The following is a 57,067-nucleotide window of genomic DNA, read 5'->3' on the forward strand; positions in this document are numbered from 1 at the left end:
ATTAGTTCATGCCCATGCTGGGCGTACACAATCGCAACAGCGGATCAATTTCCCGCTGCCGCTACAAATTGCCCGCTATTGCGGGCTTTGTAAAGTACTAGCTCCGTTTGATATCACGATAAAAGTTTTCGTGTGACCCCAGAGCCAACAATTCGAGAACAAGGGCGCCATCATCAAAGCTGTATCCGAGCAACGTTAGTTGCTTGTTCATTTTAAATTTATATACACGCAAGAATGATAGATCACCCTTCTTCTGTTCTCCCAAAGCGGGCTCGTCCATTAGCTTTTTGACAGCTGCGTCGAGATCTTTTTTCTGATTGGCTTGAAGCTTCTTTACTGCTTTTTTAAAGCTCGGGGACTGTAAGACACTGATGGCTTTAGCCAAAATCGTAGGTCTCCAGCTTCCCTGCTTCACGTTCTGCTTTTGCAATAATAGCTTGCTTCACAAATTCATAAGGCAAATCAGGATTATCTTCCATCATTTCGCCGATTTTTGCCCAATGCTCGATTTGTTTAGGAGTCGTTCGATCAAGCGCTTTAGCTATAATCGTAGCTTTTTCAATAAGTTGCTGATCCAAGCGGATGCTATTAGTGGCCATTTTAATGCCCTCATAAAAACTGGCTTAATTGTAGCAAGGCGCCACAAATGAGGCAATTCGCATTCAAACTGGCTTTACGTTAGCGCTGCAAACCAGCGCACTTAGCCCCCAAATATCTGCTGCAAATCCGGTACATTCTCCACCTCTTCAACCATCGATAGCGACGCTTCGATAGCTTTTAGGTGGCGGCCCATAAAGGCTTTGGCGCGCTCGCCGTTGCCTGCTTCCAGGTAGCCGATCAGATCATCGTGGTCGTGGGATTCGCAGCCTAAATGGCCGCGGTGGCCGTAGACAGCGAGTATTAGCGATGAGCGGGAGCAGAGTCGCTCGACAAACTCGGCCAGGGTGGCATTGCCCGAAAGCTGTGCTAAACGCACATGGAAGTCGGCCGATAGGCGAATAGCCACGCTTTGTTGGCCGCTTCGCAGTGCTTGGCGCTCTTGGCGGGCCATTTCGCGCAGCTCCGCTGCTTCTTTTTCGCTCATTCGCCGAGCTACGTCGGGCATTAATCCGCACTCGATTAACTGACGGGCATCGAAAACGTCTTTGGCTTCATCGGCGGTGGGCCGGGTAACACTGGCGCCACGGCGCGGTGTTAGCGTGACTAACTGCTCCAGCGCCAGGCGCTGCAGGATTTTACGAATACCGGTGCGGCTAATGCCAAAGACATCCGCCAGCGCATCTTCGCGCAACCGTGCGCCGGGCTTTAAGCGCTGCTCGACAATGGCATCGCTCACGGAACGATAGATAGCATCGTGGCGCTCATCGCCCTCTTTGCTATTTTTCGTTTCGTTAGCAGGAGCGCGCCGTTTTTCCGGCGCCTGCGCATCACTCATAGCTATCCTCTCAAGGCCTTAGGGTTTGTACGAAAAGTCGGCGAGCGAAGACTAGACAAGGCTAAAATCGACGAGAAAAGGACCGGGCTCGCGCTCGAGTTTACGGGGTGTAAATGAGCATTTCGATCGGACTCGCGCACGAGGCGATTTTTAACGCAGTATTGTCGAGCGTAGTCAGTGTTCGTACAAAGCCTGATCATTCCTCCCAAGCGGCAATGATATCGCGCTCGTCATCGCTCATGTTGGTCATATTGCCTAACGGCATATAGCGGCTGGCCACTACTTGCTGAATTTGTGCCTTTTGCCCGAGGATTTCATCCCAGCTATCGAAAGCAATCCCGGCGGGCGGTGCTGAAAAACCAGCATGCTCAGGGTTGCGAGCATGACACTGAACACAGTGCTGCTCAATCAAACCGGTGATTTGTGCCTGATCTGGCCCTTGCGCGCCTTCGTTACCACTAGGCGACGATGAACTTGGTGCAGCCACCCAAACCGCTAACAGAATAAGCCCTACCCCAAAGGCGGGATACGCTGGCTGGGTTTTGCCTGCATGCATCAAGACAAAGAATTGACGGATCAAGGCACCGGCAAAGATAAACAGCACCATCACGACCCAGGCAAGCCCGTGGGAGTAGATAAAGGAGTAGTGATTACTCACCATCAACAACACGACCGGTAGCGTGAAGTAGGTGTTATGCACCGAGCGCTGCTTGCCGCGTTTGCCATCCAAAGGATTAGGCGCATCGCCTGCCTTCATGGCTTTTACCATGCGGCGCTGGCCGGGAATGATCCAGAAGAAGACGTTGGCCGACATTGCCGTCGCCATCACCGCCCCCGTGAGCAGGAAGGCGGCGCGACCGGTGAACATCTGCGTACTGAGGTAGGCAACCACGATCATCATTACGGCAACCGCGATGCTGAGCAGACCATCACGATCCATATTAGGGCTAATGCGTTTACACAGCTCGTTATAAACCACCCAACCGCCGAGCAAAAATGCCAGCGCCAGCACGTTGGCCTGCCAGCCTGTCATGTTGGCTGCCCACTCCCAGGGGCTGTTGGGGTTTACCAGATAGAAGCCCGGATTGACCATGTAAAGAATCACAAACAGCGCAAAGCCGGAAAGCCAGGTGGTGTAAGCTTTCCAGAATGACCAGTGCAGATCATTGGGTAACTTGGCAGGTGCGGTAGCGTACTTCTGGTTGTGGTAAAAACCACCGCCATGCACCGACCACATTTCGCCAAACACGCCCTTCTCGCGGTCTTCTTCAGCCTTCGGCGAGCGCAGGCTATTATCCAGCATTACAAAGTAGATCGACTCGCCGATCCAGGCAATGGCCGCAATCACATGCAGCCAGCGCAGTAGCAGATTAACAAAATCGATTAGATACGCTTGCATAAAATAAATCCCGTTAGGTTTGCCTGAAAACTCAGCGAGCGAAGGTCAGGCTAGGCAAAAATCGGCGAGAAGACGGAGTTTACAAAGTGTAAATGAGTACTTTGAGCCGATTTTTAACAACGCATGGCCGAGCGCAGCCAGTTTTCAGACAAAGCTTCAGCTACCGCGGTAAGTCGAGTACCCATAGGGCGAGAGGAGTAGCGGCACATGGTAGTGCTGGCTGGCATCCGCAACGCCAAAGCGCAGCGGGATTACATCTAGAAAGCGCGGCTCGGCCGCTTCAACGCCTTGGGCACGCAGGTAGTCACCGGCATGAAACACCAGTTCGTACTCGCCTGGCGTGAGCGCATCACCCTCTAAAATGGGCGCATCGCAACGCCCGTCACTGTTGGTGATCACGGTACTCAGATGCTGGCGCTCACTGACGGTAAGGCAAAACACCTCAATGGTAATCCCCTGACCGGGCTGACCTTTGGCGGTATCCAGTACGTGGGTGGTTAAACGTCCCATAGCCGCTCCTTGTTGATTATTGATGACGTTGCTTGACCTGTTGGTCAAAGAGTACCGTTCCTGATATTTATTGTATACAGTAATTCCAACCCTGCACATTTAGATCCACGTTTGCTTTGAATCACGTATGTTGTAAAAACTTACACCACTTAGGAGAGTTCCAGTGCCCACACTGCAGCCGTTACTGCTTTCACCCGCGCCTAGCAAGTGCAGCCTTGAAATGCTGACTCATCACTATGGGGATGTTTATGAGCACTCCCCCTGGGTGGCTGAAGCTGCCTGGCAGCACGGCCTGACTGAAGCCCATGATACACCCGACGCACTGGCCGAGCTGATGGGGCTTATGTTGCAGCAGGCGAGCAACGAACAGCAAATTAAGGTGATTCAGGCGCACCCTGATCTGGCAGGCAAAGCCGCTATGGCAGGTGAATTAACCCAAGACTCAACCCGCGAACAAGCCGGCGCTGGGCTTGATCAGTGCAGCCCTGAGGAGTTTGCGCGCTTTGAATACCTTAATGCGGCGTACAAGGAAAAATTTGGCTTTCCTTTTGTGATTGCCGTTAAAGGGCTGGATCGACATGCCATATTAGCAGCCTTCGAGGAGCGCCTGAACAACGATGCGGCTACCGAGCGCCAAACGGCGATTGAGCAAATTATTCGCATTGCGCGCTTTCGGTTAAGGGCGCGGGCCAAGCAATAAAACGAAGCGTTGAAGACTATTCGTTGATTGGGCTATTGCATTTATTTTTTGTATACATTTTTATTAGTTAATGGATGCAAGAAGAAAACAATGTCACCCACAGCAAATAAAGGCTCTCTATGTCCACACCGCCCGATGCCAAAACGCGGCCTTCGCGTACCATTAATCAGAACCCCGATGCGATGCCGCCGTTATCAAAAGCGATCCCGCTAGGCCTCCAGCACATCATGGCTATGTTCGCTGGCAACGTGACACCGCCGATTATTATTGCTGGCGTGATCGGCGCTAATCCGGCGGAGCAGATCTTTTTAATTCAGGTGGCGCTGTTTGTTGCGGGGGTATCCACGCTGGTACAAACCATCGGCATCGGCCCGATAGGCGCACGCCTGCCGATTGTGCAGGGCACCAGCTTTGGCTTCTTGCCGGTGGCGCTGCCGCTGGCGAAAGCGTTTGGCCTACCCGCCGTTCTGGGCGCTTCCTTTGTAGCAGGACTACTGCAAATTGTGCTCGGTGCGTTTTTAAAGAAGATTCGCCACTGGTTCTCTCCAGTAGTCACAGGCATTGTGGTGCTATTGATCGGGATTACATTGATGCCGGTCGGCCTCAATTACGCCGCAGGCGGTGTGGGGGCGGATGACTTTGCGTCACCCAGCAACTTGCTGCTGGCGCTCTTTGTACTCAGCGTGACGATTGCTGTTCATCAATATGGGCGGGGCTTTATCAAAGCATCCTCTATTCTATTTGGCTTATTGGCTGGCTACATAGTGGCCATTGCCCTTGGAATAGTTGATTTTACGTCCCTTAGTAACGCTGCATGGTTTGCGTTCCCCAAGCCGCTGGAATACGGCATGACGTTTTCGGGCACCGCAATCATTGGCATGACGCTGATTATGTTCGTGGTTGGATTAGAAACGATCGGCAATATCTCCGCAATTACGACCACAGGGGCTGGCCGCCCGGCGAAGGATCGCGAGCTTTCCGGCGGTGTAATGGCCGATGGTGTGGCCACTTCATTTGCAGCGGTTTTCAATACCCTGCCCAACACCGCTTACGCTCAGAATGTTGGTTTAATTACCCTCACCGGCGTGGTGAGTCGCCACGTGGTAACTATTGGTGGGCTGCTATTAATCGCCATGGGGCTATTTCCCAAGCTGGGAGGGCTGGTGGCCGCCATGCCGCCTGCGGTTCTTGGCGGTGCGGGCGTCGTCATGTTCGGCATGATCGCATCGGCGGGTCTTAAAATTATCAAAGAGTGCGAGTTGGATCAGCGCAACATGCTGATTATTGCCGTCTCGCTAAGCCTGGGTATCGGTCTGCCAGCCGTCGAGGCAATTTCAGAAACCATGCCGGGGCAGCTAGGGCTGCTGCTTAAGTCGGGCTTAGTGCCTGCAGCCCTCGCCGCTTTATTACTAGACGCCATTTTACCGGGCAAACCTGACAGGCGTGCCAAACTGGCCAAGGCCGAAGCGGAGTATCAAAACCGTTAACCATGCGGTGATGAGCGGGGGCAAATAAAAACGCCGCACCCTCGGGGGGCGGCGTTTTAAAGCGGTGGTATAGTTAAATTACTGCTTGGCGGTCTCTACCGCTTTCTTAGTGGTCTCTTCTGCCATTTTTTGGCTGTCTTGAGCGAAGCTTTGTCCGATGGAAGTTACTTTTTCCGTATCGCCCTTCACTCGTTCCATAAATTCTCCAGCCGTTTTTTGCTGGGTTTCCATGGCTTTTTTGAAGCTGTCGGGGTCTTTGACATCAAGCCAAGTGCGCGCTTGCGCAATAGCCATGTCCGAGTAGGCGCGGGCTGCATCTAACTGTGCACTAACCAGCTGATCATAGTAATCGAGCGCTGTCAGCGTGTAAGAACGCATCGGTGAAACAAAAACGGACTCAAACTGTTGCGTGGTTTTCTCAGTCGCTTTATTCATAGTAATACCTCCAAGAGTGAGCTAGCACGTAAACACGCCTTGATTAGACGGTTCTTAGCCAGGCTTTTGCCTCTGCTGTCTTTAAAGCTAGCAGTGCTTTTTGTGCATCGCAACATGATTTTTCCTCATGTTGCACATGCTCACTCGCAGATCGTTAGGATGGCTGACGGTAGCCTGCTACTAACGGTTACCGAACAAGTGCTTACGCGCCTGCTCATCCATTTCCACGCCGGCCTGAGGGTTAACGTCTTCGACCAATGCATAGGCTCGACGTACGGCCGGGCGTTCTTTGATCATGTCAAACCAGCGCTCCAAGTCGGGAAACTCTTCCAAGGTTTGACGCTGTTTTTCCCAGGGAACAATCCAGGGGTAGATCGCCATGTCAGCGATTGAGTAATCATCGCCACCGACATAAGTGTGATGCGCCAGACGTTGGTCTAGCACGCTATAAAGCCGATTGGTTTCGCGCACGTAGCGCTCAATGGCATAGTCGATCTTTTGCGGCGCATAGTGGCAAAAGTGATGGTTTTGGCCTGCCATGGGCCCTAGCCCGCCCATTTGCCAGTGCAACCACTGCAAGACGATATAGCGCTCGCGGCCTGCAGAGGGTAAGAAGAGGCCACTCTTATCGGCCAGGTACTCGAGGATGGCGCCCGACTCAAACATCGACAGCGGCTGGCCACCATCCTGCGGGGAGTGATCGACAATGGCAGGAATTCGGTTATTGGGAGCGATAGTGAGAAATTCAGGATCAAACTGCTCGCCTCGGCCAATGTTAATCGGCTTCACTCGGTACGCCAGATTGGCTTCTTCGAGCATAATGGAGATTTTATGGCCGTTAGGTGTTGTCCAATAATACAGGTCAATCATTGCCATCTCCTTGATGAAAAACTTGATTCACTCGCCAAGCTTTCAAAATTTATCGTGCGGTACCTTAGCGTACCGCCCTGTAAGCCATATCGCGCCGTTGGCGTTATATATCGCGAACGGTCAGAGCATTACTGGCAGCCCCATTGTGCACGTTGAGCATCCGCTTAAACCACTCCTCCACCGGGTCGCCAGGCTCTACTACCGCCTGTGTCGATACGACGTGAGCCCACATCATACTGCCAAACAGCAGGTAATCTGAGCCGCTGGGTGCGTCACCGTCTAAAAAGGTGCTCTCCCGCAGCAGGTCACGTACTGGTGCCAGCGCCTGCTTGAGCTGCTGCTTACCCTGCTCGGGCTGGTGGAACTCTTCCAGCGTGCAGCCAAACCGCGCTTCGCGAGTGTCGCGGAAATAGCTACGGTCGTCTGGGTGGACGGCTGCAAATAAATCCATCGCGATAATGCGGAATAGCGCAGGGTTTACGCTGCGCTCAACAAAGTATTTGAACAGTAATACCCGCTGATAGCTGACGCCCTCCCCCAACACGGGTGCCTCGGGATACGCCTTATCCAGGTAGCGCATAATCTCGAAACTGTCTGTAACGACCTGATCACCGTCACACAGCACCGGTACTTTGTCGTAGTCGGCAAACGCCAGCGCTTTCTTATCGAGGAATCGCCACGCTACGGAGGTGAATTCCAGCCCTTTGTGGGTGAGTGCCATACGTACGCGCCAGCAGTAAGGTGAGAAGCGGAGCCGCTCGTCCCGGCCGCACAGATCATAAAGAGTCATTGCCACTGCCATAACCTCCGTGTGGTTGATCATAGTGAGTTCACAGCATTTCAGCCGCTAACAATGAGCGTAAGCCATCTACGACGCAACTAGCGAGTTCTGTACTCATCCTTTCGCTGGCAACTGTACTGTCTATTAGTCTAATGACTCAGCACCTTGAGACTTACCCCCATCCACCAAAAAACCTTTTAAAAACATATTCATAAAGAAATATAGGCTGTGCAAAACCAGCTATCAAATACGCACTTAAGTGGTAAGACCAATTTTCCAATGTAGTCATATGGTTAGCCTAATCGTATCTTTCACCTACACCCGACTGGCGGTACAACGGCCAGACGGTTATTGCGGAGCATACCAAATCAATAACAAGGGGCAGTTCCTTCCATGAATGAAACGATACTTGCACTTCTGGCCTTTCTGCCGCTGTTGCTGGCCGGTATTTTGCTCATAGGGTTTAAAATACCTGCCAAGATAGCGATGCCGATTGTTTTCCTGACCGCGGCCATTATTGGCTTAACCGCTTGGGATATGTCCTTTAGCCGCGTGGCGGCGTCGACCATCCAAGGCCTGATTCAAACTGCAGGTCTCCTATGGATCATCTTTGGCGCCATACTGCTGCTTAACACCCTTAAGCACTCCGGCGGTATTACGGCTATCCGTAATGGTTTTTCAGATATTAGTCCTGACCGCCGCGTACAGGCGTTGATTGTTGCCTGGCTGTTCGGCTGTTTTATCGAAGGGGCTTCGGGCTTCGGTACGCCCGCTGCGGTAGCTGCACCGCTAATGGTCGCTCTTGGCTTTCCGGCGCTTGCGGCGGTGGTCGTGGGCATGATGATTCAATCAACGCCGGTCTCGTTTGGCGCTGTGGGCACGCCTATTGTGGTCGGCGTGGGCAGCGGCCTGGATCGCGCAGGTATTAGCGCCGAACTCGACTCGGTAGGCTCCAGCTGGGATGTGTTCTTCCAGCTAGTCACCAGCGAAGTGGCGATTACTCACGGTATCGTGGGCATTTTGATGCCGCTAATTCTCGTCACGGTAATGGTGCGCTTCTTCGGTGCCAACCGCTCCTGGAAAGAGGGGCTATCGATTACCCCTTTCGCTATCTTTACCGGCGTTTGCTTTGTGGTGCCTTACATGCTGGTAGGCGTACTACTGGGCCCTGAGTTCCCGTCAATGATCGGCGCCATGGTCGGCTTGGCGATTGTGGTACCTGCCGCCAAACGTGGTTTCCTGCTGCCTAAAGACACCTGGGACTTCCCCGAGTCTTCCTCTTGGCCAGACGAGTGGATCGGCAACCTGCAAATCAAGCTTGATGACGTTGTCGGCAGAGCGCCAATGTCCACCTTTAAAGGCTGGGTACCCTATGTGCTGCTCGCTCTGTTCTTGGTGGCCTCTCGCACCATCGAGCCGCTGCGTAACGCCCTGACCTCAATTAACCTCAGTTGGAACAATATCCTTGGCGAAGCGGGTGTTAGCGGTGGTGTTCAGCCGCTCTACCTGCCGGGCGGTATTATTATTGCCGTAGTGATCGTCACTTATTTCTTGCATCGCATGAACCCACAAAAGATTAGCGCGGCCATGTCTGAATCAACCAAAACGATTTTTGGTGCCGGCTTCGTGTTGATCTTTACCGTGCCAATGGTGCGCATCCTGATCAACTCCGGCGTTAACGGTGCGGATCTTGTCTCGATGCCGGTAATGATGGCTCAAGCAGTGGCCGATAGCGTGGGCGGTATTTACCCCTTCTTTGCCCCGGCGGTCGGGGCGATGGGCGCCTTCATTGCAGGCTCTAACACGGTATCCAACCTGATGCTGGCGGAGTTCCAGTTCAGCGTTGCGGAAACTCTAGGGCTTTCCACGGCCATGATGGTAGCGCTGCAGGCAGTGGGTGCAGCGGCAGGTAATATGATCGCCATCCATAACGTGGTCGCAGCATCTGCAACGGTCGGTTTGCTAGGCCGTGAAGGCGCTACGATCCGTAAGACGATTCTGCCCACCATCTACTACCTCATCTTTACCGGTATTATCGCGCTGGTTGCGTTCTACGTTATTGGCGTCACGGATCCATTGATGTGATGTAGTTATCGTATGTGAATTAGCGGCCGTAAACGCTACGCTAGAAACGCAAACCCCCAGGCCTAAGCCTGGGGGTTTTGTCGTTTTGGCGAGATCAATCTAGCCAGTTAGCGTCAGTCTATTCGCTTTAGCTCCTGGCTGTGGCGTTTACCGCGCTCGACATAGCCCTGAGCATTCTTTTTCATACCCGCAACGGCCTCATCAGAAAGCTCCCGCACCACCCTGGCAGGCGAGCCAACGATTAACGAGTTAGGCGGAAACACCGCGCCCTCCTTAATAAAGGCACCAGCACCCACCAGGCTATTCTCACCAATCACCGCACCATTGAGTACTACTGCCTGTATACCGATTAAGCAGCCATCGCCCACGGTACAGCCATGTAGCATGGCCTGATGCCCGACCGTCACCCCTTTGCCTACTTTAAGCGGAAAGCCTGGATCAGCATGGAGAACCGCACCATCCTGGATATTACTCTCTTCGCCTATTTCAAGATGATCGCTGTCACCCCGCAACACGGCCTGATACCAGACGCTTGAGCGGGATTTTAAAGTAACCTGGCCGATAACATCCGCCGTTTCCGCAATATATACGTCGTCCTGAATATCTGGCCGATACTCGCCGTATTGATAAATGGCCATGTTGAACTCCTGGGTTGTTATTGGTGCCTAGCCTTCAGGCTAGCGCTTGTTCGAGGAGCCGGGCAACATGTATTGCTTCGCGACCGCTGCCATCGTGAATCTGATGGCGACAGCTCGTGCCATCGGCCACCACTACAGCGTATTGATCCGCCTGACGAATAGCAGGCAGTAGTGAAAGCTCCGCCATTTTCATAGAGGCATCGTAGTGCTCCGCTTCATAGCCAAAGCTGCCCGCCATGCCGCAACAGGAGGACTCGATAGTCTCGACTGTGAGTTCAGGAATCCAGCCCAGCACTTGCTCAACGGGACGCAACGCATCAAACGCCTTTTGATGGCAGTGACCGTGCAGCATCGCCCGATCATAATGCAGTGGCTTCAGTTCGAGGGGGAGCAGGTCTTCGGCACGCGCCTTGACCAGAAACTCTTCAAACAGATAGGCCGATGACGACAGTGCTTTTGCCTCTTCGCCAAAGCCGTACTGAAGGAATTCATCACGCATGCTGAGCAGGCAGGAGGGTTCCAACCCCACTATCGCCACGCCGCGTTCGACAAACGGCATCAGGTGCTCAAGGGTGCGTTTGGCTTCCGCTTTGGCTTTATCAAACTGGCCCGACGATAAGTAGGTTCGACCACAGCAGAGTGGCCGTTGGTCTTTGGTAATATTGAGATGCACGCGATACCCCGCGGCTTCCAGCACCCGCTTGGCTGCCTTGGCATTGTCACCCTCCATATAGTTATTGAAAGTATCCACAAACAGCAGCACTTCTCGCTCCGAGGCAAATGACGATTGCGACGCCTCGGCACTGGCGAGAAAATTACCGTTAAACAGCGGCAACGAGCGCTGGGGCGTCAGCTTCAACGCCTGTTTGATCCGTTTGGCCAGGAACGGCATGCGCTCAACGCTATTAATCAATATAGAAAACTTACTGGCCCAGGGCGCGTAGCGCGGCATCTCGCCGACCATGCGATCACGCAGTGATAACCCATTGGCACGAGCGCGTGCGGTACGGGCTTCTATCTTGAACTTCGCCATATCGACGCCGGTGGGGCAATCCCGCTTGCAGCCCTTGCACGACACGCAAAGATCCAGCGCTTCTTTTACATCGTCGCTGGCGAGCCCCGCCTCACCCAACTGACCTGAGAGCACCAAACGCAGCGTATTGGCTCGGCCACGGGTCAGGTGCTGCTCGTCTCTCGTGATACGGAAGCTCGGACACATGGTGCCCGCATCAAACTTGCGGCAGTGGCCGTTGTTGTTGCACATCTCTACCGCCATGGCCAAGCCATGGGTTGCGTCGCTGCCGGAGCCCGGAGGTGATTGCTCGCCGGTGAGCGGGTCGCGTTTCACGTTCCAGGCGGACCAATCGAATACCGGGGTTAGCGGAATAGTGGTGTAGGACGTGGGAAAACGAAAATAGCGCTCGTCGTCCATTTTAGGGGTATCGACGATTTTACCCGGATTAAACAGATTTTCCGGGTCAAACAGCTGTTTGACATCATGGAAGGCGTTATTGACCGTTTCTCCGAACTGCCACGCCACCCACTCGCCACGGCAGATGCCGTCGCCATGCTCGCCAGAGTAGGCGCCTTTGTATTCGCGCACTAGCGCGGAGGCCAGCTCGGCGATTTCACGCATTTTTTCCGCGCCATCGCGGCGCATATCGAGAATCGGCCGAACGTGTAGCGTGCCGACGCCTGCGTGGGCGTACCAAGTGCCCTCGGTGCCGTAGCGGTTGAAAGCGTCGGTGAGCTTGTCGGTGTACTCAGCCAGGTGCTCTAGCGGCACTGCACAATCTTCAATAAAAGAGACCGGTTTGCCGTCGCCCTTCATGCTCATCATGATGTTGAGCCCGGCTTTGCGCACGTTCCACAGCGCTTTCTGCTCTGCCGCTTCAGGCATATCCACCACGCTGCCCGGCAGACCTAAATCGCCCATCAATTCATTAAGCCCACGCAGCGCTTCAAGCTGCGTTGCATGGTCGTGACCGGCAAACTCCACCAGCAAAATGGCTTCCGGCTTGCCAATCAGCGCCTTCTCAATGACCGGGCGGAACGCTGGGTTCTCCAGCGACAGCTCGATCATGGTGCGGTCTACCAGTTCGACCGCCGTGGGACCAAGCTTGACGATATGCTGAGTGAAATCCATCGCCTGATAAAAGGTCGGGAAATTCACCACGCCCAGCACCTTCTGCTCGGGCAGCGGTGAAAGCCTGAGCTTAATACGCTGGCTTACCCCTAACGTGCCTTCCGAGCCCACCAGCAGGTGGGCCAGGTTGGCGCGACTGTCAGGGTCGTAAGGCATCGGGTTCTGGCAATCGAACAGATCCAGATTGTAGCCACCCACCCGACGCAATACTTTGGGAAAGTGATCGCGAATTTCCGGGGCCACACGCTCCGCAATCGCCCTCACCTGTTGGGCAAGGCGCTGCTCCCGCGAATTTTCCGCGAAGCTGTCAACGAAACCAAAACTCGCCGCGCTGCCGTCAGCCAATAGCGCGTCCACGCCCAGCACGTTGTGCACCATATTGCCGTAGTAGATCGAACGCGACCCGCAGGAGTTATTGCCCGCCATGCCGCCAATGGTGCACTGTGCGCTGGTGGAAACATCTACCGGATACCAGAGCCCATAGGGCTTTAGCCACGCGTTGAGATGGTCAAGCACGACACCCGGCTCGACCACGACGGTGCGCGCCTCGGCGTCAAACTCAATCACTTCGTTGAGCCAACGCGTGGTGTCGATCACCAGCGCTTCACCGACAGTCTGGCCGCACTGGCTGGTGCCCGCGCCCCGGGCCAAGATTGGCACCTTGGCATCACGGGCAATATCCAGAGCAATTTTCAGGTCTTCCTGATGGCGGGGTATGACCACCCCCACCGGTGTCACCTGATAGATAGAGGCGTCGGTTGAATAGCGTCCTCGGGTTGCCCGGTCAAACAGTACCTCACCGGTCATTTCGCGGTGTAAGCGCTCGGCTAACTCACCGAGCGGTTTAAACTTGGCATCGCGGGACGGGGTTTGATTCGTTAGAGACGTCATGTGGCTCTCCCGCCGTTTAGCGCTTGCCTGCGTCAAGTGGGTTGGTGGCGAAGTAGTCCATCGCCGCTATCACGCCACTTCCCTTAAGGTTAACGCCCGCCAATTTCATGCCCGCTTCGCAGCCGCCCAGGGTGGCAATCAGCGTCAGGTCGTTGCAGTCGCCCAAATGGCCGATCCGGAACATCTTGCCCTTGGCCTTACCCAACCCCGTGCCCAGTGAAAGGTCAAAACGCTCATAGATAATTTTGCGCACGTCATCCGCATCGATACCCTCGGGCATCACCACGCCCGTCAATACCGGCGAGTAAACCGACGGATCCAGACACTGGATTTCCAGCCCCCACGCCTCGACTGCGGCGCGTACCCCAGCGGCCCAGCGCTGGTGGCGAGCCAGGACGTGATCGATACCTTCATCAAGCAACATATCTAGCGCTTCATTCAGGCCATAAAGCAAATTGGTGCTGGGGGTATAGGGCCAGTAGCCATTTTGGTTGGCTTCGAGAATTTCATCCCAGGCCCAGAAGCTTTTGGGCAGTTTCGCCTGCTTGCTGGTCTCGATGGCTTTTGACGAGAGCGCGTTAAAACTGATGCCTGGGGGCAGCATCAGGCCTTTCTGCGAGCCGGATACGGTGACATCGACACCCCATTCATCGTGGCGGTAGTCAGCGCTTGCCAGGCCGGAAATGGTATCGACAATCAGCAGTGCGGGATGGCCTGCAGCGTCGATCGCCTTACGCACGGCAGCGATGTCACTGGTCACCCCCGTCGAGGTTTCGTTATGCACCACGCAGACGGCCTTAAGCTCGTGGCCCGTATCTTCTTTAAGGCGCGCTTCGATCATGTCGGCCTGCACGCCATGTCGCCAACCGTCATAGCCTGGCAGGCCCAAGAACTCAGGCTGCAGATCCAAGCGTAGCGCCATTTTGTGCCACAACGTGGCGAAGTGGCCGGTTTCAAACATCAGCACACGATCACCCGGCGACAGGGTATTGATCAGCGCCGCTTCCCAGGCGCCGGTGCCCGAGGCCGGGTAGATGATCACCGGGCTCTCAGTTTTGAAGACTTTTTTAACTTTGCTCAGCAGCTCAAGCCCTAAAGCGCCGAACTCGGGACCGCGATGGTCGATGGTCGGCAGGCTCATGGCGCGCAAGATACGATCCGGCACCGGCGACGGGCCGGGTATCTGCAGGAAGTGGCGGCCGGACGGATGAAAATCGAGCTTCAACATGGTGATCTCTCCAGAGGCAATTTTGTACTTTTCATAATGAATTCAAAATGCATAAAAAAATTTACTTGATGCAGCCTTCGGCCCGCAGCGTTTCCAACTGCTCTGACGAGATGCCCAGCGTATCGAGCACTTCATCGGTATGCTGGCCGAACAGCGGGGCCGGGCTGCGGATCTGCGACGGGGTGCGCGAGAACTTGCTTGGAAAGCCGATGGTCTTCATCTTACCGATCACCGGGTGATCCATTTCCTGCACCATGCCGCGTGCCAGGTAATGCTCGTCCTGCATGGCCTGGGCGAAATTGTTGATCGGACCGGCCGGTACGCCTGCCTTGTCGCAAAGCTCGAGCCAATGATTCATGCCTAGGTCAACCATGATCGCCTCCAACACCGCCTCGAGTTCCTCTACGTTCTGGCCACGGTCGGAATTGGTCAGGAACCGAGGATCCTCCATCAGGTCTTCGCGCGCGAGCACGTCCTGACAGAATCGCTCCCAGGTACGCTGGTTAGCGCAGCCCAGCATGATATAGCCGTCGCTGGCCTTGACCGCTTGATAGGGCGCCGACACACGATGTCGCCAGCCAGTGGGCTCGGGTAGCGTACCTTCACCGAAGTAGGCCGCCGCCTCCCAGGCGAACCAGGGCAAGCCACACTCGGTGATGGCGATATCGATGTGCTGGCCTTCACCGCTGTTGGTCTTGTGGATATAGGCCGCGAGAATCGAGTACACCGCGGTGATGCCGGCGCCGATATCATAGACGGCGATGCCGGTCTTGAGCGGACGCCTACCCTTCTCGCCAGTCATCGACATCAACCCGGTCATGCCCTGGGCTACCAGGTCGAAACCACCGCGATGGCTGTAGGGGCCGGTCTGACCGTAGCCGGAAATCGAGCAGTAGATGATCCCCGGATTGATCGCCTTGATGGTGTCGTAGTCTATCTGCAGCGACTTGGTGACGCCGGTGCGGTAGTTCTCGACGATGACATCGGCATCCTTGGCCAGGCGATAGAAGATCTCCCTGGCCCGCTCATCCTTCAGGTTGAGCGAGATGCTCTTCTTGTTGCGATTGATCTGCGAAAAGCAGGTCGACTCGTCGTTGATGTAGGGGCCCATCTGGCGGCTGTCATCACCGCCCTGGATCTTCTCTACCTTGGTGACATCCGCCCCCATGTCGGCCAGTACCATCGTGCAGTAGGGCCCGGCCATGATCTGCGAGATGTCCAGCACTTTCACGTTCTGTAGTGGCAGCATTGGCTGAATTCCTCTCTGGATGACTTAACGACCCGACCATTCGAAAGATGTCTTGTTGACGAACTTGTCGACGGCTGCCTTGAAGTCATCGCTCATGTAGCAGGTGGTGACCCAGTCATCACCCGCCTCGAGTGACGCCCGACGCTGGGCCTGTACGCGCCCCACCAGCGACTTGCTGGCCTGAAGCGTCAGCGGTGCACACCTCGAGAATTCATGGGCGATCGCCGTGACCTCGGTGGCAATGGTGTCGGGCGAAAAGACGTTGTTGACCAACCCCGCCTGATAGGCTTCGTCGGCGGACAATAGCTTCGCCTGCATCAAGATTTCCTTGGTGCGCGCGACACCCACCATGTCGATCAGCCGCGAAACATTGGTGATCGACAGCGTGTTGCCCAGGGTCTTGGCGATTGGCACACCGAATTTCAGCGACGGCGTGCAGTAGCGAAAATCGCAGGCCATAGCCATCGCCGCGCCACCGCCGACACAAAAACCCTCGATCATGGCGATCGTCGGCTTGTTAAGCGTCTCAAGGCCACTCACCACCCGCTCGATGCGTCGCTCGTAATCGAGGGCATCCTGGGGTTTGTTAAAGTGAGCGAACTGGGTGATATCGGTCCCCGCCACGAAAGCCTCGCCACCGACACCATGCAGCACCACTGCATGTACGCTGTCGTCCTCGGCCAACTGCGCGCAGCTGGCTTCCAGAGCGTTGTACATTTCCCACGTCATGGCATTGCGACTCGCGGGTCGGTTGAAACCGATCCATGCGAGGCCTTCCTCGCGCCGGAAAATTACTGATTCATCTGACATAAACATTTCCTTCTGAACGCTATCGGGCTCACCGGTAGAAAAGCTCCACCAGGCCCAATGGGAAGATCGGCACGTAGGTCACCAGCATCAACAGTACAAACAACAGGGCGACGAACGGCAGATTGGCCTTGGACACATCCCAGATATCCGCCTTGGCCACCGAACAAGCGGTCATCAGTACACTTGCCACCGGTGGTGTCTGCTGGCCTATCGCCAGGTTCAGCGTCACGATCATGCCGAAGTGGACGGGATCGATGCCGACCATCATCACCAATGGCATGACAATGGGTACGGTAAGGATGATCGCCGCCGCCGAGTGCAGGATCATGCCGATCAACAGCAGGAAGATGTTAAGCAATGCAAGCACCGCGTACTTGTTGCTGGTGAAGTCGCCGATCATCGCCGCCAGCATCTGCGGCAGCTGAGCGCGGGTGAGGAAATCCCCGAGCAGTGCAGAACTTGCCACCAACAGCATGACCACGGCGGTCTGTACGCCACCCTCGACCATGGCCGCGCGTAGCTTCTTCCAGCGCAGTTCGCCGTAGCGGAAACTGATCAATAACGCCGCCAGTACCGCCAGCGCAGCTCCCTCGGTGGCCGTCATGAAGCCACCAAAGATGCCACCCAGGATGATCAACGGAAGCAAGAAGGCAAGGCTCGCCGCTTTGAAGGTGGTCCACACCCTGCTCAGCTTGAAGGTCTGCTCCACGGGAAAGTTATAGCGGACCGCGAAGTACCAGGCGAGCGCCATCATCGACAACCCACCGACAATGCCCGGTACGATGCCAGCGACGAAGAGCTGCACGACCGAGGTGTCGGCCATGGCGGCATAGAGGATCATCGGGATCGAAGGCGGTATGATGATGGCAAGCGATGCCGAGGAAGACGTGATGGCCGCGGCAAACGGAGCCGGATATCCCTTGCGCTTCATTTCCGGAATCAGGATGGAGCCAAGGGCCGCCACGTCAGCCACGGCAGACCCGGAGATCTCGGCGAAGAACAGCGAGGTGCCGACGTTCACCATGGCCAGGCCGCCACGAACAAAGCCAAGCAATGCCGAAGCGAAGTCGATCAGCCGTCGGGAGATGCCACCGGTGTTCATGATGGCGCCGGCCAGGACGAACAACGGAATAGCGATCAGCGGAAACTTAGTCGCCCCTTCAAACAGCACCAGCGGGAAGCCGAGCAGACTGTTCGTGCCTTGCAGCACCAGCATGGCGACGATGGACACCGCACCCAGGGCCACCGCTATGGGGATATTGATGAAGATCATGGCCAGGCCGGCCAGCAGGATCAAAGCCGTCGTCATTGCATTTCCTCCACAATATCCTGTTCCGAGGGTGGTTTACGCCCTTCCCAGGCTTCACGCAGGATGTCCGGTAGGTTAAGCAGCTCGGCGATGACATAAAGCGCCGCGCCAATGGGAATGGTGGACTGGGTCACGGCGATGGGGATGGGCACACTGACCAGGGTAGAACCGCCGAGGACGCCGATAATGTAGACGCCGTAGATGGCGAGCAGCACAAAGAAGGCGATGGTGATGACTTCACCGATCACTACCAGCGCCATACGCACGGCCCGTGGCTGCGAATAAACGAAACCGGGGACGCTGATGTGCGCGCGCTTGAGGGCGGCAAGGGCGGCACCGTAGTAGGTCACCCACGCCAACATCACGGCGGCGACCTCGTCATACCACCCCAGGGAATTGCCGGTATAGCGGAAGCTGACACCGAGCAGCACGACCACCGTTAGTGCCACCACCAGAAACATGGTAATGACCTCGAGCAGCCACTCGAAGCCGGATCGAAGTTTCAAAAGGGACATTGAAGCCACTCCGTCGAGCAGAGGAAGAACCGCCCGGCCAGGGCGGTCCATGGGTTGGTTCAGAGAGATTGAGACTGCAGTGAAATTCAGCCTTCCTCACCAAGCTCCAACACGCGGTCGACCAGGTCGCCACCGCCTTCCACTTCCTCGTCGAAGCGTTCGTAGACTGGGCCACTGGCATCGATGAAGGCCTGCTTGTCAGCCTCGTTGATTTCCATGCCGGCCTCTTCCATCGCGCCTAGGAGTTCCTCATCCTGCTCGGCGGCTGTCTCGTAGACGAAATCCTGGATCCCCTGGGCAGTTTCCTCTAGCACGTCACGCACGTCTTCCGGCAGGTCCTCCCAGTGGCTCTTGGATACCACCACATAGGCAGGCGTGTAGACGTGATTGGTCATGGAGAGATAGTCCTGCACCTCCTGGAACTTCTGGGAATGGATCTGCACCAAAGGGTTTTCCTGTCCGTCCATGGTGCCGGTTTGCAGCGCGGTAAAGACTTCCGAGAGTGCCATGGGTGAAGGGTTAGCACCGTATTCCTCGAACATGCGCACCCGCCACGCGCCCGCAGGGGTCCGCAGCTTCAAACCATCCAGATCTTCCGGGGTATTGATGGGCCGCTCGTTGTTGGTGATCTGGCGGAAGCCATTCTCCCAGACGGCGAGGATCTTGTAGCCTTCCTCCTCCACCAGCGGATAGAGATCGGGTTCGATGACCTCCTCGATGACGCGCTTCATGTGGTCGCGATTCTGGATCAGATAGGGCATCTCGAACAGACCGAATTCATCCACCACTGAGGACATCACCGTGGAGGGCAGCGTAAAGGTCAGTTGGCCGAGCTTGAGCTTCTGCATCATGGAGTTGTCGCCACCTAGCTGGCTCGAACCATAGGCCTGCACCTTGTAGTCGTCACCCAGTTGCTCATTGGCCCGTTTGGCGAATTCATTCACGGACGTATCGAACAACGAACCGGGATTACCTACGTGGCCGAACTGCAGCTCGGTCTGGGCCATGCCGAGCCCCGGCGTCAGGCTCAGTGCCAGTGAGGCGCTCACGAATGCTGTCTTGATATTTTTCATTGGATACTCCAGTGCTGGCTTGTTGTTGTTGTGCGCGTGCTGCCCAGGTCGGCGCTCCTTTAAGGTTACCTGGGTATCGGTGCGGTCGCCTGGGCGCGTGACGACGAACCAACCCACCACTACTCGTCTGGCGAAGCGGCAAGTCAGACCGTCATGCATTCAATTTGAATTCAAAATTCAGAATTAGGTATTAAACTTTAGTCGTCGGGTTATGAGTAAAAATGAATAATCCATTCCACTCAATGGCTTGTCGAAAACAACGAAACAAAATCGGCAATGCTGGAGACGCTTTATTCGGGCTCAAGCCCCCACTTGAGTCCGGCAGCTTCTATTCCCGCGATAACGACCTGCTGGTCTTCTTCCGACGAAGCGCCGCTAGCACCCATTGCTCCAATCACGCAATCCTGCGCGTCTAGCACTGGAACACCTCCTGCAACCGCGACAAAATGGCCCTGGGATGCCGCCGAAACGCTGGATACAAACGCGGGTCGCTCCGCATTGCGCTCCCCAACAACACCGCTGGCAACACCGATACCCAGTGCGGCATACGCTTTGCCTTGTGCCACCGGGTGGCGAAGCGGGGCGCAGCCGTCTTCACGTTCTGCAGCCACCAGATTGCCCCCCCCGTCCAGCACCACCAGCGTTAATGGGGGTAAGTTCAGCGCTCGCGCCTTCATAATTGCGGCATCGATCATCTGACGAGCCTGCTTCCGCGTGAGCTGCACGCTACACTTAAATACTTGGCCAGCCATATTCTGCTCCGTTTGTGTTGAGTGAATGATTGCTAAATTGCTGATAGACATGAACTGCCGGAGAATAGAAATAGCAACTGTGTCAACTGACCACAACTAAAGAATATTGAATTCATAATCTATTTTGGAGATCATTCCCACTATCGTCATGACGCAAACCCGAATCTCCATATACACATACGGTTCCGGTAATATTGGGTAGCCAAGGGATAGGTGACGAGCCGAATGGCCCTCAGGTAAAGAGAAACGAATATGACCAAGATTTTGCAGCGCAATTTATATCGTGAAGTAGCCGATAGAATTGGCGACCTAATTGAGCACGGCGAACTTTTGCCTGGCGAGCGTATCTCTGAAAAACAGCTTTGCGATCGTTTTGGGGTATCGCGCACGCCTTTGCGCGAAGCGCTGAAAGTGCTCGCCACTGAAGGGCTCATCGAGCTGCTACCCAATCGGGGTGCACGGGTGGTGCGGCTGACCTTAAAAAACGTTAAAGACACCTATGACCTGATGGCCGCACTGGAGGGATTATCGGGGGAGCTTGCCTGTCAGTACATCAGCGACGCTGAAATTGCCGCCATTCGTCAGCTACACGATACAATGTTGGAACACTACCGCAACCGGGATCTAATGCCCTATTTCCAGGTGAATCGGCAGATTCACGAAAGCATTCTGGCAGCGTCTAATAACGATGTACTACAGGAAATGTATAGCAATTTAAGCCAGCGCGTAAAGCGGGTTCGTTACTCGAAGCAGATGACCGAACGCTACTGGAGTCAAGCGGTAAAAGATCATGAAAATATGATGGCGGCACTTGAAAAGCGCGACAGCCAATCACTCGGGCAAATTCTACGTGACCACCTTTGCAACAAGATTGAAGTAGCCACCTTAGCGGGCGTGATTGACACTGAAGATGATAAAAGTGTGGCCAATAGCTAATAAGTTACTGCCACTCTTCAAGGCGCATGGAGGAACGTTCTAGCCGTTCGTGCTCCTCTTCTAAATCACGCAGCAGTTGGCTAATGCTGGAGAGGTGCTCTAGTGCCACCTGTTCGGCCTGCTCCGCCTCGCCGTTGACTACGGCCTCATGCAACTGCGCATGCTGCTGATTGATCATTGTCCTGGGTGCTGGCAAGTGATAAAGGTGCTTGACCGAGGCAAACACCGAGCTGAGTAGTAAATCGGTCAGGCTCTGCAGTGTATGCACCAACACCGGGTTGTGGGACGCCTGGGAGACCGCCAGGTGAAAGGCGTGATCCAGCCTGGCTAGACGCTCGACATCAATGCTTTCTGCGCTTTCCGCGTAGTCGGCCATTTCACGATAGCGTCGGGTGATCAGCACCCGGTCGGCGGATGTGCCACGGCTTGCCGCTAACCGCGCCGACTCCCCTTCCAGCAGGGCGCGCACTTCTAACAGATCAAACAGCGTGCGCGGATGATCTTTAAACAGATGCATCAATGGGCTTTGGTTACCCACTGGCAAAAGTGTCGCGACCGTCGAGCCGTGGCCCTGGCGGGTATCGATAATTCCTTTACTGCGCAGAATTCTCAACCCCTCACGCAGCGAAGCACGGGAGACACCCAGCCGATCACACAGCCGCCGCTCAGAAGGAAGCAACTGGCCGGGCCGAAAAACACCATCAAGAATTAAACGCTCAAGCCGGGTAGCCACCTGTTCCGGCATTCGCAGCCCGGGTGACAAGGCTTGATTCTCCTCTGGCATGTTAACTCTCCTGATCGGCTATATGTCCAGCTTGCCAGTACTAAACTCAGTACTAAACAAAGAAGACATCACTGTCGACTAATTACTGGTCAGACCAATGCACCACGACCTAGACAGGCCGGCAAAAAAAGCCCAAATTGAGGCCATGATAACTACAGAACGTTTTAGCATTTACTTTTAACGATAATAAGCATGGGATGTCGTAATGAATATCCTTTTTGATGAGCGCCTGGACGGCGAACTGGTTCGGCGCGATAAAAGCGAGGTCTTAACCGACCTGCAGCAAGCCGTTCCCGATATGACGCTGCTGCATCGCGAAGAAGACCTGCGCCCCTTTGAGTGCGATGGACTGGCGGCCTATCGCGTGCTACCGATGCTGGTGGCGCTACCTGAAACCTTTGATCAGGTGAAAGAGCTACTCAAGCGCTGCCATGCCCTTAGCGTACCAGTAGTCACCCGCGGCGCAGGTACTGGGCTTTCCGGCGGCGCGCTGCCGCTGGAACGGGGCGTGCTTTTAGTGATGTCGCGCTTTAGCCAGATTCTCAAAGTCGACCCTGATGCCCGCCTGGCGCGGGTTCAGCCCGGCGTGCGCAATCTGGCAATTTCTGAAGCCGCTGCGCCTTACGGCCTCTACTACGCGCCGGACCCATCTTCGCAAATTGCCTGCTCCATTGGCGGTAACGTGGCCGAAAATGCCGGCGGCGTGCACTGCTTAAAATATGGCCTGACGGTGCATAACGTCATGCGCGTCGATGTGCTCACGATTGAGGGCGAGCACATGACGCTGGGCGCGGAGTCTTTTGATGCGCCAGGCTTCGATCTACTGGCATTGATGAACGGCTCGGAGGGCATGCTAGGCGTCGTTACAGAGATCACTGTCAAGCTACTGCCCAAGCCGGAAACCGCCAAAGTGCTGATGGCGAGCTTCGACGATGTCGAGAAAGCCGGTCGTGCCGTCGGCGATATCATTGCCGCAGGCATTATTCCTGGTGGCCTGGAGATGATGGACAAACTCGCCATCAAAGCTGCCGAGGATTTTGTCAAAGCCGGCTATCCCCTCGATGCCGAGGCGATTCTGCTCTGCGAACTGGATGGCGTTGAAGCCGACGTGGACGACGACTGCGATACCGTACGCCGGGTGCTAGAGAAAGCTGGGGCCACCAATATTCAGCAGGCCCACGATGAAGCCGAGCGCGCCAAGTTCTGGGCTGGGCGTAAAAATGCCTTCCCTGCAGTGGGCCGTATGTCACCGGATTACTACTGCATGGATGGCACTATCCCCCGCCGAGAGCTCCCCCGCGTACTGAAAGGTATTGCCGCGCTTTCCGAAGAGAGCGGCCTGGCAGTGGCCAACGTGTTCCACGCCGGCGATGGCAATATGCACCCGCTGATCCTATTTGATGCCAATAAAGAAGGCCAACTGGCACTTGCCGAAGAGGTGGGCGGCAAGATTCTGGAACTCTGCGTGGCCGCGGGTGGTTCGATCACCGGTGAGCATGGCGTTGGGCGCGAAAAAATCAATCAAATGTGCAGCCAATTCCAGGCGGATGAAATCAGTGTTTTTCATGCCTTGAAAGCCGCCTTTGATCCACAGCGACTGCTCAACCCCGGCAAGAATATTCCGACGCTGGCGCGCTGCGCCGAGTTTGGTGCCATGCATGTGCATAACAACGAACTACCGCACCCGGAGCTACCGCGCTTCTAGCAGTGAGCCAAGCCGAAGCTAAGACAATAAATTAGCCAAGATTAATAGTGGGAAAGACCATGACCGAACGAGCGATTGCTGACCGCGATATCGCTGATGCCCTGTGTGAACAGGTGCGCAGCGCCTATGACGCACGCACACCGCTTCGCATTGTAGGCGGAGATACCCGCGCATTTTATGGCCGACCGGTAGAAGGCCAAGCACTACAGATGGCCGAACATAGTGGCATTGTGAGCTATGACCCGGTGGAGCTGGTAGTGACCGTGCGCGCTGGCACTCGGCTTAGCGACCTGCAGGAAGTACTGGCGGAGAAGCACCAAATGCTGGGCTTTGAGCCGCCCATGTTTGGTGAAGCGTCTACCATTGGTGGCGCCGTGGCCACCGGCCTCTCCGGCCCACGCCGCCCCTGGGCAGGCGCAGCCCGTGACTTTGTGCTGGGCACGCGAATAATCACCCAAGAGGGTAAACTCCTCCGCTTTGGCGGCGAAGTGATGAAAAATGTCGCCGGTTACGACCTGTCGCGCCTGATGGCAGGCGCCCAGGGCACGCTCGGCGTATTGACCGACATCTCCTTTAAAGTGCTGCCTATTCCTACCGCGACTCACAGCCTGCGCTTAACCATTGAGCTGGATGAGGCACTTAAAAAACTCGCCGAACTGGGCCGAAAACCGCTACCGATTACCGCCGCCGCTTGGCACCACGGCGAACTGTTTTTGCGCTTGGAAGGCGGCAAAAGCTCTGTGGCCGCAACCCAGGCAAGTCTAGGTGGCAAGCCACTGGATGCCAGCTTCTGGCAAGAGCTACGCGACCATGCTCACGCATTTTTCACCTGTAGCGCCGACCAATCGCTGTGGCGGTTGTCACTACCGCCCAACACCGCACCGCTGGTGCTGGATATTCCCGAGGCCGATATTTTTTACGACTGGGCGGGCAGCCAGCGCTGGGTGAAAACCACACTGGATGCCAGTACCCTACGCGATGCCTGTAGCGCAGTAGGCGGCCACGCCACTTGCTACACACCTCAGCTTCAGGGCGGCGCCGCAGATCCGTTCACACCGCTCAATACAGTGGTGGAGAAATATCATCGCAATCTAAAGGCGGAGCTGGATGCCCATGGCATTTTTAACCCCGGTCGTCTTTATGCGGCGTTTTAATCAGGAGAGCTGACATGCAGACGCACTTTACCGATGCCGACCTTCAGAAGCCGCATATTCAAGAAGCAGATCGCATACTGCGCACCTGCGTGCACTGCGGTTTCTGTAACGCCACCTGCCCGACGTACCAGTTGTTAGGCGATGAGCGTGATGGCCCTCGTGGGCGTATCTATCTAATGAAAGAGCTGCTGGAGAGCCGCGACGATGACGATCAGGTCACCGATGAGACGCGCCTGCATCTCGATCGCTGCCTGACCTGTCTTAACTGTGAAACCACTTGCCCCTCGGGGGTGGAGTACCACAAGCTGCTCAACATTGGCCGTGCTGAAATCGAACGCCGCGTGCCCCGGCCAGCGGCCGAACGTGCCCAGCGCTATGCACTACGCAAGATGCTGGTCGACCCCAAGCGCTTTCAGGCGCTGCTTAAGCTAGGGCAAACCTTTAAGCCGTTGGTGCCTAGCAAGCTACGCAGTAAAATGCCTGCCGCCCCAGTGGATGCTGGCGCGCGCCCTGATACCAACCGCCATACCCGGCAGGTGTTAATTTTGGAAGGCTGCGTACAGCCGGGGCTTTCACCCAATACCAATGCTGCCACCGCGCGGATTCTTGACCGGCTTGGCATTAGCATAACGCCAGTGGCTGAAGCAGGCTGCTGCGGCGCCGTTGATTTCCACCTCAACGCCCAGGACGACGGGCGTGCTCGCATGCGCGCCAATATTGATGCCTGGTGGCCGTACATTGAACAAGGCGCCGAAGCCATTGTGCAAACCGCCAGCGGCTGCGGCGCTTTCGTCAAAGAGTATGGCGACATGCTCAAAGATGATCCCGATTACGCTGCAAAAGCACAAAAGGTCAGCATCCTGGCTAAGGATATTGTTGAAATTCTGCGCGATGAGCCGCTTGACGCCTTGAACGTAAAAGCGTCAAAGCGACTAGCGTTCCACTGCCCCTGTACGCTGCAGCACGCCCAGAAGCTTAACGGTGCGGTCGAAGGCGTGCTGAGCAAGCTTGGCTTCGCGCTAACCCCGGTGCAGGATGCGCATCTTTGCTGCGGTTCGGCGGGTACCTATTCGATCACCCAACCCGAACTGGCCACCCAACTGCGCGACAATAAGCTCAATGCGCTGGAGGCCGGTGACCCAGAGGTGATTGTGACGGCTAATATCGGTTGTCAGACCCACTTGGCGGGCGCCAATCGCACCCCGGTACGCCACTGGGTTGAGATCGTCGATGCAGCGCTCACTTAACGCTTCACTACTAACGCTTTACCCTTAACCCCAAGCCGCGCAGATTTTTAACAGCGCGGCTATTTTCACTCCTCCCTTAACAAGGATTTAAACATGCAAACAAAAGCCATTCTCGCTCAGAGCGATGTGATCAACGTACTCGATGCCGCGCAGAAAGAGGCTGACAGCAACAGCTGGCCGGTGACCATCGCAGTAACCGACGACGGAGGCCACCTGCTGGCGCTGCGGCGTTTGGATGGCGCAGCCCCTTTCAGCGCCGAAGTCGCTACGCAAAAAGCGCGCAGTGCGGCGCTAGGCCGTAAAGAGACCCAGGTGTTTGAAGAGATGATTAATGGCGGCCGCACTGCATTTGTCACCGCACCGCTGCAAGGCCTGCTTTCAGGTGGCGTGCCGATTACTGTTGACGGTCATGTAGTAGGTGCCGTGGGCATTTCCGGCGTAAAACCCGACCAGGATGTGCAAGTTGCCAAAGCAGGTGTTGCCGCGATTACGGGCTAAAGACTGCAAATTAATACGCAGACATACGAAAAAGCCCGGATCAATGATCCGGGCTTTTTTGGATTCGTTCGGCTAATGCCGATAAATTGCTACCAACTCAAATGACTAACAAGACAAATGCTTAATGGCGGACCGGACGAGACTCGAACTCGCGACCTCCGGCGTGACAGGCCGGCATTCTAACCGACTGAACTACCGGTCCACGTTAAAGCACTTTTACAACAACCATCAAAGCTAACATTTATAAGCGGTTCAGAAGCGCTTCTAAGAGATAGTCGATGGTGGGTGGTACTGGGTTCGAACCAGTGACCCCCAGCTTGTAAGGCTGGTGCTCTCCCAACTGAGCTAACCACCCAATCTATTGGTAAGTATTTGCTGTGCTTACCAACCCAGCTTAGCAGTTATCGTGGCGGACCGGACGAGACTCGAACTCGCGACCTCCGGCGTGACAGGCCGGCATTCTAACCGACTGAACTACCGGTCCGAATAGCGATAACAACTATTAGCACACTGTGACTTGATGATGGCGGACCGGACGAGACTCGAACTCGCGACCTCCGGCGTGACAGGCCGGCATTCTAACCGACTGAACTACCGGTCCACGTTAAAGCACTTTTACAACAACCATCAAAGCTAACATTTATAAGCGGTTCAGAAGCGCTTCTAAGAGATAGTCGATGGTGGGTGGTACTGGGTTCGAACCAGTGACCCCCAGCTTGTAAGGCTGGTGCTCTCCCAACTGAGCTAACCACCCAATCTATTGGTAAGTATTTGCTGTGCTTACCAACCCAGCTTAGCAGTTATCGTGGCGGACCGGACGAGACTCGAACTCGCGACCTCCGGCGTGACAGGCCGGCATTCTAACCGACTGAACTACCGGTCCGTTATGCACATCAAATACAGGTCTTACTAGTTACTGCTTTTACATTTCCAGACCATCTTTCAACCGCTTAAGATGGTGGGTGGTACTGGGTTCGAACCAGTGACCCCCAGCTTGTAAGGCTGGTGCTCTCCCAACTGAGCTAACCACCCGCTGGTCACGTGGCGCTGCATTCTACAGAAAGCTTACCGAATGTCAATNGCTGGTCACGTGGCGCTGCATTCTACAGAAAGCTTACCGAATGTCAATATGCTGCATTTAAAAACCGTATTCTAAACTAGGATTTAAAACAGCGCGTTACTCTCTTCCGTAAGGCCTGTGCCATGAGCGCGGACGAAGGATGCCGCAACTTGGGTAGCCTCGTCAATCAAAACCGTTTGGGTCAGGCCAGAAAATCGTCGTGGCTTAAAGTCATGGTCACCATCTTTCAGCCAAGCAAGCTGCGCGTTTGGCGGTAGTGTATAGCCAACCACCTCTTCTCGAGTACCGAAAGGATCACGCTCGCCCTGTAAAATCAGCATGGGGCAGGCTATCTTGGGCCAGTGATCCAGACGAAGCTTGTCAGGCGCTTTAGTAGGATGAAACGGGTAACCTGCTACCACTACACCCGGCACAGCGCCCTTGCATGGCTGTTCATTGGCTAGCTGGTTACTGGTTGACTGTTTACTGGCAAATAGTGTCGCCACGCGGCCGCCCATCGATTTCCCACCTACCCATAGTGGTCCATCTAACAGAGAAACAAGGAGTGCGTACCACTCGGTAAACTGAGCAAGGGTTTGGGCAATAGGTGGCGGTGGTCGTCGTTTACCGGTTTCCTGCATCTGCTGCATATAGGGAAAGTCAATACATAGAACTTGAACACCCCGGGCAGCCAGCGAGGTGACAAATTGACGCATGAAAGGAGACTGCTGCCCCGCCCCTGCGCCATGGGCAAACAGCAACCGACCTAGCCTGGCGTGACCATGAACGGTCAACGGCCCCATGCCCTGCACCAGAAAGGCGCCATTTGGCTGGCGCCTAAGTGCCTCTTTTAATCCCTTGGGAGCCACCTCGATATATCCAGACAAAGAGTAATGTGACACCTATCGCTCCTGATAATTCAGTCTTTAACCAATTGGTGTGTTCAGGTTAAGCCCTGGCTGCGCTAGAATCTTGGTCGGATCTTGACCTGCATCATCAAGCGGGTGGTCGCACCCGTGCAAAATGCCACGGGTTACCCCCTAACCGCGTTCGATGGGAACATGACATGAGCACAGCATTTGAACACCCGACCTACAACTACAAGGTAGTTCGGCAGTTCGCGATTATGACCGTTGTGTGGGGCATTGTGGGAATGACAGTGGGTGTCATCCTCGCCTCGCAACTGGTTTGGCCGCAACTGAACCTTGGCATACCTTGGACTAGCTTTGGGCGCCTGCGTCCGTTACACACTAACGCCGTAATTTTCGCCTTTGGCGGTTCGGCGCTCTTTGCCACGTCGTACTACGTTGTCCAGCGTACCTGTCAGACACGGCTTTTCTCTGACAAGTTAGCGGCCTTTACGTTTTGGGGCTGGCAAGCGGTCATTATTTCAGCCGTAGTGTCGCTGCCCATGGGCTACACCACGACCAAGGAGTACGCTGAGCTTGAGTGGCCGATCAATATTTTGATCGCGGTCGTATGGATCAGCTACGCCATTGTGTTCCTAATGACGATCAAAAAACGCACCACGTCGCATATTTATGTGGCGAACTGGTTCTTCGCGGCGTTTATTTTGACCGTTGCGGTGCTGCATATCGTCAACAACGCGGCCATCCCAGTGACCCCCATGTACTCCACCTCAATCTATGCCGGTGCAGTGGATGCGATGGTGCAGTGGTGGTACGGACACAACGCGGTAGGCTTCTTTCTGACTGCAGGCTTCCTGGGCATGATGTACTACTTCGTGCCGAAGCAGGCTGAACGTCCAATCTACTCCTACCGCCTTTCAATCGTCCACTTCTGGGCATTGATCATGATCTACATGTGGGCAGGCCCTCACCACCTGCACTACACAGCGCTGCCGAACTGGGCACAGTCGTTGGGTATGATTATGTCGATCATCCTGCTGGCTCCCTCCTGGGGTGGCATGATCAACGGCATGATGACCCTGTCAGGGGCTTGGCATAAGCTGCGCACGGATCCCACGCTACGCTTCTTGGTGGTTGCTCTGTCGTTCTATGGCATGTCTACCTTTGAAGGCCCGATGATGGCGATTAAGACCGTCAACGCGCTTTCGCACTACACTGATTGGACCATTGGTCACGTTCACTCCGGTGCGCTTGGCTGGGTAGCGATGATCACCATCGGCTCGATGTATCACCTGATCCCGCGCGTCTTTGGTCGCACTGAAATGTACTCGGTCAACCTGATCGCCGTGCACTTCTGGCTAGCCACGATCGGCACCGTGCTGTACATCGCCTCCATGTGGGTTAACGGTATTCTGCAAGGCTTGATGTGGCGTGCGATCAACCCTGACGGCACCTTGATGTACACCTTTGTTGAAGCCGTTGAAGCCAGCGCACCGGGCTACTTTGTTCGCTTAATCGGCGGCCTCTTCTGGGTCACCGGCATGCTGATAATGGCGTTCAACGTTTACATGACCGTTAAGCGTCGTGAGGCCATCAGCCATTCAGCGCCACAAGCTGCTTAAACCGGGGAAGTTGAGACCAATGAAACACGAGATTGTCGAAAAGAACGTTGGCCTGCTTGCCGTGTTGATCCTTGTCGTGATCAGTTTCGGCGGCTTGGCTGAGGTGGTTCCACTGTTTTTCCAGAAGCAGACCACCGAGCCGGTTGAAGGCCTGGAGCCGCTGTCAGCCCTGGAGCTGGAAGGCCGTGATATCTATCGCCGCGAAGGTTGCGTGGGCTGTCACTCGCAAATGGTGCGCCCGTTCCGTGCGGAAACCGAGCGCTATGGTCACTACAATGTGGCGGGCGAGCAGGTGTATGAGCACAACTTCCTATGGGGCTCCAAGCGCACCGGGCCAGACTTGGCGCGTGTTGGCGGCCGCTATAGCGACGACTGGCACCGTGCTCACCTCTACAACCCCCGGGATGTAGTCCCTGAATCGGTAATGCCGGCTTACCCCTGGCTGTTTGAAAACACCCTCGATGGTGATGCCACTCCCCAAAAGATGCGTACGCTGCGTCAACTGGGTGTGCCCTATACCGACGAAGATATTGCCAACGCTACTGACGACGTACGTGGCACCCAGGAAATCACGGCCCTGGTCGCGTACTTACAGCAGCTCGGAACCGTGCTCGAGGGTACTCGCTAAGTTATGGATACGGGAACTTTTCGCGGTCTCATCACGCTAATCTTGATTTTCGCGTTTATCGGCATTGCCCTCTGGGCGTACTCCAAGCGACGCAAGCCAGATTTCGACGAAGCGGCTAATTTGCCCTTTGCAGACGACGATGAGCAACCGACCAGTGACAAGCACGCTTCGCGTGAACGCGACAGCGAAGCGCATTCCCGCGACGACAGGGGAGATAAGAATATATGAGTAATCTATGGGGTGACTCCCTATCCGGCTTCTGGAGCGCCTGGATAATTATCATTACGCTGGGCACGATTGCGCTGAGCGTATGGATACTGCTGGCCAACCGCCGTACCGATAAAACGCCTGACGCGGACGGTAACGTTGAAACCACCGGCCACGCCGCCGATGGCATCGAAGAATATGACAACCCGCTGCCAAAGTGGTGGTTCCAGCTATTCGTTTTAACAGTGGTCTTTGCACTGGGTTACTTGGTGCTTTATCCCGGCCTGGGCAACTACGCGGGGATATTGGGCTGGTCGCAAGAGGGGCAATGGGAAGAGGAAGTGGCTCAAGCCGAAGAGCGCTTCACGCCGATTTTTGCCCAGTATCAGGAGGTGCCCATTCCTGAGCTTGCCGAAGATCCGGAGGCGATGCAGGTCGCCGAGCGGGTTTACCAGAACAACTGTGCGGTGTGTCACGGCTCCAACGCTCAGGGCGGTTATGGCTTTCCCAACCTGACCGACGACGACTGGCTATACGGCGGTGAACCAGAAAATATCCTGACCACCCTCAACCAAGGTCGCAACGGCAACATGCCTGCTTGGCAACAGTTGGGGCAGGAGAATATTGAGAACCTGACGCAGTATGTTTTGTCGCTTTCTGAAGAAGAGCACGATGCTGAGCGCGCGGCGAGTGGCGAAAGCACCTTCGGGGCGGTATGCGCAGCTTGCCACGGCCCCAGCGGCACGGGTAACACGGCACTTGGCGCACCCAACCTGACCGATAACACTTGGCTTTATCTGGCACCCGGCCAGGAAGTCGGTGACTCTATCCGTCAAACGCTGCGTAACGGTCGTAACGGTCATATGCCTGCGCAAGCGGCCTATATTGGTGAAGAGCGAGTTCACCTGGTTGCCGCCTATGTGTATAGCCTGCGCTTAGCGGACTGATTGACCGCTGACAGATAGCTGTTACCGTCAGCAACGCTAGCCAAGCAAGGGTGCGGCCCCAAACCGCACCCTTTCTTTATACCCAACCCGATACAATATTAACGAAACACCTAGACCGCGACTAAGCATCATATTTAACAAAGCACATGATTTAACTGAGCATTTCGTTTAGCTGAAGAAAGGTGTCACCTCTCCTGCCTTCTGAGCCGGGAATATCGCCATGGAAAAGATACCAAGCCAAGATGTCACGCCGAACCCGGTGGGGCATCACGTCCCCTCTGAAACGGTTACCCAGGAAATGTACGCCAAGCGGCGACACATTTACGTACGCGAAATTAAAGGCGTTTTCCAGAAGCTACGGCGCAGTACCAACTGGGCGTTAATGCTGGCATTTTTTCTCTTACCGTGGATTAACATCGGTGGTCGGCCGTTAATTCTATTCGACCTGCCTAACCGTGAATTCCATATTTTTAGCGCCACTTTTTACCCGCAGGAGTTCATTCTGCTGTCATGGCTGCTGATTATCTGCGCCTTTGGGCTTTTTTTTATTACCGTTTTTGCGGGCCGGGTCTGGTGTGGTTACACCTGCCCGCAAAGCGTTTGGACGTTTCTATTCATTTGGCTTGAACACCGTATCGAGGGCTCACGCAATCGGCGCATCAAGCTCGATAATCAACCGATGACCGCCGATAAAGCGTGGCGCAAGGTGGCTAAACACACGGCCTGGCTACTCATTGCCCTCGCCACCGGTATCACCTTTGTAGGTTACTTCACGCCGATTCGCGATTTAGTGACAGAGCTCCCCACCTTTGAAGCCCACGGCTGGTCTTACTTCTGGGTCGGCTTTTTTCTGGTATTTACTTACCTCAACGCTGGCTGGCTGCGCGAGCAGGTGTGCATCTACATGTGTCCCTATGCGCGTTTCCAATCGGTCATGTTTGACCGCGACACATTGATCGTCTCCTACGATGAATCACGTGGTGAGCCCCGTGGTCATCGCAAAAAAAGCCTGAGCCATTTAGAAGCCCGCGAGGCAGGCTATGGCGACTGTATCGACTGTGATCTTTGCGTGCAGGTCTGCCCCACCGGTATCGATATCCGCGATGGACTGCAGTACGAGTGTATTACCTGCGCCGCCTGTATCGATGCCTGCGATAGCGTGATGGATAAAATGGGCTACCCGCGGGGCTTGGTGCGCTACACCACCGAAAACGCCCTAGAGGGTAAAAAGACCCATATCATGCGCCCACGCCTGCTCGGCTATTTCGCTGCCCTGGTACTGATGGTGGGCACCTTTGCCTGGGCCATTAACGACCGCATGCCACTCAATTTTGATGCTGAGCGCGAGCGCACCCAACTCTACCAAGTGACCCGCGACGGTCAGATTAGCAATGTATTTAGCCTGACCATTCGTAACCTGGATGATCAAGACCACACCTACCAGCTCAGCGTGGCTGGATTGCCCAGCCTCACTCTAGACAGCAGTACTATTAGCGTACCCGCTGGGGAGGCGCGCTTCGAAGCCGTCACCGTGACCGCCGATCCCGACGATTTACAGCTACCCAGCCACCCCATTGTATTCACGTTGCAGGCTCAACAGGATACGGAGATTCGCGTCGAGCGCGAAACCAGCTTCCTGGGCAACATTAGGAGATAATTAACTATGTCATCCCTACCCTCTGGCGATAAGGTGACGCCTTGGTATAAGCAGTTTTGGCCGTGGTTTTTAATCGGCATTCTGCTCTCATCCATTATGTTTAGTATTACCTTTGCCGTTATGTCGGTTAAGAGCTTCGATGGCATGGTTGTTCAGGAAGATTATTACAAGCATGGCAAAGCCATCAATATGGTGCTTGCCAAGCAGGATCGTGCCCGTGAACTGAACCTGAGCGCGGATTTGCGCCTTGACCCACTCACCAGCGATATTGTGATTGATTTAAGCGGCGATGCTCGCCCCGACGTGCTCTACCTAGACCTTATCTTCCCCACCGAAGATGATCGTGACCAGTCGTTCGTACTCGAGCATGTCCGCGATGGTCGCTACGTTACTCAAGGGCCCGACAACCTGCGTTACCGCTGGTATCTGCAGATTCAGCCCGCGCAGGAAAATGCCGATTGGCGCCTTACCGGTGAGGCCACATTCCCCGATGAAAACAGCGTCACACTACTGCCGGGAGGACGCAAAGCAAGCGAATGAGCAACGCCGCGCCCTGCTATCACTGTGGTAACCCGGTGCCCGCTGGGGCTCCCTGGTCGCTTACCCTTGATGATCATGCCCACCCGCTTTGCTGCCCTGGCTGCGAAGCGGTGGCCCATGCCATCGTCGATGGGGGCCTTGAAAGCTACTACCGCTACCGCACCGAACTACCCGAACGCCCTGATGAACGCCAGGCTGCCAAGGCCGATACCTGGTCGGTGTTTGACGACCCCGGCCTGCAGGCACAGTTTGTTCACCCCGACGGAGATGAGGGCAACGTCAAAGCAACCCTCGCCATCGAAGGCATTACCTGTGCTGCTTGCGCCTGGCTGATCGAGCACCGCCTGAATGCCTTAACGGGAATTGCCTCCAGCGCAGTGAACTTAACTCACCACCGCCTGCGGGTGAGCTGGGATCCTCAGCAGTTGAAGCTCTCGCAACTGCTGGCCGAACTCGCCGCCATTGGCTACGAGGCCCAGCCCTACGAGCCCGATCAAGCCCAGGCACGCCTGCAACATGAAGAGCGCATGAACGTACGTCGGCTGATTATTGCCGCCGTCGGCATGATGCAGGTGATGATGTTCTCGATCCCGACCTATGTCTCTGGGCCCGGTGAAATCAGCGACGACTTCTACGCGCTATTCCACTGGCTCTCCTTTGCCCTGGCCACGCCGGTGGTGTTTTTCTCCGCCCAGCCGTTTTTCCGCAACGCCCTGCGCGACCTGCGCACCGGCGTACTGGGCATGGATGTGCCGGTGTCACTGGCAATCGGCGGGGCTTATCTTGCCAGCAGCTATGCGGTGCTGTTTGACATGGGCGAGGTCTATTTTGACTCGGTGACCATGTTCACCTTCTTCTTACTGTTTGGCCGCTACGTCGAGAGTCGCGCCAGGCGCCGCAGCGGGCATAGCGGCAATGCGCTGAGCGGCGTGCTGCCGATTTCGGCCACACGGCTGGAAACCGACGGCAGCGAGCGCATTCTGCCCGCCAGCGAACTCACTTACGGCGATCGCGTATTGATCAAGCCCGGCCATGGCGTGCCTGCCGATGGCATCATCGAGGAGGGTGAATCGAGCCTGGATGAATCAATGCTGACCGGCGAATACCTACCAGTAACCCGCCGAGTGGGCGACCGCATTACCGGCGGTAGCCAAAACATGGAAAACCCGCTGGTGATAAGGGTTACCCACGCCGGGCGCGATGCCCGTGTGGCGGGTATCGTCGATCTTACCGACCGTGCCTTTGCCAGTCGCCCACGGCTGGCCCAGATGGCTGCGCGCATGGCGCACCTATTCGTGCTGCGCCTGCTGGTAGTAACGGCTTGCGTAACCCTCGCCTGGTGGTTTATCGACCCTTCACGGATGCTCTGGGTGCTACTTTCGGTGCTAGTGGTGACCTGCCCCTGTGCCTTGGCGTTGGCCACTCCCGCGGCACTGGCAGCTGGCCATGGCCAACTGCGAAAGCGCGGCGTCTTGATCACCCGCGCTGATGCCATGGAGACGCTCTCTAACGTTACCCAGGTGATTTTTGATAAAACCGGCACCCTGACCCGCGGCGAAATGCACCTTACCCAAACCCAGCCCTTTGGTGAATTAACCGCCGAGCGTGCACGGGCCATTGCCGCCGCCCTTGAGGCCCACTCGGAACACCCGATCGCCCGCGCCTTTCGACCATTCCGCGATGCAACACTGCAAGCCAAAGATATTCACAGCCACACAGGGCAAGGGCTCGAAGGGAGCCTAAACGGCGCTCGTTGGCGGTTGGGCAAGCCCAGGTTTGCAATAAATGGCGCAATGGATAGCGCAATGGATAGCGCCGTGGATAACGTCATGGCGGCGCCTGCCAAAGGCCAATGGCTGCTGCTTAGTGAAAACGGTGCACCCCGCGCCTGGTTTGGCCTGCACGACGGCGTTCGCGACGACGCTGCAGCCACGATCAAAGCCCTCCAGGCTCTGGGCTTAAGCGTGGAGCTGCTATCTGGTGACACCGAAGATGCCGTGGAAAGCCTAGCCGATCAGCTCAATATTGCCATCTGGCATGCAGGCACCAGCCCGGAAGGCAAGCTTGCCCGAATGAAAGAGCTTCAAGCTGCAGGCGAAACCGTGGTGATGATTGGTGACGGCATTAACGACGTGCCGGTGTTAGCCGGTGCCGATGTGGCGATTGCCATGAATGGCGCGACGGATCTAGCCCGCACCCGTGCCGACGCGGTGCTACTCAGCCCACGCCTGATGCGGATTTTTGAGGCCATCGAGATTTCCCGCGCCACCCGGCGTATCATGCGCCAGAACATGATTTGGTCAGTGTGCTACAACTTTTCGGCGCTGCCGCTGGCGGCGATGGGGCTGGTGCCACCCTGGCTAGCCGCGATTGGAATGTCGCTTAGCTCGCTAGTAGTGGTGGGTAATGCCCTGCGACTGTCGCGCTGGCGACCTCAGCCCGCGACAACGCTCGACACTTCAACACCGGTGACCGCATGACGATTCTTTATCTGCTGATCCCGCTTTCCCTGATTTTGCTGGGCCTCGCCGTCTGGGCATTTTTCTGGGCGGTGAAAAATGATCAGTTCGACGACCTAGAAGGTCCAGCGCACCGTATTCTATTTGATGAGGATGAAAACGATCTCAGCCCTGAGCAGCGCCGCCAGCGTCAGCAGGCGAAGCCAAGACCTTCCGAACCATCCACGGTAGACACACCCGACGACCAAGAGCCTCGGCCATGAATCCAACGGGGCTTGATCTGCCGCCGCTAATGGCGGCGTTTGTGTTTGGCTTGATGGGCGGCGCCCACTGCATTGGTATGTGTGGCGGTATTATGAGCGCGCTTACCTTTGCAGTCCCCCCCAGCATGCGTCATCCGGCGCGCATGGGAGGCCTGCTACTCAGCTACAATACAGGCCGCATTGTTAGCTATATGAGCGCAGGCGCGCTGGTGGCACTGCTAGGCACGCTGTTTTCCCTTTCTGCTACAGCACGCCTGCTACTCCAGGTATTCGCCGCGCTGATGCTGATCTTAATGGCGCTATATATTGCCAACTGGTGGAAAGGGCTGCTCAAAGTGGAGGCCGTTGGCCGGCGACTATGGCGCTTTATCGAACCCGTGGGGCGTCGCTTGATGCCCGTGGTGTATATTCCTCAAGCCTTTGCCCTGGGAACACTCTGGGGCTGGCTCCCTTGCGGGTTGGTCTACTCCATGTTGGCCTGGAGCTTAGCGATTGCCGACCCGCTTCAGGGCGCTCTACTCATGGGCGCCTTTGGGCTTGGTACCCTTCCTGCGCTGCTTGCTACTGGCCTCGCTGCCCGCCAGCTCAGCCATTTGATACGTCACCCCGCGACCCGCAGCGTGGCAGCGCTGACAATTATCGCTTTTGCGCTGTGGCAGCTTTGGACACTTTCGGCACACAACCTCTAATAGCATGACGTAGCGCAACATTTACCTCTTCACCACGGGTTAGGCTAGCGGCATTTCCTAACGTCGGAGCGCCCCTTCATGCCCGTTCATGCCCCTGCTGCCTTGCCTCTTGCACCCGCTGCTGCCGCAGCCCCTATGCAGCCGGTGTGGGATGAAGCGTTACTGCGTCGCTACGACACCAGCGGCCCACGCTACACCTCCTACCCAACGGCGCTATCGTTCCACGATCAATTTACCCCTAGCGACCTAACCCAGGCACTGGAGCGTAGCAATGCCAGAAAGCGACCGCTCTCGCTGTACGTTCATGTGCCCTTCTGCCGCAAAATCTGCTTCTACTGCGCGTGTAATAAAATCGCTACCAAAAACACTGCCCTTGCCGAGCCCTATATAGCCCGGCTTGACCGTGAAATGGTGCTGACCGCACGCCACTTGGATACGTCACGACCGGTGGAGCAGTTGCATTGGGGCGGTGGCACGCCAACATTTCTCAGTTTGAACCAGATGGGCGACCTGATTGACCGGCTGGATGCACGTTTTGGCCTTTCATCGTCTGCTGATCGCGATTACGCAATTGAAATAGATCCTCGCGAAGCGGATGTGTTTACTCTGCGCCACCTGCAGTCGCTCGGCTTTAATCGCATTAGTTTGGGGGTGCAGGATTTGAGCCCGCTGGTGCAGAAAGCGATTAACCGCATTCAGCCTCGGGTACTCACCGAGACGCTGATGGAGGAGGCGCATCGCCTGGGCTTTCGCTCGCTCAATCTCGATCTAATTTATGGTTTGCCATTTCAGACTGCAAAGAGCTTTGCCGACACCCTACGCCAAGTGATCGAGCTCAACCCGGCGCGCCTTTCTGTGTTTAATTACGCGCATATGCCCGAGCGTTTTGCCCCGCAGCGGCGCATTAATGTCGATGACTTGCCGGGTGGCGAAGAGAAGCTGGCGATTCTGCGCACCACCATTGAGATGCTCACCGCCGCTGGCTATGTGCATATTGGCATGGATCACTTTGCCCGTCCTGACGATAGCCTGGCTATTGCTCAGCGCGAAGGCTCGCTGCAGCGCAACTTCCAGGGCTATTCCAGCCATGCTCAGTGTGACTTAATCGGGCTTGGCGTATCGGCGATTTCCCGTATTGATGACGTCTATGCACAGAATCATTGCGATCTGGCCGGCTACGAAGCGGCGCTGGATCAAGGGCAGATTGCCACCGTGCGTGGCATGCGCTTAAGTGATGACGACCTGATCCGCAGGGATGTGATTGAGCGGTTGATGTGCGATATGAGCATTGACCTGACCGCTGTTAGCCAACGCTGGAACATTGATGCCCCCCGCTACTTTGCGTCAGCGCTTGAGCGCCTGCAGAGCGCCGAGCAGGATGGCCTGCTGGCGCGCAGCGGGGATCAGCTTAACGCCACGCCGATGGGGCGGCTGCTGATTCGCCATATAGCGATGGCGTTTGACGCCCACCTGCAACAGCAAACGGGCCAGCACTATTCAAAGATTGTTTAATCACCTATTGGCTATTGGCTATTGGCAGGCATGCTAAAGCTATTACAATAAATAAGGCTTTATAATTGATAAGCGTGAACCACTCAAGGAGCACCGCATGTTGGAACCCATAAGCCGTCGTCGCTCGCTACTCCACGAAGCTCGCTGCCAAACCTGCAGTTTGAGTTCTCTGTGCTTGCCGCTTGCCCTTGAGCTGGATGATATAAGGCAGTTCGACGCCATTATTCGTCGCCGTGCGCCACTCAAAAAAGGCGAGCCGCTGTTTCGTCAGGGCGACACCTTTACAAGCGTTTACGCAGTCCGTTCGGGCAGTTTGAAACAGATCACCGCCGAAGGTAACGGCAGCGAGCAGCTGACCAATTTCTACCTGCCCAGCGAATTGGTGGGATTGGATGGCATTGACGAAGAGCATTACCCCGGTAGCGTGATCGCGTTGGAAACGACGACCGTTTGCGAGATTCCTTTTGACCGCCTGGACTTACTCTCGGAGGAGCTGCCCGAATTGCGTGGTCAGCTTTATCGCAGCATGAGCAAAGAGTTACGCGATGACCGGCGCATGATGCGGCTACTTTCGCGTAAAACCGCTGATCAGCGGCTGGCGAGCTTTTTGATTACTCTTTCGGATCGTTTTCGTCGCCGGGGCTACTCGCCTTACAGCTTTCGCCTCTCAATGCCCAGGGCTGATATCGGCAACTACCTGGGCTTAGCGGTGGAAACGGTCAGCCGCATACTGAGCCGCTTCCAGCAGCAGAGCGTGGTGGCTGTCTCAGGGCGAGAGGTCAACATTCTCGATATGCCGCGCTTGATTACCCTCGCCGAAGAGGAAGAGCAAACGCTTAGCTGACGTTAAAGGCTTGGATGCGCCCCGCTAGTAGCTCTGCTTGCTTGGCCTCAAGACCTTCAAAATCGAACAGACTGCGGTCTGCCAACTGGGAAGGAGCAATGTTGGTGACGGCTTTGAACATGCTCTCCAGTCGACCCGGAAACTTTTTGTCCCACTCGGCAAGCATCTCTTTAACCACCTGGCGCTGCATATTAGGCTGTGAACCGCAAAGGTTGCAGGGAATAATCGGAAACGCCATCAGCCGCGAAAACTCGGCGATATCTGCCTCTTTGCAGTAGGCCAACGGCCGAATAACGATATTCTTCCCATCATCGGATAGCAGCTTTGGCGGCATTGCCTTCAGGTTGCCGCCAAAAAACATATTGAGAAACAGCGTTTCGAGAATATCTTCCCGGTGATGACCCAGGGCTATCTTATTGGCGCCAATCTCTTCGGCAAAGCCATACAACGAGCCGCGGCGCAGCCGTGAACAAAGCGCACAGGTGGTTTTACCTTCTGGGGTTTTCTCTTTTACCACCGAGTAAGTATCGCGCTCGACAATGTGGTACTCCACGCCCTGCTTATCCAGATACGCGGGCAATACGTGCTCAGGAAAACCCGGCTGTTTTTGATCCAGATTGACCGCTACCAGCGAAAAATTAACCGGCGCATTGCGCTGTAAATTGCGCAAAATCTCCAGCATCGTGTAGCTGTCCTTTCCACCAGAGAGGCAGACCATTACGCGATCGCCTTCATTGATCATTTGGTAATCAATGATCGCATTGCCCACTTCTCGGCGCAGACGCTTTTGCAGCTTGTTAAATTCACGCTTCTGCTTCGCATCAGCCAGCTCAGGCTGGTCGTGCTCAGCGTCAGCTGGGGTGGCTCCAACCGTATCAAGGTGAGCAGGATCAAAGTGATCAAGAGATTGCATGGTATAAGCACTGCCGAGGGTATGGTGAAGAGAAGAGGCGCTACAAAGAAATAATTGGGCACTATTCTAACAACACTCTTCGCCTTGACCCAACTACTCGTCGCTGCTCCCTAAGCAGCCTGCGCCATAATACGCTGCAGGCGCATATACAGCAGTGCGCTGGCGGTGGCCTCTCCAAGCACACTCTGCATGCCCGTGACGGGTACTTGCCAGCATGCCAACGCCTGGTCGAAGCTGCTGGGCGCTTCGACCTCCGGGTGCAAACGGCGCAGTTGGCGCTGATGCAGTTTTGCCACATCGACCTGGGCGTTGGGCAGAGCAAAATTCAGCCGCTTACTGAGCAGTGCATTCAATGCTCCAATGCTCTGCTCTAGCTGCCAGCCAACGATGGGGCGATTGCCGATAAATTCTACTAGCGCGCTCAAGTTATCACTATTGGGTGGCAGTATCTCCCCCGCCTCGCACAGCAAGTGATGACGGCGCAGCGTTGCGCTCTCGGGCTGCTTCGCGCTGCCAAGGGTGATCACAAAAGCGCGGCTGGTATGCACCTGCTGATGGCTCAGCACCACTGCCGCCACGCTGATCACAGGCGATGATTGCGAGGGCGTTGAGGTGCAGGCGAGCGCCACCAGCTCTTCGCCCATATAGGGCTGAAACAGCCAGGCATAGGGGGAGTCTGCACAGCGACGCCGGTCGCTTTCACGCCTTAACAAGGTGCGCAGCGAGCCGCTAAATAGCGTCACATGTCGATCTAACAGCCGCATTCCGCTCACGAATACTCCAAATGGTAACGATGGGAAAGCCGCTGCTTAAAGTCTTTGACAATATGCATCGCTTCGCGCAGTAGATCGCGCTCCAGGGAAGAGAGGTTCTGCACCACGACACGGTTAGCACGGCTGCTGCTTTGGGCGTTAGTTTCTTTCGCATCTGCAGAGGTTTCCAGCGTACTTAGCTGCTGTTTAAGGCGCAGCTCAGAAAAGAGCGCCAACGCTTCGCCCAGGTCATCGGCAAAACGGCGATCCAACCGCCCGTCAGCAGCCAGGGCATCCAAGCGATCAAACGTCGAGGTGGCTTTGATGCGCCGCTCAAGCGCCATGGTGCGCACGCCGTGAACGATAGGGAAAATACCGCCTTTCTTAATATCGATACCGTGCTGAGGCTTTTTCAGCGAACCAAATAGCGTCAGTGGCGTCGAGAAACGCAGCGCCGTGCGAGCAAAATAGGAGAGCAGCAGCTCATCGCCCGAGCAGCGTTCAAACAGCTCATCGCGGACGCTCTCAAGTAAGCTCGGGTTGCCCGCCACGCCATGAGCATCGAGCATAATGGCCAGCTTCATCAGGCTATCGCCATCACGCTCCCTGGCCCACTTGGCAATATTGCCTTTCCATTGGGATACTGTGGCCACCCACTCGTGGTTAGACACCATAATGTTGCCGGGGCACGGCGGATAACCAAGCTGAACCAGGGTATCGGTGAGCGCTTGCATATGGCTGGCAAGGTCAGGCCACTGGGTTTCATCGGCAAGAATCAAGCCGTTATCCTGATCCGTTTTTAGAATCTGTTCACCACGCCCTTCGCTGCCCATCACCATCATGCAGCTCTGCTCGTGATAGCGCTTATCGACAGTGAAATCCCAGGCCTTGCTAATAATACGGCCGTTTAGTGCCGCAAGCAGATCCATCGCAAAGCGTAGCTTAACGCCCTGGGCCATCAGCGCTTTGACCAGCTCCGGGGTACGCTGACTGGCAGCCGTAAGCGCCTCTAAGTTGGTCGCCTGCTCGACCTGCAGGCTCACCACGTAGCTACGGCTTGAGAAGTAGCTAAGCACGTCGGTGAGCTCTACAACGCCTTTCAAGACGTTTTTCTCCATCACTACTACCCGCGCCACTTTATGGCGGGTCATCAGCACCAATACTTCAAATAAGTACTGCTCCGGTGCGACGGTCACCAAGTTAAAGTGGGCGATCTCATCCACCGATGCCGTTACCGCGCTGCCCTTTAGCACTAAGGCGTTGAGCAGATCGGTTTTGGTCACCATGCCGAGGGTGTCGTCTTGGGTCGACACCAGTAGGCTGTCGGCGTGACTTTCGTTGAGCTGTTTTACAGCGCTAGCGATATCGGTCGTCGCTGCCATCAGCAGCGGTGCACGCATGCACTCGCTCACCTTGGCCAACATAAAGCCCGCCATGGTGACGCCGCCTTGGGCACGTTTTTCGGTCAGCAGGCGCGCCTTATGGGTCAGCGATTGGCGAAAAAAATTGCTAAAATCGGGATAGTGGCGACACAGCTGCTGAAACAGTGCTTTAGGCATTAGGTAGCACAGGCACTCCTGCTCAGCCTTAAAGCGGTAGCGGCTTTTACCGTTGAGAATACTGATCGCGCCAAACAAATCCCCTGCCGTGTAGTGGCCAATACGCGCGGTAGATGAGGGCAATGTCGGGTCGATTTCCGCCACTTCGCCTTTATGGATCAGATAAACAAACTCACCTGCTTGGCCAGTCTCTAAAATGATTTCGTCACGATCAAAATAGGCCAGATCAATGCCACGACGAATGTGGTCACGCCCCTCTTCGTCAAGGAGCGTAAACGGCAGTTGGGATAAATCCACATCGACCATAGGTGTGACCTCATTAAACGGGGCTGCGACTAACCGGGTTATGTCTTAACGCGAGCTAACAGACATAAGAAAAAATAAATAAACATCGTGACTCGATACTGATCCACATGAACTGACCCACTACAATGCTTCAAAAGAAGTTATCAATTATTATATGAAGGTGGATGTACGGGTATAAAGGATTCACTTCCCAAGTAGCAAGTAGAACCTTATTATACCTTTAGCTATCACGCTAAAGTCGAAGCGACTTTTGATACGCGACCAAAGTATTGATACTTACTAACCATGCTTCCAGTAAAATCCAGGACATGTATTTAAAGTAGCCAACAACTGCTTTTATTTGCTCACTAGACTATCGTCCTATAGCTCTGCAAACGCCTACAAAATTCGCTTAAACCGCTTCTAAAAACTCGCATTTTCAACAACATGCCTTTTACAAAAAGCCGCTTCGCCGTTTATTGATACCAAAGTCTGGGATTTATTTTTTGACGTTTATTGCCCAGTATTAACAATGAGTCATGCAGGGTAATCGCACGTCACTAACTAACTCGACATTTCATATCGAATAATAAGGTGACGTGCTAATAGAAGCTGACTCACCACTCCTATCGATAGGGTGGCTTTAGACGTGCGATTGCCCTGATGGGTCACACGCTATTCCTCGTGAACTTTCCCAACCTTAAAAATCACAAGTGGAGAGCAACACAATGGCAGATGACAAAACCAATGCTGCTGAATACTGGAAAGCAAACGTCCGCTTAATTTTCGGGTGCCTGGCTGTTTGGGCATTTGTTTCTTACGGATGCGCTATCCTCTTTCGCCCGCTGCTCGCCGGTATTCCGGTTGGTGGTACTGATCTTGGCTTCTGGTTTGCACAACAGGGCTCAATCCTAACGTTTATCGTGCTGATTTTCTTCTACGCCTGGAAGATGAACAAGCTCGATCAAAAATTTGGCCTTGGGGAGTAAGCCGGTATGAGCCAGTTTGCAATTAACTTACTGTTCGTCGGCGCCTCCTTTGCCTTGTATATAGGCATTGCGATTTGGGCGCGCGCCGGCTCAACGAAAGACTTCTATGTCGCGGGGGGCGGGGTTCACCCGATCACCAACGGCATGGCCACCGCAGCGGACTGGATGTCAGCTGCATCGTTCATTTCCATGGCGGGTCTGCTGGCCTCAGGCGGCTACGCCAACTCTACGTTCCTGATGGGCTGGACCGGTGGCTACGTTATCCTCGCGATGCTGTTAGCCCCTTACCTGCGTAAGTTTGGTAAGTTCACCGTGCCTGACTTTATCGGCGACCGCTTCTACAGCAACACCGCTCGCTTAGTGGCTATCGTCTGCTTGATTGTAGCGTCGGTCACCTACGTTATCGGTCAAATGACCGGTGCGGGCGTAGCGTTCTCGCGCTTCCTTGAAGTCAGTAACACCTGGGGTATCTGGTTAGCCGCGCTGATCGTTTTCCTCTACGCCGTATTTGGTGGTATGAAAGGCATTACCTATACCCAGGTAGCTCAGTACATCGTGCTAATCATCGCTTACACCATTCCTGCGGTGTTTATTGCCTTCCAACTAACCGGCAACCCGATTCCGATGTTCGGTATGTTCAGCACGCATACTGAATCCGGCATTCCGCTGCTGGCTAAATTGGATGACGTGGTTAGCGCACTTGGCTTCCGCGACTACACAGCCGATGTGGACAACAAACTCAACATGGTGCTGTTTACCCTGTCGCTGATGGTAGGTACTGCCGGTCTACCCCACGTTATCATTCGCTTCTTTACCGTCCCGAAAGTAGCCGATGCTCGCTGGTCTGCTGGTTGGGCTCTGGTGTTCATTGCTCTGCTTTACCTTACTGCTCCTGCGGTCGGTTCAATGGCACGTCTGAATCTGGCGACTACCGTATACCCAGAGATGGCGGGGCAGGTTGAAAACTACGAAGAGGCTGCGCAAAACCCGATTCTGTACGAAGAACGCCCTGATTGGGTTCGCACATGGGAAGAAACAGGCCTCATCACCTTCAACGATCTCAACAATGACGGCCGTATCCAAATGTATAATGATGCTGCCGACTACTCTGATCGGGGCTGGGAGGGCAACGAGCTAACCGTTAATAATGACATACTGGTACTCGCCAACCCGGAAATTGCCAATCTTCCCGGCTGGGTTATTGGTTTGATTGCAGCGGGTGGTATCGCCGCAGCACTCTCGACAGCTGCAGGCTTGCTGCTGGCGATCTCGTCGGCGATCAGTCACGACTTGATCAAAACCATGATCAATCCCAAGATCACCGAGAAAGGCGAGATGTTGGCGGCGCGAATCTCCATGGGTGGTGCCATTCTGTTGGCCACCTACCTGGGGCTTAATCCGCCGGGGTTTGCAGCACAAACGGTGGCGTTGGCCTTTGGTATCGCCGGTGCATCACTGTTCCCCGCGCTGATGATGGGTATCTTCTCCAAGCGGATGAACAACTCAGGGGCGATTGCCGGCATGCTGGCGGGCTTGATTTGCACCCTGCTTTACATCTTTACCTACCTGGGCTGGTTCTTCGTACCAGGCACCAATATGCTGGCAAACACGCCGGATAACTGGATCTTGGGCATCTCGCCGCTCTCCTTCGGTGCCGTAGGCGCGATGATCAACTTCGCCGTTGCCTTTGCGGTCTCCAGAGTGACAGCTGCACCGCCGCAGGAAATTCAGGATCTGGTGGAAAGCGTTCGCTATCCGAAAGGTGCTGGCATGGCGATAGATCACTAAGTCATACTCCTTCCTGATGCGTTATCGCCATACGGCGATAACGCTTTGGAATCGACCTCATCATCGGGCTTCCTTAGGGAGGCCCGATGGCTTTTATAGATAGCTTTTATAGACGGCTTTTTGAAAGGATAATTTATGATTTGGCATTTGATCGCCGCCGTTTTTGCAGGCCTTGCGGCCGCCGGGATTGGCCTGATACTGCGCAATTTGAGCGGCAAACGTTTGCCCAAGTGGATAGTGCCGGTGTGTGGCGGGCTGGGTATGCTGGGCTATCAAGTTCAGGTGGAGTACAGCTGGTTTGATCACAAGCAAGCACAACTACCCGAGACCGCCACGGTCATTTCAACCGAAAGCAGCACGGCGGTATGGCGCCCATGGACTTTTGCCATTCCGATGATCACCAAATTCAGCATGGTGGACAGCGAGAACATCCGTATTACCGAGCAGAATGACACCCGTTTAGCGGAATTTATCCTTTATCAGTTTGAGCGCCATCACACCGATATTTTGATCACCCAGCCCTATCTACTCAACTGCGAGAGCCGTGAGCTAGTGCCCCTGGATAAAGACTCCCGCGACCCTATCCTCGAAGAGATACGCACGCTGCGCGAAACATCACCGCTACTCAACAACGTATGCGCCTAGACAAATAAACAGCCCGTGGTACAAACGGTCGTACACGACCCACTGTTTCGCCTAGAATGAAGCCTTTTTATTAGCGCACGTTTAGTGGGTCGCACACTCTGGCGGGGAGAAAGGCATGTTTCACGGCGGGCTACTGGTAGCGGTTTCGTTACTCTACATTGCCGTTCTATTCGGCATCGCATGGTACGGTGACCGCCGCGCACGTACCCATGGCGCCACCCGTCGGCGTCCGATCATCTATAGCTTGGCGCTGGCTATTTACTGTACCTCGTGGACGTTTTACGGCGCGGTTGGCCAAGCAGCCACCGCGGGATGGTCGTTTGCAAGCATCTTCGTCGGGCCGATTTTAACGTTTTTACTCTTCTGGCCGGTGCTGGCCAAGATGATCCGCGTTGCCAAACATCAAAACGTCACCTCGATTGCCGATTTTATTGCCTCCCGTTACGGCAAAACCCAGTCGCTGGCCGCCTTTGCCAGTCTGGTAGCTCTCGTCGGCACCCTGCCCTATATTGCCCTGCAGCTAAAAGCAGTTTCCACTACTTTTAGCGTTCTTACCGATGCCACCGATGTGACCCATACGCCACTGTTTGGTGATACGGCCTTCTATGTGGCCATTGTGATGGCGATTTTCGCAGTTCTATTCGGCACCCGCCACACCGATGCCACCGAACACCACGAAGGATTAATCCACGCCGTGGCGTTTGAATCGCTGGTCAAGCTGTTGGCCTTTGTGGTGCTCGGTGCCTTTGTTACCTGGGGAATGTTTGATGGCCTGGGTGAGCTAATGGGCCACGCCGAAAGCCAGCTTGAACTCCAGCGCCAGCTGGCCAATCAGGATTTCGGTCAGAGCTTCTGGGCGCAAACCTTGCTCGCCATGTTGGCGATACTGTGCCTGCCACGCCAGTTCCATGTGGCAGTGGTGGAGAACATTCATCCTGATGATGCCACCAAGGCTCGCTGGCTGTTTCCGCTCTACCTGTTGGCAATTGCATTCTTTGTGGTGCCGTTGGCCGCCGCCGGGCTGCTGCTGTTTTCCGAAAGCAGCGTTGAACCCGATACCTACGTGCTGGCGCTATCAATGGCCTCGGGCCACCAGTGGCTGACGCTACTCACCTTTATCGGCGGTTTCTCGGCGGCCACCGGCATGGTGATTGTCGCTGCGGTAGCGGTGTCGATCATGATCTCCAATGAAATTGTTATTCCGGCGCTGTTCAGGCTGCGCTGGTTTGATACCAAGGCACGGGATTATGGTCGCTTGGTGCTGCGTGCGCGGCGTTTAACCATTGTCGCCGTACTGGCTATGGCCTACGGTTTCTACCAACTGATAGCCGAATTCACCTCGCTGGCCTCGATCGGCATGCTGTCGTTTGCCGCCGCCGCACAGTTTGCCCCCGCGGTGATTGGTGGGCTTTACTGGAAGCGCGGTAATCGCCTCGGGGTCATTGTCGGCATGAACGCTGGCTTTACCATCTGGGTATACAGCCTATTGATGCCCGCCATGATCAATGCTGGTGTGCTACCGACAATATGGCTAGAGGGTGGTCCGCTGGGGCTTAACTGGCTATCACCCACGGCACTATTCGGGCTCAACTTGGGCGACAGTTTTACTCACGGCGTGATGCTCTCACTCGGGGTCAACCTGTTCTGCTATATTTTTGTCTCTCAGGTCACTTCGCAGCGGGTGGTTGAGCGTATTCAGGCCTCGCTGTTCGTGGATAGCGTGGAAACACGCCAGACATCGGTCAACCGCCCCTGGACCGGGGCGACCACCGTGGGCGATTTAAAAGTTCTTTGTGAACGTTTTCTAGGGGCGGGACAGGTCGATCGCGCCTTTGAAGACTATGCTCGCCGGGTGGGTAAACCGCTGGACGACGGCACTCGCGCCTCAATCGATATTATTCAGTTCACCGAACGCTTTCTGGCTTCCGTGCTGGGTGCTTCATCGGCACGCATTGTAGTCAACTCGGCGCTTCAGGGGCGCGGTATCGGCATCTCGGATGTAATTTCGATTGTCGATGAAGCCTCCCAAGTTCTGGAGTTCAACCGGGCGCTGCTCCAGGCCACCATTGAAAACATTAACCAGGGCATCAGCGTGGTCGATCAGAACCTTCGCTTGGTGGTGTGGAACCAGCGCTATCTTGAGCTCTTCCGTTTCCCTGACCACCTGATTCGTGTTGGCGCCCCCATAGACCGTATCTTCCGCTACAACGCCCACAACGGCGAGTATGGCCCGGGTGATCCGGAAGAGCATGTCCAGCTACTGCTCGACAATATTCGCGAAGGCCAGCCCCACCGCTATGTGCGCTACCGCCAGGACGGCAGCGTGCTGGAAGTGCAGGGTAACCCAATGCCTGGCGGCGGCTTTGTGTATACCTATCAGGATATTACCCAGCAAAAGCGCATCGAAGAGGCGCTGATTCGCTCGGAAAACAATATCCGTATCTATACCGACAACGTGCCCGCGTTGATTGCCTACTTCGACAAAGAGTGCCGCTACCTATTTACCAACCGCGCCTACGAGCAAGCGTTCAATATTGACCGCAATGCGGTCATTGGTCGGCGCTTTGAAGACGTGCTGCCAATTAAGCAGGCGGAGGAGCGCGCGCCATGGGTCGCACGAGCCTTGAATGGCGAACGGGTCAGCTTTGAAGTCTCGCTGCAGGTGAATGAAGCCATGCGCTATATGCTGGTCACTTACACGCCGCACTTTGGTGACAGCCAGGCGATCCTGGGCTTCTTTGCGCTCTATCAGGATATTACCGAACGCCGTCAGGCTGAAATTGCCCTTAAAGAGACCAATGAAACCCTGGAAGAGCGCGTGCGTGAGCGTACCCAGGCGCTCTCTGAAGCCAACGCGGCGTTGCGCCAGGAGAACCGGGTACGTGCCGAGGCAGAGCTCGCCCTGCGCCAGGCTAAGCAGCTCGCGGAAGATGCTAACGCTTCCAAAACGCGCTTTTTGGCCGCGGCCAGCCACGACTTGCTGCAGCCGCTTAACGCGGCACGGCTATTTACCTCCGCGCTGATGCAGAACGTGACTACGACCGACACCCAACGCATCGTTGGCCATATCGATAACTCGCTGCAGGCCGCCGAGGAACTGCTAAGCACCCTGCTGGATATCTCCAAGCTGGACGCAGGCGCCCTAACGCCCCGCCGCAGTCACTTTGCCCTAGCGGATATCTTCCGCCCGTTACGCGCCGAATTTGAGGTGATGGCGGACGATCGCGGATTAGATTTAGAAGTCGTGCCTACCCAGCTTTGGGTCGACTCAGATCCTCAAATGCTGCGCCGTATCGTACAAAACTTCTTATCCAATGCGATTCGCTACACTCAAGAGGGGCGCGTGCTGTTGGGCTGCCGTCGCCAAAATGGCTGGCTCTCTATTGAAGTGTGGGACAGCGGCCCCGGCATTCCCGAGTCTAAATTGAGCGAAATTTTTCAGGAATTCCGCCGATTGGATCAGGTCTCCCGCCACAAAGAGAGCGAGAAAGGGCTGGGGCTAGGGCTCTCCATTGCCGACCGTATGAGCCGGGTGCTGGATCATCCTATCAAGGTACGCTCGACGGTAGGCAAAGGCGCGGTTTTCTCAGTCAGCGTACCGATTGTCACCGCCCACGAGTCAACCAGCACCGAGCTTGAGCCGCATGCGCGGCGCGGCAGCCATAAGCTGAGCGGTACGCGGATTGTATGCATCGATAACGAGACGCTAATTCTGGAAGGCATGACCGCCATGCTTAGCGGCTGGGGCTGCGAGGTGTTTACCGCCACCAGTATCGGCGGGGCCAAATCGATCCTACGCAATATGGATGGCGACCCTGACGCTATTCTGGCGGACTACCACCTGGATAACGAAGTCACCGGCTTAATGGCGCTGGAAGCACTCAGCGAACGTTTTAAGGGGGCGGTACCAGGGATTGTGATTACCGCTGACCGTACCGAAGCGGTGGCTGAAGAGATCAAGCGGGCGGGCTATCAACTGCTGCTGAAGCCCGTTAAACCGGCGGCACTACGGGCGCTACTGACGCGCACGCTGCAGGCCAATCGGGCGGCGCGCTAAGCGCGCCGCGGTTAACACAGTCGTTGCTTGCTACTTGCTTAGGAAACGACTTTCGGCGGCTCGACTTCAAGCTTCTGAGCCGCGATAACCGCCTGGGTACGTGAGTGTACGCCCAGCTTGCGTAGAATCGCGGTCACGTGGGCTTTGATCGTGGCTTCAGAGACGCTCAGTTCATAAGCGATCTGTTTATTCAGCAGGCCTTCGGTCAGCATATTCAAGACGCGGAATTGCTGGGGCGTTAGCGAAGCAATCGCCTCGGCAAAACGCGACTCCTCTTCGCTGGTCTCTTCCAGCACGTTGGCCAACGCCTCAGGTAACCACACCTCGCCCTGCAGAATTTCGCCGACGGCTTCAGCAATTAGTTGTAGAGACGATGATTTAGGGATAAAACCCGAAGCGCCGTAGTCAATAGCACGACGAACCACGTAGGGTTCATCACTACCAGACACTACCGCAACGGGGATATCAGGCATTTGACCACGCAGTTGGATCAAACCAGAGAAGCCATGGGCTCCCGGCATATGCAGATCCAGCAGAATCAAATCGGCATCTGGGTGGCGATTCACCACGTCAGTGGTGGCTTCCATGGTGTCCGCTTCGACAATTTCCGCCTGGGGGGCCAACTGGCGTAACGCTTGGGTCAGCGCTGCACGAAACAGCGGGTGATCGTCAGCGACGATAAACTTATGAGCTACTGCCATGGATATTCCTCCGGTTCCTCGAGCAGCGGGGTTGTCTGCCGCCGCGACGCTAGGCTCTTACGGTTGTGAAGCATGGTACCCCATGGGCTTCATCATGCCCAAGCATCACATGCACAATTTATAATAGATCGTTCACACAAGTGAAACACGTGTCTATAAACACGACCGTGCCGACCTACTCAGGTCGGCACGGCTTTGAGTCGGCAAACAAGCTTTATTAGGCTAAACAGCCTATACCGTTGTCGCCATTATTGGTTGGCGCGATGCTCAATCAGCTCATCGACCACCGACGGGTCGGCCAGCGTACTGGTATCACCCAAACCATCACACTCATTGGCGGCAATCTTGCGCAAAATGCGGCGCATGATTTTACCCGAGCGGGTTTTCGGCAAACCTGGCGCCCACTGGATGACATCCGGCGAAGCAATCGGGCCAATATCTTTGCGCACCCACTGGGTCAGCTCTTTTTTGAGTTCGTCTGTCGCCTCGATACCGTCACTCAGGGTGACATAGATATAGATGCCTTGTCCCTTAATATCGTGCGGAAAACCAACAACGGCTGCTTCCGCAACGGCGCTGTGCGCTACCAGAGAGGACTCAATCTCAGCGGTGCCCATGCGGTGACCCGAAACGTTCAGCACGTCATCCACACGCCCGGTGATCCAGTAGTAGCCATCCTCATCGCGGCGACAGCCGTCACCCGTGAAGTACATACCGTCGTAGGTCGAGAAGTAAGTCTGAACATAGCGCTCGTGGTCACCCCAAATAGAGCGCGCCTGACCCGGCCAGGCGTCAAGGATCACCAGGTTGCCTTCAGTGGCGCCTTCCAGTTTATTGCCTTCGTTATCGACCAGCGCGGGCTTCACACCGAAGAACGGTACGGTCGCAGAGCCAGGTTTAAGCGGCGTAGCGCCCGGCAGCGGCGCAATCATGATGCCGCCGGTTTCGGTTTGCCACCAGGTATCCACAATCGGGCATTTTTCGTTGCCGATAACGCGGTAGAACCACTCCCAGGCTTCCGGGTTAATCGGTTCGCCCACGGAGCCCAACAGCCGCAGGCTATCGCGCTTGCTGGAGTCCATGACGTTTTCGCCATGGGCCATCAGGGCACGCACCGCGGTGGGCGCAGTATAGAGAATATTAACGTTGTGCTTATCAACGATATCCCCCATACGGCCATGGGTGGGATAGCTGGGAACACCCTCAAACATCAGGGTAGTCGCACCGTTAGCCAAGGGGCCATAAACGATATAGCTGTGCCCGGTGACCCAGCCAACGTCCGCGGTGCACCAGTAGATTTCACCCTCTTGATAGTCAAACACGTACTGGTGGGTCATGGCGGCGTATGTCAGGTAGCCGCCGGTGGTGTGCTTCAAGCCTTTAGGCGCACCGGTAGAACCCGAGGTATAGAGAATAAACAGCGGGTCTTCGGCGCCCATGGCTTCCGGTTCACACTCGCTGGACTGCTTGTCGACCAGCTCATCAAACCAGACATCGCGGCCCTCTTTCCACTCAATCTCACCGCCGGTGCGCTTCACCACCAGGACGTTTTTACACACACCCGTACCGTCACGGGTTAGCGCGGCGTCCACGTTCTCTTTCAGCGGTACGTGCTTGCCACCGCGCACCGACTCATCGGCAGTAATCACCAGTTTGGAGTCGGCACCAATGACCCGCTGGGCAACGGCGTCCGGCGAGAAGCCACCAAAGACAACCGAGTGAATGGCCCCGATGCGCGAACAGGCAAGCATCGCCATGGCGGCTTCGGGAATCATCGGCATATACAGCGTGACGGTATCGCCTTTACCGATACCCAGCTCTTTCAGCGCGTTGGCCAGCTGGTTCGTGCGTGCATAGAGTTCGCGATAAGTAATGTGTTTGGACTCATCCGGGTTGTCGCCTTCCCAAATGATCGCTGTCTGATCACCGCGCTTATCCAGATGGCGGTCAAGACAGTTGGCGCTGACGTTAAGCAGACCATCCTCAAACCAACGAATATCGACATTGTCACGCGCAAAGGAGGTATTTTTGATTTTGCTGGGTGCTTTAATCCAGTCGAGGCGTTTGGCTTGCTCAGCCCAGAAGCCCTCCGGGTCGTCTATCGACTGCTGATACATGGCCTCATATTTGGCTTTATCGGCCCAGGCATTGGCGGCGAAATCTTCGCGCACCGGATAGACATTCTGTTGATCGCTCATAAAATTGCCTCTGTCCGTGAAAATGCACTCTCTAAGAAACTGTAGTCGATACGATTATTTATGGGCTTATTGGTCATTATTGGGAGTATCGACTGCCATTAATGTTCCCCTAGCATAAACCTCCTCGCGCGGGCTTCCCTTTAGACATTGGTATTATCATTTTTTAGTTAAAAAACAAACATTTATAAACAAATCACGAGACAACTTCCGGCCTGTAGACCAAGGTCTTAGCGCAGTGTCGGCAGCGATAATGGCGCCCATTTACCACTAAAGCATGACGTCTCGGGGTAAATTGGTGAAAGCGGCAATCGCATTGGTAACGATAAGGTGCGGACTGCGCCTGCTTAATATCAAACCGATGGGTAACACTGGGAACTAAACCAAAAAGGTCGCGCATAACCGTTTTCCACTCGCGGCCGTGGGGTTTTAAACGCGGACCATTGTCCAAATGAAACACCAGCCAGTGAGCCATTTCGTGAGGAATCACCTCATCAAAAAACGCCGTACGGTTCTCGCTCAGCAACACCGGGTTCAAGCGCAGCCCCCCATGACCAAGGTGCGCCTGGCCGGCCGAAGCGCCGCGCAGGTTAAACCACACATTTGGGGCTGGCAGCGCTGGGCACACTTCACAGCAACGCTGCCACGCCTGTTCAACGCGAACTTGCACGGCCCGGTGCAACTCTGTTTCCGACATGGCCGCCAATTCAGTCGCAGGCCAAGGAGGCAGTGGTGACGTCTTCATTAGTGATAAACTAGCCGTTATAGGTAGACAGTAATTTAGATAACTTGACCGATGGTTACCGATTCGCATTAACGAGGCTTTACTCATGGCAGAGCGCAGCGATACGCCTGAAACGAACACGCCACCGCAGCCACTGCTCGAGGATGAGCAGTTGGATAGATTGGACGACTTCCTTGACTCGGATCAAGTGGATGAAGACGCCCTGGATCTTATTTCCGCCCATGGCTTTTTAGTGGCCCTTGCCGTGGCACCCAGCGAAGTGCCGCCGACCCAGTGGCTGACCGAGCTGTTTCAGGGTGAGCCTCGCTACACCGATGACGCCGAGCGTGATGAGATTATTACTCTGCTCACACTGTTGCGCGACAACGCGGTGGCGGTACTCGAGCAAGGCGGCTTACCAGAACTGCCGTTTGAGCTAACGCTGGGAGGAGAACCCGCCGAGGAAACCCCCATCGGCGACTGGTGTGCGGGCTTTATGGAGGGCGCCTTCAGCGACGAGAGCGCCTGGTTCCAGGACGATGAAGAGACCGCCGCCGCCCTGCTGCTGCCGTTTATGCTGCTCTCCGGACTGTTCGACGATGAGCCGGACTTGGCCGAGCTGGCTAAAGATCAAGAACGCCAGGAGTCGCTGGTAGTGCAGTTGCCGGAACTGGTTTTGGATCTTTACCTGCACTACCGCGTGCCGCCGGAAACGCCTAAACCAAAACCGCGTAAAAAAACGCCTGCCAAGGGCAAAAAGCGCTAGGCACTTAGGCTAAATACTTAGCGTCGACACTATTTAAATCGCGTTACTATTATTTAAGCCGCGTTACCATGGCATCCAGCACGCCATAGACCCACTCACGGGCGCGCTGCCTCCAGGGGCGCGCTGCCCAAGCCGCGGCGTCTACCTCCTGGCTGGCGGCAAAGTTCCGCTCAAACAGTTCTCGTACGCCCGTCGCGAGCTTCGGATCCATTGCTTCCTGGTTTGCCTCTAGGTTCCAGTGCAGATTCCAGTGGTCAAAGTTACACGAACCAATGCTCACCCACTCATCGGCGAGCACAAACTTGGCGTGGATAAAGGTCGGCTGAAACTCAAAAATGCGCACCCCAGCCTTGAGCATGGTGTGATAAAAGCGCTGACCGGCAAAGCGAACGCTGGGATGGTCATGCTTTGCCCCCGGCAGCAATAAGCGTACGTCTATCCCTCTGCGAGCCGCCCGAACCAAGCGCCGACGCAGGGCAAAGGTGGGCACAAAATAGGGTGTGCATAACCAGAGTCGTTCATTTACCTGGCTGACCCGATAATGCAATGAGTGGCGAATCGCTTGATAACGATAGCCACGCGCCGACATCGCCCGCCCAGGCATGCCATTGGCAAACGCCTGAGGCTCACGACGCTCTGGGAGAGCCGCCGCGCGTCTCTCGCCCTTCTCGACTCGGGTCAGCCGCGAATGCCATAGGCGCCGAAACAGCAACTCCCAATCGGCCACCACTGGCCCTTCAATACGCAGGGCAATTTCGTACCAGGCATTCAAAAACTCATCCACCGCGCCAAAGCCACCGGTGAACGCCAGCTCGCCGTCAATAACCATTATTTTGCGATGGTCACGGCTCAGGTTCAGCGCTAAAGAGTGGAAGCCGATGGGGTTAAAAAAGCGCAGCTGAACATCGCCTTGCTTCAGGCGCTGGCGATCACTCCCGGAGAGGCCCATCGAGCCATAGCCATCCAGCAGTAAACAGACGCGAACACCGCGCTGCGCTGCATCAGTCAACACCTCGATTACTTGATCTGCAAGCTCCCCTGATTCCATCAAGTAGAGCTCTACCAGCACATAGTGCCGCGCGTTATGCACCGCTTCAAACATAGCGGGCAGAAAGCGCGAGGCCTCCGGCAGCAGCGTAAATCGATTACCTTCTCGCCACGCGTTCTGCATGGATGCTCCTTACTTAGCCACTGATAAGTACACTAACGAGCTACCGTGCTAATGAGCGATGTACATACAGATCGTAGCGGCTGGTTTTACCCTCAAGGGTATGTTGCGGCACTGGGCCCGCAATAGGCGGCGCCTTACGGGGGCGCTTAACCACCACGCGATGAGTGGCCACATCCAACGCTGCTTCTAGTAATCGAGGGGCATCGTTATCATCACCGGCCAACTCGCGGAACAGACGCATCTCTTTTTTCACCAACGCTGATTTCTCACGATGAGGAAACATCGGATCCAGGTGTATTACCTGCGGTGAAAAGTGAGCGCTGGCCACCAGCTCAGCCAGGGATTGAGCCGCATCGCCATGACGCAGTGTCATGCGAGCAACAATATCCGCTGTATCGCTATGACTTACAGCACGTTTCAGACCATCCTCCAGCAGCGCCGCAATCGCTGCAACCCGCTCAATTAACAATACCTGGGCGCCTAGGCTAGCCAACACAAACGCATCCCGCCCCAACCCTGCCGTAGCATCAACGATGCAGGGGGCCACGCCCTTGGAAAGCCCACATGCCTTTGCGACTAGCTGGCCGC

The 57,067-nt window shown here is 55.5% G+C and carries 51 protein-coding genes and 7 tRNA genes (1 of these 58 cut by a window edge); 24 read left to right on the forward strand and 34 right to left on the reverse strand.

Features of this window, described 5'->3' with window-relative positions; all coding sequences use genetic code 11:
- Window positions 1-97: 97 nt before the first annotated feature.
- From HZU72_RS20835 to uraH, 5 genes are all read right to left on the reverse strand, one after another.
- Window positions 98-385 carry a type II toxin-antitoxin system RelE/ParE family toxin gene (locus tag HZU72_RS20835; RefSeq protein WP_180095568.1) on the reverse strand — a complete coding sequence of 96 codons (288 nt, stop codon included), beginning with the start codon at window positions 383-385 and terminating at the stop codon, window positions 98-100.
- Window positions 378-599 (reverse strand): TA system antitoxin ParD family protein, encoded by a 222-nt coding sequence (locus HZU72_RS20840; protein WP_180095570.1) that lies wholly within the window; start codon window positions 597-599, stop codon window positions 378-380. Before HZU72_RS20840 ends, HZU72_RS20835 begins: the two co-directional genes overlap by 8 nt.
- Window positions 600-700: 101 nt before the next feature.
- Window positions 701-1,435 (reverse strand): GntR family transcriptional regulator, encoded by a 735-nt coding sequence (locus tag HZU72_RS20845; protein WP_180095572.1) that lies wholly within the window; start codon window positions 1,433-1,435, stop codon window positions 701-703.
- Window positions 1,436-1,631: 196 nt separating this feature from the next.
- Window positions 1,632-2,834: a urate hydroxylase PuuD gene (locus HZU72_RS20850; RefSeq protein ID WP_180095574.1), complete on the reverse strand. Its 1,203-nt coding sequence runs from the start codon at window positions 2,832-2,834 to the stop codon at window positions 1,632-1,634.
- A gap of 156 nt (window positions 2,835-2,990) precedes the next feature.
- Window positions 2,991-3,344: a hydroxyisourate hydrolase gene (gene uraH, locus HZU72_RS20855; protein ID WP_180095576.1), complete on the reverse strand. Its 354-nt coding sequence runs from the start codon at window positions 3,342-3,344 to the stop codon at window positions 2,991-2,993.
- Between the two features lie 163 nt (window positions 3,345-3,507).
- On the opposite strand from uraH, the gene uraD reads away from it, so the two are divergent.
- A complete protein-coding gene (gene uraD / locus HZU72_RS20860; RefSeq protein ID WP_180095578.1) occupies window positions 3,508-4,044 on the forward strand; it encodes a 2-oxo-4-hydroxy-4-carboxy-5-ureidoimidazoline decarboxylase in 537 nt (178 codons plus the stop codon).
- 119 nt (window positions 4,045-4,163) lie between these two features.
- Window positions 4,164-5,531: a uracil-xanthine permease family protein gene (locus tag HZU72_RS20865; RefSeq protein WP_180095580.1), complete on the forward strand. Its 1,368-nt coding sequence runs from the start codon at window positions 4,164-4,166 to the stop codon at window positions 5,529-5,531.
- Between the two features lie 78 nt (window positions 5,532-5,609).
- On the opposite strand, the gene HZU72_RS20870 is transcribed toward HZU72_RS20865, so the two are convergent.
- The 3 genes from HZU72_RS20870 to HZU72_RS20880 form a co-directional block, all read right to left on the reverse strand.
- Complete coding sequence (locus HZU72_RS20870) at window positions 5,610-5,966, reverse strand: phasin family protein (RefSeq protein WP_027958119.1); 357 nt, start codon at window positions 5,964-5,966, stop codon at window positions 5,610-5,612.
- A gap of 180 nt (window positions 5,967-6,146) precedes the next feature.
- Window positions 6,147-6,836, reverse strand: coding sequence for a glutathione binding-like protein (locus HZU72_RS20875; protein ID WP_180095582.1), 690 nt, complete (start codon window positions 6,834-6,836; stop codon window positions 6,147-6,149).
- A 103-nt stretch (window positions 6,837-6,939) separates the two neighbouring features.
- Window positions 6,940-7,632 (reverse strand): glutathione S-transferase family protein, encoded by a 693-nt coding sequence (locus HZU72_RS20880; protein WP_180095652.1) that lies wholly within the window; start codon window positions 7,630-7,632, stop codon window positions 6,940-6,942.
- 378 nt (window positions 7,633-8,010) lie between these two features.
- Here HZU72_RS20880 and HZU72_RS20885 point away from each other — a divergent pair, with 378 nt between their 5' ends.
- Window positions 8,011-9,702 carry an L-lactate permease gene (locus HZU72_RS20885; protein WP_180095583.1) on the forward strand — a complete coding sequence of 564 codons (1,692 nt, stop codon included), beginning with the start codon at window positions 8,011-8,013 and terminating at the stop codon, window positions 9,700-9,702.
- A 113-nt stretch (window positions 9,703-9,815) separates the two neighbouring features.
- Here the strand turns inward: HZU72_RS20885 and HZU72_RS20890 are convergent, their stop codons facing one another.
- The 9 genes from HZU72_RS20890 to HZU72_RS20930 form a co-directional block, all read right to left on the reverse strand.
- The gene (locus tag HZU72_RS20890; RefSeq protein WP_180095585.1) at window positions 9,816-10,340 is read right to left on the reverse strand and encodes a gamma carbonic anhydrase family protein; all 525 of its coding nucleotides are present in this window, start codon (window positions 10,338-10,340) and stop codon (window positions 9,816-9,818) included.
- Between the two features lie 34 nt (window positions 10,341-10,374).
- Complete coding sequence (locus HZU72_RS20895; RefSeq protein ID WP_180095587.1) at window positions 10,375-13,377, reverse strand: FAD-binding and (Fe-S)-binding domain-containing protein; 3,003 nt, start codon at window positions 13,375-13,377, stop codon at window positions 10,375-10,377.
- A gap of 16 nt (window positions 13,378-13,393) precedes the next feature.
- Window positions 13,394-14,605 carry a pyridoxal-phosphate-dependent aminotransferase family protein gene (locus tag HZU72_RS20900; protein WP_180095589.1) on the reverse strand — a complete coding sequence of 404 codons (1,212 nt, stop codon included), beginning with the start codon at window positions 14,603-14,605 and terminating at the stop codon, window positions 13,394-13,396.
- A 61-nt stretch (window positions 14,606-14,666) separates the two neighbouring features.
- The gene (locus HZU72_RS20905) at window positions 14,667-15,854 is read right to left on the reverse strand and encodes a CaiB/BaiF CoA transferase family protein (RefSeq protein ID WP_180095591.1); all 1,188 of its coding nucleotides are present in this window, start codon (window positions 15,852-15,854) and stop codon (window positions 14,667-14,669) included.
- A gap of 24 nt (window positions 15,855-15,878) precedes the next feature.
- Entirely contained in the window at window positions 15,879-16,664 is a 786-nt protein-coding gene (locus HZU72_RS20910; RefSeq protein ID WP_180095593.1) for an enoyl-CoA hydratase/isomerase family protein, read from the reverse strand.
- 28 nt (window positions 16,665-16,692) lie between these two features.
- A complete protein-coding gene (locus HZU72_RS20915; RefSeq protein ID WP_180095595.1) occupies window positions 16,693-17,973 on the reverse strand; it encodes a TRAP transporter large permease in 1,281 nt (426 codons plus the stop codon).
- Complete coding sequence (locus HZU72_RS20920) at window positions 17,970-18,488, reverse strand: TRAP transporter small permease (RefSeq protein WP_208458178.1); 519 nt, start codon at window positions 18,486-18,488, stop codon at window positions 17,970-17,972. The genes HZU72_RS20915 and HZU72_RS20920 overlap by 4 nt, the downstream gene beginning before the upstream one ends.
- An 86-nt stretch (window positions 18,489-18,574) precedes the next feature.
- Complete coding sequence (locus tag HZU72_RS20925) at window positions 18,575-19,561, reverse strand: TRAP transporter substrate-binding protein (RefSeq protein ID WP_180095597.1); 987 nt, start codon at window positions 19,559-19,561, stop codon at window positions 18,575-18,577.
- A gap of 290 nt (window positions 19,562-19,851) precedes the next feature.
- A complete protein-coding gene (locus HZU72_RS20930; RefSeq protein WP_180095599.1) occupies window positions 19,852-20,313 on the reverse strand; it encodes a GlcG/HbpS family heme-binding protein in 462 nt (153 codons plus the stop codon).
- 252 nt (window positions 20,314-20,565) lie between these two features.
- Here HZU72_RS20930 and HZU72_RS20935 point away from each other — a divergent pair, with 252 nt between their 5' ends.
- Window positions 20,566-21,249, forward strand: a complete 684-nt coding sequence (locus tag HZU72_RS20935) for a GntR family transcriptional regulator (RefSeq protein ID WP_180095601.1) — start codon at window positions 20,566-20,568, stop codon at window positions 21,247-21,249.
- Window positions 21,250-21,253: 4 nt separating this feature from the next.
- Here HZU72_RS20935 and glcC read toward each other — a convergent pair whose 3' ends face one another.
- Window positions 21,254-22,033, reverse strand: coding sequence for a transcriptional regulator GlcC (glcC, locus tag HZU72_RS20940; protein ID WP_180095603.1), 780 nt, complete (start codon window positions 22,031-22,033; stop codon window positions 21,254-21,256).
- 205 nt (window positions 22,034-22,238) lie between these two features.
- Here glcC and glcD point away from each other — a divergent pair, with 205 nt between their 5' ends.
- The 4 genes from glcD (at window position 22,239) to HZU72_RS20960 (ending at window position 26,637) form a co-directional block, all read left to right on the forward strand.
- Window positions 22,239-23,738: a glycolate oxidase subunit GlcD gene (gene glcD / locus HZU72_RS20945; RefSeq protein WP_180095605.1), complete on the forward strand. Its 1,500-nt coding sequence runs from the start codon at window positions 22,239-22,241 to the stop codon at window positions 23,736-23,738.
- A 59-nt stretch (window positions 23,739-23,797) separates the two neighbouring features.
- Window positions 23,798-24,892 carry a glycolate oxidase subunit GlcE gene (glcE, locus tag HZU72_RS20950; protein WP_180095607.1) on the forward strand — a complete coding sequence of 365 codons (1,095 nt, stop codon included), beginning with the start codon at window positions 23,798-23,800 and terminating at the stop codon, window positions 24,890-24,892.
- A gap of 14 nt (window positions 24,893-24,906) precedes the next feature.
- The gene (gene glcF / locus HZU72_RS20955; RefSeq protein WP_180095609.1) at window positions 24,907-26,139 is read left to right on the forward strand and encodes a glycolate oxidase subunit GlcF; all 1,233 of its coding nucleotides are present in this window, start codon (window positions 24,907-24,909) and stop codon (window positions 26,137-26,139) included.
- 93 nt (window positions 26,140-26,232) lie between these two features.
- Window positions 26,233-26,637: a heme-binding protein gene (locus tag HZU72_RS20960; protein ID WP_022522231.1), complete on the forward strand. Its 405-nt coding sequence runs from the start codon at window positions 26,233-26,235 to the stop codon at window positions 26,635-26,637.
- A gap of 125 nt (window positions 26,638-26,762) precedes the next feature.
- Here HZU72_RS20960 and HZU72_RS20965 read toward each other — a convergent pair.
- From HZU72_RS20965 to HZU72_RS21000, 8 genes are all read right to left on the reverse strand, one after another.
- Window positions 26,763-26,839 (reverse strand) — tRNA-Asp (locus tag HZU72_RS20965).
- A gap of 77 nt (window positions 26,840-26,916) precedes the next feature.
- Window positions 26,917-26,992 (reverse strand) — tRNA-Val (locus tag HZU72_RS20970).
- Window positions 26,993-27,044: 52 nt separating this feature from the next.
- Window positions 27,045-27,121, reverse strand: a tRNA-Asp gene (locus HZU72_RS20975).
- Window positions 27,122-27,161: 40 nt separating this feature from the next.
- Window positions 27,162-27,238, reverse strand: a tRNA-Asp gene (locus HZU72_RS20980).
- Between the two features lie 77 nt (window positions 27,239-27,315).
- Window positions 27,316-27,391: transfer RNA gene (locus HZU72_RS20985), tRNA-Val, on the reverse strand.
- A 52-nt stretch (window positions 27,392-27,443) separates the two neighbouring features.
- A tRNA-Asp gene (locus HZU72_RS20990) sits at window positions 27,444-27,520 on the reverse strand.
- 73 nt (window positions 27,521-27,593) lie between these two features.
- Window positions 27,594-27,669: transfer RNA gene (locus HZU72_RS20995), tRNA-Val, on the reverse strand.
- 132 nt (window positions 27,670-27,801) lie between these two features.
- On the reverse strand, window positions 27,802-28,599 hold the full coding sequence (locus HZU72_RS21000; RefSeq protein WP_180095611.1) for an alpha/beta fold hydrolase: 798 nt from the start codon (window positions 28,597-28,599) through the stop codon (window positions 27,802-27,804).
- A gap of 164 nt (window positions 28,600-28,763) precedes the next feature.
- On the opposite strand from HZU72_RS21000, the gene ccoN reads away from it, so the two are divergent.
- The 11 genes from ccoN (at window position 28,764) to fnr (ending at window position 39,934) form a co-directional block, all read left to right on the forward strand.
- Window positions 28,764-30,188: a cytochrome-c oxidase, cbb3-type subunit I gene (ccoN, locus tag HZU72_RS21005; RefSeq protein WP_180095613.1), complete on the forward strand. Its 1,425-nt coding sequence runs from the start codon at window positions 28,764-28,766 to the stop codon at window positions 30,186-30,188.
- A gap of 19 nt (window positions 30,189-30,207) precedes the next feature.
- Window positions 30,208-30,816 carry a cytochrome-c oxidase, cbb3-type subunit II gene (gene ccoO / locus HZU72_RS21010; protein ID WP_022522228.1) on the forward strand — a complete coding sequence of 203 codons (609 nt, stop codon included), beginning with the start codon at window positions 30,208-30,210 and terminating at the stop codon, window positions 30,814-30,816.
- 3 nt (window positions 30,817-30,819) lie between these two features.
- On the forward strand, window positions 30,820-31,044 hold the full coding sequence (locus tag HZU72_RS21015) for a CcoQ/FixQ family Cbb3-type cytochrome c oxidase assembly chaperone (protein WP_022522227.1): 225 nt from the start codon (window positions 30,820-30,822) through the stop codon (window positions 31,042-31,044).
- Window positions 31,041-31,970 carry a cytochrome-c oxidase, cbb3-type subunit III gene (ccoP, locus tag HZU72_RS21020; protein ID WP_180095615.1) on the forward strand — a complete coding sequence of 310 codons (930 nt, stop codon included), beginning with the start codon at window positions 31,041-31,043 and terminating at the stop codon, window positions 31,968-31,970. The genes HZU72_RS21015 and ccoP overlap by 4 nt, the downstream gene beginning before the upstream one ends.
- A gap of 220 nt (window positions 31,971-32,190) precedes the next feature.
- Window positions 32,191-33,627 carry a cytochrome c oxidase accessory protein CcoG gene (gene ccoG / locus HZU72_RS21025; protein ID WP_180095617.1) on the forward strand — a complete coding sequence of 479 codons (1,437 nt, stop codon included), beginning with the start codon at window positions 32,191-32,193 and terminating at the stop codon, window positions 33,625-33,627.
- Window positions 33,628-33,633: 6 nt separating this feature from the next.
- Complete coding sequence (locus HZU72_RS21030; RefSeq protein ID WP_180095619.1) at window positions 33,634-34,167, forward strand: FixH family protein; 534 nt, start codon at window positions 33,634-33,636, stop codon at window positions 34,165-34,167.
- Window positions 34,164-36,647 carry a heavy metal translocating P-type ATPase gene (locus tag HZU72_RS21035; protein ID WP_180095621.1) on the forward strand — a complete coding sequence of 828 codons (2,484 nt, stop codon included), beginning with the start codon at window positions 34,164-34,166 and terminating at the stop codon, window positions 36,645-36,647. The genes HZU72_RS21030 and HZU72_RS21035 overlap by 4 nt, the downstream gene beginning before the upstream one ends.
- The gene (gene ccoS, locus HZU72_RS21040; protein ID WP_180095623.1) at window positions 36,644-36,889 is read left to right on the forward strand and encodes a cbb3-type cytochrome oxidase assembly protein CcoS; all 246 of its coding nucleotides are present in this window, start codon (window positions 36,644-36,646) and stop codon (window positions 36,887-36,889) included. The genes HZU72_RS21035 and ccoS overlap by 4 nt, the downstream gene beginning before the upstream one ends.
- Window positions 36,886-37,578: a sulfite exporter TauE/SafE family protein gene (locus HZU72_RS21045; RefSeq protein ID WP_180095625.1), complete on the forward strand. Its 693-nt coding sequence runs from the start codon at window positions 36,886-36,888 to the stop codon at window positions 37,576-37,578. The genes ccoS and HZU72_RS21045 overlap by 4 nt, the downstream gene beginning before the upstream one ends.
- 78 nt (window positions 37,579-37,656) lie before the next feature.
- On the forward strand, window positions 37,657-39,090 hold the full coding sequence (hemN, locus tag HZU72_RS21050; protein WP_180095626.1) for an oxygen-independent coproporphyrinogen III oxidase: 1,434 nt from the start codon (window positions 37,657-37,659) through the stop codon (window positions 39,088-39,090).
- Between the two features lie 97 nt (window positions 39,091-39,187).
- Window positions 39,188-39,934 (forward strand): fumarate/nitrate reduction transcriptional regulator Fnr, encoded by a 747-nt coding sequence (gene fnr / locus HZU72_RS21055; RefSeq protein WP_180095628.1) that lies wholly within the window; start codon window positions 39,188-39,190, stop codon window positions 39,932-39,934.
- Here fnr and ttcA read toward each other — a convergent pair.
- The 3 genes from ttcA to HZU72_RS21070 all read right to left on the reverse strand — a co-directional run bounded on the left by ttcA (window position 39,927) and on the right by HZU72_RS21070 (window position 43,464).
- A complete protein-coding gene (gene ttcA / locus HZU72_RS21060) occupies window positions 39,927-40,847 on the reverse strand; it encodes a tRNA 2-thiocytidine(32) synthetase TtcA (protein WP_180095630.1) in 921 nt (306 codons plus the stop codon). The two genes, fnr and ttcA, sit on opposite strands and share 8 nt — an antisense overlap.
- A 110-nt stretch (window positions 40,848-40,957) precedes the next feature.
- Entirely contained in the window at window positions 40,958-41,611 is a 654-nt protein-coding gene (locus tag HZU72_RS21065) for a 3'-5' exonuclease family protein (RefSeq protein WP_180095656.1), read from the reverse strand.
- A gap of 5 nt (window positions 41,612-41,616) precedes the next feature.
- A complete protein-coding gene (locus HZU72_RS21070) occupies window positions 41,617-43,464 on the reverse strand; it encodes a DUF294 nucleotidyltransferase-like domain-containing protein (RefSeq protein ID WP_180095632.1) in 1,848 nt (615 codons plus the stop codon).
- A gap of 707 nt (window positions 43,465-44,171) precedes the next feature.
- Here HZU72_RS21070 and HZU72_RS21075 point away from each other — a divergent pair.
- From HZU72_RS21075 to HZU72_RS21090, 4 genes are all read left to right on the forward strand, one after another.
- Window positions 44,172-44,432, forward strand: a complete 261-nt coding sequence (locus HZU72_RS21075; RefSeq protein ID WP_007113808.1) for a DUF4212 domain-containing protein — start codon at window positions 44,172-44,174, stop codon at window positions 44,430-44,432.
- Window positions 44,433-44,438: 6 nt separating this feature from the next.
- Window positions 44,439-46,220: a sodium:solute symporter family protein gene (locus tag HZU72_RS21080; protein WP_180095634.1), complete on the forward strand. Its 1,782-nt coding sequence runs from the start codon at window positions 44,439-44,441 to the stop codon at window positions 46,218-46,220.
- A 135-nt stretch (window positions 46,221-46,355) separates the two neighbouring features.
- Entirely contained in the window at window positions 46,356-46,865 is a 510-nt protein-coding gene (locus tag HZU72_RS21085) for a hypothetical protein (RefSeq protein ID WP_180095636.1), read from the forward strand.
- Window positions 46,866-46,980: 115 nt separating this feature from the next.
- Window positions 46,981-50,922: a hybrid sensor histidine kinase/response regulator gene (locus HZU72_RS21090; protein WP_180095638.1), complete on the forward strand. Its 3,942-nt coding sequence runs from the start codon at window positions 46,981-46,983 to the stop codon at window positions 50,920-50,922.
- 38 nt (window positions 50,923-50,960) lie between these two features.
- Here the strand turns inward: HZU72_RS21090 and HZU72_RS21095 are convergent, their stop codons facing one another.
- The 3 genes from HZU72_RS21095 to HZU72_RS21105 form a co-directional block, all read right to left on the reverse strand.
- Window positions 50,961-51,623, reverse strand: coding sequence for a response regulator (locus tag HZU72_RS21095; RefSeq protein WP_007113812.1), 663 nt, complete (start codon window positions 51,621-51,623; stop codon window positions 50,961-50,963).
- A gap of 248 nt (window positions 51,624-51,871) precedes the next feature.
- The gene (gene acs, locus HZU72_RS21100; protein ID WP_180095640.1) at window positions 51,872-53,821 is read right to left on the reverse strand and encodes an acetate--CoA ligase; all 1,950 of its coding nucleotides are present in this window, start codon (window positions 53,819-53,821) and stop codon (window positions 51,872-51,874) included.
- Between the two features lie 193 nt (window positions 53,822-54,014).
- Window positions 54,015-54,563, reverse strand: a complete 549-nt coding sequence (locus tag HZU72_RS21105) for a SprT family zinc-dependent metalloprotease (protein WP_180095642.1) — start codon at window positions 54,561-54,563, stop codon at window positions 54,015-54,017.
- An 85-nt stretch (window positions 54,564-54,648) separates the two neighbouring features.
- On the opposite strand from HZU72_RS21105, the gene HZU72_RS21110 reads away from it, so the two are divergent.
- Window positions 54,649-55,308 carry a YecA/YgfB family protein gene (locus tag HZU72_RS21110; RefSeq protein ID WP_180095644.1) on the forward strand — a complete coding sequence of 220 codons (660 nt, stop codon included), beginning with the start codon at window positions 54,649-54,651 and terminating at the stop codon, window positions 55,306-55,308.
- 49 nt (window positions 55,309-55,357) lie between these two features.
- Here HZU72_RS21110 and HZU72_RS21115 read toward each other — a convergent pair whose 3' ends face one another.
- Together HZU72_RS21115 and HZU72_RS21120 are read right to left on the reverse strand one after the other, a co-directional pair.
- Window positions 55,358-56,479, reverse strand: a complete 1,122-nt coding sequence (locus HZU72_RS21115) for a phospholipase D-like domain-containing protein (RefSeq protein ID WP_180095646.1) — start codon at window positions 56,477-56,479, stop codon at window positions 55,358-55,360.
- A gap of 40 nt (window positions 56,480-56,519) precedes the next feature.
- On the reverse strand, window positions 56,520-57,067 hold the 3' portion of the coding sequence (locus HZU72_RS21120) for a class I SAM-dependent methyltransferase (RefSeq protein WP_180095648.1). 208 nt of this gene lie beyond the right edge of the window; only the last 548 of its 756 coding nucleotides appear in the window; the start codon falls outside the window, past its right edge; the stop codon is at window positions 56,520-56,522.

This window comes from Vreelandella sedimenti (assembly GCF_013416325.1).
Classification (GTDB): domain Bacteria; phylum Pseudomonadota; class Gammaproteobacteria; order Pseudomonadales; family Halomonadaceae; genus Vreelandella; species Vreelandella sedimenti.

Coding starts and splice junctions, on each gene's coding strand:
- glcF (WP_180095609.1), top strand. CDS start 24,907: ATGCAGACGCACTTTACCGATGCCGACCTTCAGAAGCCGCATATTCAA.
- HZU72_RS20845 (WP_180095572.1), bottom strand. CDS start 1,435: ATGAGTGATGCGCAGGCGCCGGAAAAACGGCGCGCTCCTGCTAACGAA.
- HZU72_RS21065 (WP_180095656.1), bottom strand. CDS start 41,611: ATGCGGCTGTTAGATCGACATGTGACGCTATTTAGCGGCTCGCTGCGC.
- HZU72_RS20905 (WP_180095591.1), bottom strand. CDS start 15,854: ATGCTGCCACTACAGAACGTGAAAGTGCTGGACATCTCGCAGATCATG.
- HZU72_RS21095 (WP_007113812.1), bottom strand. CDS start 51,623: ATGGCAGTAGCTCATAAGTTTATCGTCGCTGACGATCACCCGCTGTTT.
- ccoO (WP_022522228.1), top strand. CDS start 30,208: ATGAAACACGAGATTGTCGAAAAGAACGTTGGCCTGCTTGCCGTGTTG.
- ccoS (WP_180095623.1), top strand. CDS start 36,644: ATGACGATTCTTTATCTGCTGATCCCGCTTTCCCTGATTTTGCTGGGC.
- ttcA (WP_180095630.1), bottom strand. CDS start 40,847: ATGCAATCTCTTGATCACTTTGATCCTGCTCACCTTGATACGGTTGGA.
- HZU72_RS21035 (WP_180095621.1), top strand. CDS start 34,164: ATGAGCAACGCCGCGCCCTGCTATCACTGTGGTAACCCGGTGCCCGCT.
- HZU72_RS20900 (WP_180095589.1), bottom strand. CDS start 14,605: ATGTTGAAGCTCGATTTTCATCCGTCCGGCCGCCACTTCCTGCAGATA.
- HZU72_RS21070 (WP_180095632.1), bottom strand. CDS start 43,464: ATGGTCGATGTGGATTTATCCCAACTGCCGTTTACGCTCCTTGACGAA.
- HZU72_RS21085 (WP_180095636.1), top strand. CDS start 46,356: ATGATTTGGCATTTGATCGCCGCCGTTTTTGCAGGCCTTGCGGCCGCC.
- HZU72_RS20910 (WP_180095593.1), bottom strand. CDS start 16,664: ATGTCAGATGAATCAGTAATTTTCCGGCGCGAGGAAGGCCTCGCATGG.
- HZU72_RS21115 (WP_180095646.1), bottom strand. CDS start 56,479: ATGCAGAACGCGTGGCGAGAAGGTAATCGATTTACGCTGCTGCCGGAG.
- HZU72_RS20915 (WP_180095595.1), bottom strand. CDS start 17,973: ATGACGACGGCTTTGATCCTGCTGGCCGGCCTGGCCATGATCTTCATC.
- fnr (WP_180095628.1), top strand. CDS start 39,188: ATGTTGGAACCCATAAGCCGTCGTCGCTCGCTACTCCACGAAGCTCGC.
- ccoN (WP_180095613.1), top strand. CDS start 28,764: ATGAGCACAGCATTTGAACACCCGACCTACAACTACAAGGTAGTTCGG.
- HZU72_RS20870 (WP_027958119.1), bottom strand. CDS start 5,966: ATGAATAAAGCGACTGAGAAAACCACGCAACAGTTTGAGTCCGTTTTT.
- HZU72_RS21105 (WP_180095642.1), bottom strand. CDS start 54,563: ATGAAGACGTCACCACTGCCTCCTTGGCCTGCGACTGAATTGGCGGCC.
- glcD (WP_180095605.1), top strand. CDS start 22,239: ATGAATATCCTTTTTGATGAGCGCCTGGACGGCGAACTGGTTCGGCGC.
- HZU72_RS20865 (WP_180095580.1), top strand. CDS start 4,164: ATGTCCACACCGCCCGATGCCAAAACGCGGCCTTCGCGTACCATTAAT.
- acs (WP_180095640.1), bottom strand. CDS start 53,821: ATGAGCGATCAACAGAATGTCTATCCGGTGCGCGAAGATTTCGCCGCC.
- HZU72_RS20890 (WP_180095585.1), bottom strand. CDS start 10,340: ATGGCCATTTATCAATACGGCGAGTATCGGCCAGATATTCAGGACGAC.
- HZU72_RS20875 (WP_180095582.1), bottom strand. CDS start 6,836: ATGATTGACCTGTATTATTGGACAACACCTAACGGCCATAAAATCTCC.
- uraH (WP_180095576.1), bottom strand. CDS start 3,344: ATGGGACGTTTAACCACCCACGTACTGGATACCGCCAAAGGTCAGCCC.
- HZU72_RS20895 (WP_180095587.1), bottom strand. CDS start 13,377: ATGACGTCTCTAACGAATCAAACCCCGTCCCGCGATGCCAAGTTTAAA.
- ccoP (WP_180095615.1), top strand. CDS start 31,041: ATGAGTAATCTATGGGGTGACTCCCTATCCGGCTTCTGGAGCGCCTGG.
- HZU72_RS21015 (WP_022522227.1), top strand. CDS start 30,820: ATGGATACGGGAACTTTTCGCGGTCTCATCACGCTAATCTTGATTTTC.
- HZU72_RS21080 (WP_180095634.1), top strand. CDS start 44,439: ATGAGCCAGTTTGCAATTAACTTACTGTTCGTCGGCGCCTCCTTTGCC.
- glcE (WP_180095607.1), top strand. CDS start 23,798: ATGACCGAACGAGCGATTGCTGACCGCGATATCGCTGATGCCCTGTGT.
- HZU72_RS20960 (WP_022522231.1), top strand. CDS start 26,233: ATGCAAACAAAAGCCATTCTCGCTCAGAGCGATGTGATCAACGTACTC.
- HZU72_RS20935 (WP_180095601.1), top strand. CDS start 20,566: ATGACCAAGATTTTGCAGCGCAATTTATATCGTGAAGTAGCCGATAGA.
- HZU72_RS20920 (WP_208458178.1), bottom strand. CDS start 18,488: ATGTCCCTTTTGAAACTTCGATCCGGCTTCGAGTGGCTGCTCGAGGTC.
- HZU72_RS20840 (WP_180095570.1), bottom strand. CDS start 599: ATGGCCACTAATAGCATCCGCTTGGATCAGCAACTTATTGAAAAAGCT.
- glcC (WP_180095603.1), bottom strand. CDS start 22,033: ATGCCAGAGGAGAATCAAGCCTTGTCACCCGGGCTGCGAATGCCGGAA.
- HZU72_RS20925 (WP_180095597.1), bottom strand. CDS start 19,561: ATGAAAAATATCAAGACAGCATTCGTGAGCGCCTCACTGGCACTGAGC.
- HZU72_RS21075 (WP_007113808.1), top strand. CDS start 44,172: ATGGCAGATGACAAAACCAATGCTGCTGAATACTGGAAAGCAAACGTC.
- HZU72_RS21030 (WP_180095619.1), top strand. CDS start 33,634: ATGTCATCCCTACCCTCTGGCGATAAGGTGACGCCTTGGTATAAGCAG.
- HZU72_RS21110 (WP_180095644.1), top strand. CDS start 54,649: ATGGCAGAGCGCAGCGATACGCCTGAAACGAACACGCCACCGCAGCCA.
- HZU72_RS21045 (WP_180095625.1), top strand. CDS start 36,886: ATGAATCCAACGGGGCTTGATCTGCCGCCGCTAATGGCGGCGTTTGTG.
- HZU72_RS20885 (WP_180095583.1), top strand. CDS start 8,011: ATGAATGAAACGATACTTGCACTTCTGGCCTTTCTGCCGCTGTTGCTG.
- HZU72_RS21090 (WP_180095638.1), top strand. CDS start 46,981: ATGTTTCACGGCGGGCTACTGGTAGCGGTTTCGTTACTCTACATTGCC.
- ccoG (WP_180095617.1), top strand. CDS start 32,191: ATGGAAAAGATACCAAGCCAAGATGTCACGCCGAACCCGGTGGGGCAT.
- hemN (WP_180095626.1), top strand. CDS start 37,657: ATGCCCGTTCATGCCCCTGCTGCCTTGCCTCTTGCACCCGCTGCTGCC.
- HZU72_RS20930 (WP_180095599.1), bottom strand. CDS start 20,313: ATGGCTGGCCAAGTATTTAAGTGTAGCGTGCAGCTCACGCGGAAGCAG.
- HZU72_RS20850 (WP_180095574.1), bottom strand. CDS start 2,834: ATGCAAGCGTATCTAATCGATTTTGTTAATCTGCTACTGCGCTGGCTG.